We start from the raw sequence: 56,286 nt of genomic DNA, 5'->3' as shown, positions 1-56,286 counted from the left end.
TTGTGCACCCACGGCATCTTGCGGACCGCGCCGAAGGCCAGGATCGCCGACTCGCCCGGCGGCAGAATCGGGGTACCGGTGTCCACGCCGAAGACCCCCACGTTGGTGATGGTCAACGTGCCGCCGGACATGTCCGCCGGTGAGGTCTTTCCGGCCTTGGCGGTCTGAACGAGATCGGTCAGCGAGTCCGCCAGTTCCCGCAGGGTGAGCCGTCCCGCGTCCTTCACGTTCGGCACGATCAGGCCACGCTCGGTCGCCGCCGCGATGCCGAGGTTGACGTAGTCCTTGACGACGATCTCCTCGCCCGCCCAGGTCGAGTTCACCATCGGGTGCCGCCGGACAGCCAACAGCACGGCCTTGGCGACCAGCAGCAGCGGGGAGACCCGAACATCCCGCCACTCCCGCCGCTGGCGGAGCCGGTCCAGGGCCTTCATCGCCCGGGTCATGTCGACGGTCAGGAACTCCGTCACGTGCGGCGCGGTGAACGCCGAGCGGGACATGTTCTCCGCGGTCAGCTTCCGGACCCCCTTGACCGGGATCCGCTGCTCGCGGTGCGCCCCAACGCTCGCCGCCGGGCTACCGACCGCCGCGGCCGCCGCCAGCGGTTGCGCCGTCGCCACGGTGGCGCTCGCCGCCTGCCGTACGTCCTCCCGGCTGATCGAGCCGAGCGGACCCGACCCGATCAGGGTGGACAGGTCGACGCCGAGATCCTTCGCGAGCTTGCGTACCGGGGGCTTGGCCAGCACCCGAGCGCCACCGGCCGGACCGCTGTGCCCGTTGCCGGTGGCACGCGGACCGCTGGCCGCCAGCGCGGGAGCCGGCTGGGCCGGTACGGGAGCCGGCTGGGCGGGTACGGGGGCGGCCTGGGCTGGCGCGGCCGGAGCGACACCCTTGCGGGGGCGGCGCTTCGCGGCGGTGGTACGCGGGCCGTAGCCCACCAGCACGGGAGTGCGCCCACCGGACGCGGCATCGCCGTTCTGACCGGACTCGGCCGAGCCCTTGGCGGGCTCCCCCGCCGCCGACGAGGCCTTCGCGGCGTCGTCGGTCGGCTCCGGCGTCTCCAGCGGGCCGGCGGTCGGATCCGTGTCGATCGCGATGATCGGCGTTCCGACCTCGACGGTCGCCCCCTCCGCCTGGAAGATCGACTGCACCCGGCCGGCCCACTTCGCCGGGATCTCGACCGCCGCCTTGGCGGTCTCCACCTCGACGATGGGCTGGTTCAGCTCAATCGTGTCGCCGACCTTGACCAGCCAGCTGAGGATCTCCCCCTCGGTCAGGCCCTCGCCCAGGTCGGGCAGGTTGAATTCCTTGACTCGCGACATCTCGCTCACCAGCCGAAGGTGCGGTCGACGGCGTCGAGCACCCGGTCGAGGTCGGGCAGGTACTCCTCCTCCACCCGGGAGGCCGGGTAGGGGATGTCGTAGCCGGTAACCCGCAGCACCGGAGACTCCAGGGAGTAGAAGCACTCCTCGGTGATCCGGGCCGCGACCTCGGCTCCGAGGCCGATGTTCGACGGTGCCTCGTGCACCACGACGGCCCGCCCGGTGCGGCGCACCGACTCGTACACCTGGCCCAGGTCCAGCGGGGCGAGCGTGCGCAGGTCGATGACCTCCAGCTCACGGCCGTCCTCGGCGGCGGCGGTCGCCGCGTCCAGGCAGGTACGCACCATCGGCCCGTACGCGATCAGGGTCGCGTCGGTGCCGGGCCGCGCGACCCGGGCGGCCTGCAGCGGGTAGGCCTCCGGGAGCGGCTGGTCGACCTCGACCGGGCCCTTCTCCCAGTAGCGGCGCTTGGGCTCCAGGAAGACGATCGGGTCGTCCGACGCGATGGCCTGCTGGATCATCACGTACGCGTCCTGCGGGTTGGCGCAGGTGGCGACCTTGAGCCCAGGGGTGTGCGAAAAGTACGCCTCCGGCGACTCGGAGTGGTGCTCCACCGCCCCGATGCCGCCCCCGAACGGAATGCGGATCACCATCGGGATCTTCAGCTTGCCGCGGGAGCGGTAGTGCATCTTCGCCACCTGCGACACGATCTGGTCGTACGCCGGGTAGACGAAACCGTCGAACTGGATCTCGCAGACCGGCCGGTAGCCGCGGATGGCCAGGCCGACCGCGGTGCCGATGATGCCCGACTCGGCGAGCGGGGTGTCGATCACCCGCTGGTCGCCGAAGTCCTTCTGCAGCCCGTCGGTGATCCGGAACACGCCGCCGAGCTTGCCGACGTCCTCGCCCATGATCACGACCTTCGGGTCGTCCTCCAGGGCCTTGCGCATGCCGGCGTTGAGGGCCTTGCCGAGGGTGAGGGTCTCCGTGGCCATCAGTGCGCGCTCCCCTCGAACGACTCCAGGTACTGCGTGAACTGCGCCCGCTGCTGGTCAACCAGGGGCGATCCGTTGGGGTAGACGTGGTCGAACATGCTGCTCGGCTCCGGGTTCGGCATCTCCAGCACCCGCTCGCGCAGGTGCACCGACTCGCGCTTGGCCTGCTCGTCCACCTCGGCGAAGAAGTCGTCGCCGGCGATCTTCTGCTTTTCCAGGAAGGCCTTCATCCGGGCGATCGGATCCTTCGCCTGCCAGGCCTCGACCTCGCTGGCGATCCGGTACCGGGTGGGGTCGTCGGAGGTGGTGTGCGCCCCCATCCGATAGGTGTACGCCTCGATCAGGCTCGGCCCCTGCCCGTGTCGCGCGTTGTCCAGCGCGTGCCGGGTCACCGCGTAGCTGGCCAGTACGTCATTGCCGTCCACCCGGACGCCGGGGAAGCCGAAGCCGGCGGCCCGCCGGTAGAGCGGGATGCGCGTCTGGCGCTCCAGCGGCTCCGAGATGGCGTACTGGTTGTTCTGGCAGAAGAAGACCATCGGCGCGTTGAAGACGCTGGCCCAGACGAACGACTCGTTGACATCGCCCTGGCTGGTGGCGCCGTCACCGAAGTAGGCGATCACCGCCTCGCCCTCGTCGGTGCCGGTCTTGCCGTCCATGGTGATGCCCATGGCGTACCCGGTCGCGTGCAGCGTCTGCGCCCCGATCACGATCGTGTACATGTTGAACTTGAACTCGTTCGGGTCCCAGCCGCCCTGGTCGACTCCGCGGAACAGGCCCAGCGGCATGATCGGGTCGATGCCCCGGCAGTAGAGGACGCCATGTTCCCGGTAGGTCGGGAAGGCCATGTCCTGCGTACGCAGCGCCCGGCCGGAACCGACCTGGGCCGCCTCCTGGCCGAGCAGGCTCGCCCAGAGGCCCAGCTCGCCCTGCCGCTGCAGGGCGGTCGCCTCGGCGTCCAGCTTCCGCACCAGCACCAGGTCCCGATAGAAGCTGCGGTACTCCTCGTCGGTGAAGTCGACCCGGTATTCGGTGCCGTCCGGCCCGGTCACACTCTCGATGCGCTCACCTTCGGGGGTGAGCAGCTGCACCAGCTCGGGGTCGCCGGTCGCGCCCTTCCTGGATCGGGGTACGGCCCGCCGGCCGCGGGTGCTGACCCCGGGGTCGCCTTTTGCCATCCGTCTCTCCCTGTCGTGTCTGCGTCGGCGTCGGGGGTAACCCGACGGCGCGCAACTCGTGCGCCTGCCCGACTGCTGCCGGACAAGATCCTGGCGGCCACGCCTAGCCCCGGTGAGGGTTGCCGCGCGGCGTGAGCCGGATCCAGGGGAGTGGATCCGGTTCGGGAGCGCCGGCGTCCAGCCGTACCGCCTGCGGGGTGCGCGGAGGTCCGGCTGCGTTGCCGTCGTGGTCCATACTCGCATCACACGTGAGCACGCCCACAGTCCGGCCCGGCCGCGTCCGGCCGGGTGCCCGCTTTGTTATCCGGATTCCCGAGTGTCGACGGCAGTGGTGCAACGCCAACCGGGACGATTCGTGCCACTCCTGGCGCATTGGCGTGTCGACACGCTGTGCCAATTGTTATACGCAGTGTTACTACGTCAGAGTGAGGGTACTGCCAGCGCCGAGGCTGCCCGGTCGGGGTCACTCCCGTTGGCTGAGGACGACGAGGAGGGTGGCGTGTCCGAGGCAGGTGACGCGGCGGGCCCTCTCTCTGCCGGCCGGCACCGCTCGGCTCCCGGCTATCGACGGCTCGTCGGCGCTCACCGTGCCCCCAGCGGCGCACGTTCCTCCCGCGGCTACCTGTTCACGATGGCGCTGCTCGCCGGGACCGCTTCTATGCCGCTGCTCGCCGCGGCCGGTGCTGGCTCGGCCATGGTGCCTCCGTCGGCCACCATGCCCCCGTCGGCTGACCGGTCCTCGCCGCCGTCGTCCACGCCAGCGGTCTCGCCGCCCCCATCACCCTTGCCATCCGTTGTGTCGCCTCCCTCCCCTGCGCGCTATCCGTCCCCCACGCCCTCTCCCCATGCGCGTCGAACATCGCCCCAGTGTGCCAGCTACCGGATTTTTGCACCTTTATAGGTGTAGATCAGGTCTATTCATTAATGGACGATTGATATCGGTATCTGTGTTGCATATTTGTGACATTGCTCGCGGCAAAGTCATATTTCAGATAGCTCCCCGGTCATGGATGTGGCTCTGAATCGGTCTTTCGGCATTCCGGTTGCAGGAGTTGGTGGCGGCTATGGCAAGATCGTCTGGCCAGCCCAGCTGATTTCACCTAATTAATTTGGAGCTATTGTGTCGTTTGTCGATGCCATTCGTTCAGTACTTACCCAGTATGTCGGATTCCGTGGGCGGGCTCGTCGTTCTGAATACTGGTGGTTTTATCTCTTCCACTCCATCCTCGGTTTCCTGGCGGCGTGCCTTAGTGGTGAGGCGGGCGGCTCCTACATTGCCGTGATCGTGGGCCTGGCACTCTTCCTGCCGTCACTCGCGGTCAGCGTGCGACGTCTGCATGACACCGATCGTTCCGGCTGGTTCTTGCTGCTCGCGCTGATCCCGATTGTCGGGGGGATTGTCCTGTTGATTTTCTACGTGCAGGACAGCAAGCCCGGTCCGAACCGCTTCGGTCCCAACCCGAAGGACCCCGCCGTCCCCGGCCTGGTCTCCTGAGACGCTTCGGCCGCTGTTCAGGGCCGGCCCGGCCAGGTCAACGGACGTAGGCCGAGCTGCTCAACCAAGCCCCCACTGGTGCCGAAGGCTTTGATGTGCGTCAAAGCCTTCGGCGTCAGTGTGTTCGAGGTGGGAGGCCGATGCGTCGCGGGCCTTTCGTTCGTGTGAGGGTCGGTGTTCAGGACCCTTCGTCGGTGAGATGGTGTCGGTTCGCCTCGATCCACGCGTCGAGTGCGGCCGGGTCGTCCGGGTTGACGCCGTCCGCGAGTAACTGCGCGACCGCCGCGGTCGCCGGGCTGCGCCGCTCGCCGGTGCTGTAGAGGCGGGCGAATTCCGGCACCATCTCATCAATAGCGGCATTGGTGCGGGCCGTCGCCGATGCTGACAGCCCTCGCCTGCGGCCCGCGTACGCCGCCCAACCCCGCACCACCCGTGGTAGGAGCGCCGCGTCGTCCATGTCCAGGACGGCCCGCCGGTGCACCCAGTCCAGCAGGAACAGCCCGGCGACCGTCGGGCTCCACCGCAGCGGGTCGGGGTCGGTGAAGGTGGCGGTGTGATCCAGCAGCAGCCCGAGGCAGAAGTGCAGGGAGGCCAGCTGATCGTCGTCGAGGGAGTCCAGCCCGAGCTGGGCGGCCTCCGGTGCGGCGAGGAACCGCCGGATCAGGTCCGTCCGCTCCGCCGTGGTGAGTGGCTCCGCCCGCTGCTGGGTTGCTGTCGCCCGGCTGGTTGGCAGCAACGTGAGTCGGGCCCCGACCAGGGCGCGGTCGGTGGCGAGGGACCCTTCTCCGGGTAGCTCGCCGAGCTCGTCGGTGATGGCCAGATGCCGGCTCACCTCGGTGTGCATGGCGGCTGGTGTCTCGTCCCGGAACCAGGTCAGCTCGTCTTCGGCGCACATCTGGCGGATCTGGTCGAGGACCCGGGCCGGTGGGCCACCGACGAAGATGTCCTTGGTGATGCCGATGTTGTGGTCCACGAGTGCCACCAGGGCGTGTTCCGGTCCGCCCGCCGGATCGTCGTAGGCGAAGGTCGCCAGGTAGGAGGTCTGGTCGCCGAAGACGTCCCCGTACGCCCAGCAGCCGGTGAGGTGGACCCGGCCGAGCTGCCCCGACCAGGCGGGTGCAGCGGCGCCCGGCCGGACCCGGTCGGCCCCGGGCGCGTCCGGCACCAACGCGGCGAAGACCGAGCGGATGGTGGTGGCCGCCGCCGCCCGGCGGCGGGAGGTGGCGGCGAGGAAGTCGCGGACGAAGGCGCGGACGGCATCGTCTCGGTGGGCCTCGGCGACCGCGTAGACGCTGCCCAGCAACGCCGCGCCGAGCCGCTCCGCGTCCAGGGCGTTGTCGAGCTCGGCCACATCCCGAGCCGCGTGTAGCACCGCGTCGTAGGGGGTCTGCGCAGTTCCCATCCACCGACCCTACGCTGCTGTCCGCCCACGGTGGCATCGGAAGCGGCCGGGCGTCCCACCACCCCCGATAGGTCCCGCGCCCCCAGGTCGCGGCCGGCTTGGGGATGGAGTCGGGTGGTAGGCCGGGCGACCATGCGGCGACGAAGAGTGACTTGCGCCGGGTACGCTCAACCCCGACTTGACGATCGCCGACGGCATGGCAGTATTGAGTCCGGTCCACTCAACTTGTGCGGGATGCGCTGCGGCGGCGCCCGTAAACGGTTCAATCGAACGAAGCGAGGAAGCGAAGATGGCACGTGCGGTCGGCATCGACCTCGGCACGACGAACTCCTGCGTCAGCGTCCTGGAGGGCGGTGAGCCCACCGTGATCGCCAACGCCGAGGGCTCGCGGACGACCCCGTCGATCGTCGCCTTCGCCCGAAACGGCGAGGTGCTCGTCGGTGAGGTCGCCAAGCGGCAGGCGGTGACCAACCCGGACCGGACGATCCGGTCCGTCAAGCGGGAGATCGGCACCGACTGGTTCGTCGACATCGACGACAAGAAGTACACGCCGCAGGAGATCTCGGCTCGTACGCTGATGAAGCTCAAGCGGGACGCCGAGGCGTACCTGGGCGAGCAGATCACCGACGCCGTGATCACCGTTCCGGCGTACTTCAACGACGGCCAGCGGCAGGCCACCAAGGAGGCCGGTGAGATCGCCGGCTTCAACGTGCTGCGGATCGTCAACGAGCCGACCGCGGCCGCCCTGGCGTACGGGCTGGACAAGGGCTCCAAGGAGCAGACCGTTCTGGTCTTCGACCTCGGCGGCGGCACCTTCGACGTGTCGTTGCTGGAGCTGGCCGAGGGCGTCATCGAGGTCAAGTCGACCAGCGGCGACAACCTCCTCGGCGGGGACGACTGGGACCAGCGGATCATCGACCACCTGGTCAAGACCTTCAACGGTGAGCACGGCATCGACCTCGCCCAGGACAAGATGGCGATGCAGCGCCTCAAGGAGGCGGCGGAGAAGGCCAAGATCGAGCTGTCCGCCGCCGCCACCAGCAACATCAACCTGCCGTACATCACCGCTGGTGCAGCCGGCCCGCTACACCTCGACGTGACGATCACTCGCGCCGAGTTCCAGCGGATGACGCAGGACCTGCTGGACCGCTGCAAGGTCCCGTTCGAGCAGGCCGTCAAGGACGCCGGGATCAAGGTCGCCGACGTCGAACACGTCATCCTGGTCGGTGGCTCGACCCGGATGCCGGCCGTGACCGAGCTGGTCAAGCAGCTCACCGGCCGGGACCCGAACAAGGGCGTGAACCCGGACGAGGTCGTCGCCGTCGGTGCCGCCCTGCAGGCCGGTGTGCTCAAGGGCGAGGTCAAGGATGTCCTGCTGCTCGACGTGACCCCGCTGAGTCTCGGCATCGAGACCAAGGGGGGCATCTTCACCAAGCTGATCGAGCGCAACACCACCATCCCGACCAAGCGTTCCGAGGTCTTCACCACGGCCGACGACAACCAGCCGTCCGTGCTGATCCAGGTCTTCCAGGGTGAGCGGGAGATCGCCGCCTACAACAAGAAGCTCGGCACCTTCGAGCTGACCGGCCTGCCGCCGGCGCCGCGCGGCATGCCGCAGATCGAGGTCACCTTCGACATCGACGCCAACGGCATCGTGAACGTCCACGCGAAGGACACCGGCACCGGCAAGGAACAGAAGATGACGGTCACCGCTGGCTCCTCGCTGCCGAAGGAGGACATCGAGCGGATGCGTCGGGACGCCGAGGAGCACGCAGAGGAGGACAAGCTGCGGCGGGAGGAGGCGGAGACCCGCAACGTGGCCGAGGCACTGCAGTGGCAGACCGAGAAGTTCCTCGCCGAGAGCGGCGACAAGCTGCCCACCGAGTCCCGGGACCAGATCAACGAGGCGCTCGGCGAGCTGCGCAGCGCCCTCGGTGGTCAGGACATCGAGAAGATCAAGTCTGCGCACGCGCAGCTGGCCCAGGTTTCCCAGCAGGCCGGCTCCCAGCTCTACACCCAGCAGCAGGGTGAGCAGGCCGGTGCGGCCGGCGACCAGGCGGGTGCTCAGGCGGGTGCTCAGGCCGGCGGCCCGGACGACGTGGTCGACGCGGAGATCGTGGACGAGGACAAGGACAAGAAGTGACCGTTCTCGGACACGGGTTCCACGTACAGGGATGAGGTAGCCGTATGACGGACAAGCCACGAGCCACCGACCCGGACGCTGCCGGGTCGGTGCCGGGTGGCTCCGCCTCCGCCGGCGATGCCGGTGCGGAGCCGCGGGTCGTGATCCGTGACAACCGCAAGATCCGCGATGCCACGGGGTCCGGCTCGGAGGCCGCCGACGCGGAATCCGGCTCGGACACGGCGAGCACCGCCTCGGATACGGCCGGCTCCGGCTCGGACACGGCGAGCACCGCCTCGGATGCCGCCGGCTCCGGCTCGGACGCCACCGCCGCCGACGCCGGGTCGGACGTCCCGGCAGCCGGGCTGGTCGAGGAGGCGGATGTCGTGGTTGACGAGATTCAGGCCGAGACCACCGAGGAGACGTCCGCCAACCCACCGGTGGTGGACGCGCCGGCCGAGCCGGTTGACGCCGCCACGGCGACCTCACTCGGTGCGGAGTTGGAGGCGTTGCGGGTCGATCTGGATGAGCGGACTCGGGACCTACAGCGGGTGACCGCGGAGTACGCGAACTACCGCAAGCGGGTTGACCGAGATCGGGCGCTCGTCACCGAGCAGGCCACCGGCTCGGTGCTCGCCGCGCTGCTGCCGATCCTCGACGACCTGGACCGGGCTCGTGAGCACGGCGACCTGGTGGGACCGTTCGGATCGGTGGCGGAGCAGCTCACCACCGCGCTCGGCAAGTTCGGGCTGACCCCGTTCGGCGCCGAGGGCGACCCGTTCGACCCGACCCAGCACGAGGCGGTGACGCACCAGACCTCCGCCGAGGTCACCGAGCCGACCTGCGTACAGGTCATGCGGCGGGGCTACCTGGTGGGGGAGCGGTTGCTGCGGCCGGCGTTGGTCGGAGTCGCCGACCCGGAGTGAACGGGTGACACGACGGCATGATCGTCCCGCCCGCCCGACCGGGGCGGGCGGGACGATCACTCGACGGAAGGGGGCGGACCGGTGAGTTCCAAGGACTGGATCGAGAAGGACTACTACGCCGCCCTTGGAGTGGGCAAGGCCGCCTCCGCTGATGAGATCAAGAAGGCGTATCGGAAGCTGGCGCGCGAGTCGCACCCGGATCGCAATCCTGGCGACACGTCAGCCGAGGAGCGGTTCAAGGCGGCCTCCGAGGCGTACACGGTGCTTGGCGATGACGCGAAGCGCCAGGAGTACGACGAGATGCGGTCGTTGTTCGGTTCGGGCGCGTTCCGGCGTAACGCCGGCGGAGCGGGCCCGCCCGGCGGGATGCCGTTCGATGTTGGCGACCTGTTCGGCGGCGCGGCCGGTGGCGACCGGCGGTTCAGCGGGGCTGGGTTTCAGAACCTGTTCGGTTCGATCTTTCCGGGTGGGGGTGGGGCCACATCGCGGGGCCCGGCTCGGGGACGGGACGTGGAGACCGAGGTCGCGCTCGACTTCGACGACGCGATGCGCGGGGTGACCCTGCCGCTGACGTTGCGGACGCCGGGGGTGTGTGAGACCTGTCGTGGCGACGGGGCGAAGCCGGGCACGCAGCCGCGGGCCTGTCCGACCTGTCGCGGTGCCGGGGTAACCACCCGTAATCAGGGCTCGTTCAGCTTCTCCGAGCCCTGTTCTGACTGTCAGGGCGTCGGCACGGTGGTGGACGAGAAATGCCCGGAGTGCCAGGGCAGCGGTGGCGTCACCAAGAACCGGACGTTGAACGTCCGGTTCCCGGCTGGGGTGTCCGACGGTCAGCGGATCCGGCTGGCGGGGCGGGGGGAGCCCGGGGCCCGGGGCGGGCCCGCCGGTGACCTGTTCATTCAGGTCCGGGTCAGTCCGGACGACCTGTTCGGCCGAGCCGGTGAGGACCTGACACTGACGGTGCCGATCACCTTCGCGGAGGCGGTACTCGGCACTGATCTGCGGGTACCCACCTTCGATGGCGCGGTAACTCTCCGGGTGCCTCCGGGTACGCCGAGCGGACGCGTCCTTCGGGCCCGGGGCAAGGGGGTGGCCCGTACCGATGGACGGGCCGGCGATCTGTTGGTCACCCTTGAGGTGGTGGTACCAGAGAAGCTGTCAGAGGAGGCCCGGGCGGCGTTGGAGACGTTCGTTGCCCAGACCCCGCCGGCTGCTCGGGAACATCTCGACGCGCGGGTGCGTCGGGGGAGCTGACCGGGCGGCGGGCTCGGTGGAGTGCACGCGGAGGTGAGCGGGGATGGCGGACAACTTCGTCGGTGCGGATGACCCTGCCTACGAGGCCAAGGTGCTGATGATCTCGGTGGCTGCCCGGATGGCGGGCATGCACCCACAGACGCTGCGCCAGTATGACCGGCTCGGTCTGGTGCAGGCCGGCCGTGCGGCCGGGGGTGGTCGTCGGTACAGCGTCCGGGACGTGGTGCTGCTCCGCGAGGTGCAGCGGCTCAGCCAGGACGACGGCATCAACCTGGCCGGGGTGAAGCGGATTATCGGGTTGGAGCGGCTGCTGGAGCAGGCGCAGCAGCGGGTGGCCCGGCTGGAGGTGGAGCTGGAGGCCGCGTACCGCCGGATCGCCGAGTTGGAGGCGGTGGCCCGCTTCCCCGGCAGCGAGCTGGTGCCTGCCCGTCGTACCTCCACCGCGCTGGTGGTCTGGCGTCCCCGGCGGAACCCGGAGCGGTGAGCTCGTGCCGGATTCGGGGTTCGGCCCCGGGGAGCGTCCAGGTCGGCTAATCTCAGGATTAGCTCCAAATCTACCCAAATCGGACGTCGCTGGTAGGGGGTCATGGCGGAAACAGCCAAGAGTCTCGCCCAACAGGCGGAGGAGAGCCTCGAGCAGGTGGCCGAGGCGGTCCGAAAGCGGTTCGACGAGCTCACTGAGGGAAGGTTCAGCGACCAGATCAGGCAAGGACGGTTCGCGGAATCGGGTGACTCTGGCGCCGACCAGGGACACCCCGCGGATCAGCATCAGCGTCGCTGACCGAGCCGGTCGACCGATGGGCGGGCCGGGACCCACGGGGGGTCCCGGCCCAACCGGTCACACGGGGGGTCCCGGCCCATCCCGTCAGGGGAGGCGGCGGTTCTCCCGGACCAGTCCCCCCTCGCACCAGTCGCGGTAGACGAAGACGTCCGGTTGGGCCAGCAGGATCCGGCTGTTCCGCGCCCACGTCCGCATCGGCTCGTCCCCCTCCCGCTCGGCCCGCTCCACCAGCTTCCAGAACCGCCGCTTCGGGTGGGCCCGAAACCCCGATCGGATTCCGCCCGCGGCGTAGATGTAGAGGCAGTGCAGCGCGAAGCGGCGGGCCGGACAGGCCGGATCCATCGCCAGGTCGAAGAGGGTGGCTACCAGCCCGTTGCCGGCGACCAGGAGATCCCAGTCCTGCGGCATGGAGGCCAACGGCACCGAGTCGGGTTGGTAGGCCCAGGCCCGTAGCTCCGCCGGTGACGGGTCGACGGGGTTCGCGAAGCCACGGAAGGTCGAATCCTGCGCACTCACCGGCCAACCCTCCGCTCTTCACCTGGGCGACGGCCCCGGGTACCCCTTTCCCCGCTGTTGGGCGGCAACGGTAACGCGAGCATGCCAGCGGCGGTAGCCCTCGCCGGGGCGGAGTCATTACCCGAGGGGGTCGGGGCCGGGCCGCCGGTGGCCCGCGCGGGGCAGGCCACCGAGGCGGGGCGGATCAGTCCCCGACAGGCACCGGTTGGGCCTGCTGCTTGGCGGCGCGTTGCCGCAGCCAGCTCTTGAACCAGTCGAGGTCGGGCACCCGGGCGAGCGTCGGCCCGACCACCACGGTGATCAACACGTACGCCGTGGCGAGCGCGGCCAGTTGCGGATCGACACTTCCGGCCGCCACCGCCAGCCCGGCGATGACGATGGAGAACTCCCCGCGCGGTACCAGGGTGAGTCCGGTGCGCCAACGGCCGGGCTCGGCGATGCCGGCCCGCCGGGCGGCGAGGTACCCGGTGAGCGTCTTCGTGCCCATCGTGACCACCGCCAGCGCGAGCGCCGGCAGTAGCACCGGCGGGATGTCGCGTGGGTCGGTGACCAGCCCGAAGAAGAGGAAGAACACCGCGGCGAACAGGTCCCGCAGCGGCGTCAGGAGTTGGGTGGCATGGTGCGCGACCGGTCCGGAGATCGCGATGCCGACCAGGAACGCACCGACGGCGGCCGAGACCTGGAGCTTCGCGGCGACCCCGGCGACCAGCAGGGTCAGGCCGAGTACGCCCAGGAGCAGCGCCTCCGGATCACGGGCCGACATGACGTTCGAAATGGTCCGGCCATACCGGATCGCGACCACCAGCACGACCAGCACCGTGGCGACCGCGACGGCGAGCGCGGCGCCGCCGGCGACCAGCCCGGCTCCGGCCAGGACGGCGGTGAGTAGCGGCAGGTAGAAGGCCATCGCCAGGTCTTCGATGACCAGCACCGACAACACCACCGGGGTTTCCCGGTTGCCGAGCCGACCCAGGTCGCTGAGGACCTTCGCGACCACGCCGGAGGAGGAGATCCAGGTGATGCCGGCGAGTACGACCGCCGCCACCCAGTCCCAGCCGAGCAGCAGTGCGAAGGCGGCGCCGGGCAACGCGTTGAGCAGCCCGTCGATCAGCCCGGCCGGCGCGGCGGCTCGGAGGTTGCCGACCAGCTCGCTCGCGGAGTACTCCAGGCCGAGCATGACCAGCAGGAGGATCACGCCGATTTCGGCGCCGATCGCGAAGAACTCCTCGCTGGCCTTGAAGCCAAAGACACCGCCGTGCCCGAAGAGGAGCCCGGCGAGTAGGTAGAGGGGGATGGGGGAGAGCCCGATCCGGCGGCTGAGTCGGCCGAGGAGTCCGAGCAGGAACAGCAGCGCGCCGACTTCGATGAGCAGTGTGGTGGTGTCGTGCATCCGCCTCAGCCGTCCGGGTCGCCGTCGGCGAGGATGGCAGTCACTCCGTCGAGACCCTGTCGAGTCCCGACCACCACGACAACGTCACCGGCCGCGAAGCGGAATGCGGGTTCTGGGGAGACGATCACCTCGCCGTGGCGAAGCACCGCCACGATCGAGGCACCGGTGCGGGTACGTGCCTTCGTGTCGCCGAGCTTGCGGCCCACGTACGACGAGGCCGCGGGGATGGCGACCTGCTCGGTCAGCAGCCCGGCGGCCTGCTCCCGCAGCCCGGAGAGCTGGCCGAGGAGCAGCGACGCGCCGAGGATGTCGGCGAGCGCCTCGGCCTCGTCGTCGGTCAGCGGGATGTCGGCCTGGCAGGCGTCGGGATCATCCGGGTCGTAGAGGACGAGATCTCGCCGGCCGTTGCGGTGGGAAACCACGCCGAGCCGCCGTCCGGACTCCGTCATCAGATCGTGGCGGACACCGATCCCCGGAAGAGCAGTCTGTTCGACACGTACTCGCACGTGGACAAGGCTACCGCGCGCGTCAGGTCGAGATGATCGAGCGGGATCACGGAGCCAGTGTCAGTGGGACATCCCCGATTGGGTGACTCACTTCACACCGGCAAAGTTGAGCGGAATAGGCTCAACTTTGGCAGTGTCCGTACCAGTGGACACGCCGACCCGGGGGAGCCCATGAACACCGAACGTCTCACCACGAAGAGCCGCGAGACCATCACCGGCGCCGTCGCCCTCGCTGGGCAGCGTGGACATGCCACCGTGGAGCCCTGGCACCTGCTGCTGTCCCTGCTGGACACCGCGGGATCAACCGCGGTCGGCCTGCTGCGCGCCACCGGAGCCGACCCGGACGAGTTGCGCCGGGCTGCCCAGCGTGCGGTAGCTGCGCTGCCTGTCGCCCGTGGGTCCAGCGTCGCCGAGCCGACCCTGGCCCGGGAGTTCGTCAACGCCATCGGCGCCGCCGAACAGATCGCCCGCCCGCTCGGCGACGAGTACACCTCGACCGAGCATCTGCTTGCCGGCCTGGCCCAGGTCGGCGGCGCGGTGTCGGCGGCGCTGGGGAGTGCCGGGGCCACCGAGGAGGCCCTGGTGGCCTCGTTCCCGACCGTACGGGGCGGGGACCGTCGGGTCACCAGCGCCGACCCGGAGCAGACCTACCAGGCCCTCGCGAGGTACGGCGTTGACCTCACCGCCAGCGCCCGGGATGGCCGGATCGACCCGGTGATCGGCCGGGACACCGAGATTCGCCGGGTGATCCAGGTGCTGTCTCGGCGGACGAAGAACAACCCGGTCCTGATCGGCGAGCCGGGCGTCGGCAAGACCGCGATCGTCGAGGGCCTGGCCCAGCGGATTGTCGCCGGTGACGTCCCCGAGTCGCTACGGGACAAGAAGCTGGTCTCCCTGGATCTCGGCGCGATGGTGGCCGGCGCGTCGTACCGGGGCCAGTTCGAGGAACGGCTGAAGTCCGTCCTTGAGGAGATCAAGAATTCGGATGGGCAGGTCATCACCTTCCTGGACGAACTGCACACCGTCGTCGGCGCTGGTAAGGGCGAGGGCGCGATGGACGCCGGCAACATGCTCAAGCCCATGCTGGCCCGGGGCGAGCTGCGGATGGTGGGCGCGACCACGCTCGACGAATACCGCCAGCACGTCGAATCCGATCCGGCCCTGGAACGTCGGTTCCAGCCGGTGCTGGTCGGTGAGCCAACCATCGAGGACACCGTCGGAATCCTGCGGGGGCTCAAGGAGCGGTACGAGGTGCACCACGGCGTGCGGATCACCGACGGCGCGCTGGTCGCCGCCGTCACCCTGTCCGACCGTTACATCACCGACCGGTTCCTGCCGGACAAGGCCATCGACCTGGTCGACGAGTCCGCGTCCCGGCTCCGGATGGAGATCGACTCACGGCCGGTCGAGGTGGACGAGATCGAGCGGGCGGTGCGCCGCCTCGAGATCGAGGAGATGGCGCTGGCGAAGGAGGCAGACGCCGCATCCGTCGAACGGCTGGAGCGGCTGCGCAAGGAACTGGCCGACAAGCGCGAGCAGCTCACGGCCCTTTCTGAACGCTGGCAGACCGAGAAGCGGCACATCACCCGCCTCTCCGCCGCCAAGGAGGACCTGGAGCGGCTCAGCGGGGAGGCCGAGCGGGCCGAGCGCGACGGCGAGCTGGAGCGCGCCGCCGAGCTGCGGTACGGGCGGATCCCGACGCTCAGGGCCGACCTGACCGAGGCGGCGGAGGAGCTGGCCCGGCTCCAGGCGGACGGTGCGATGCTCAAGGAGGAGGTCGGTGCGGATGACGTCGCCGCCGTGGTCGCCTCCTGGACCGGCATTCCCGCCGGCCGGCTCCTGGAGGGCGAGACGGCGAAGTTGCTGCGGATGGAGGAGTCGCTCGGCGAGCAGGTGGTCGGCCAGGCCCGGGCCGTGGGCGCTGTCGCCGACGCGGTCCGGCGGGCCCGTGCCGGTATCGCGGACCCGGACCGCCCGACCGGCAGCTTCCTCTTCCTCGGTCCGACCGGGGTCGGCAAGACCGAGCTGGCCAAGGCGCTCGCGGGGTTCCTCTTCGACGACGAGCGGGCAATGGTGCGAATCGACATGAGCGAGTACGGCGAGAAGCACTCCGTCGCCCGCCTGGTCGGCGCCCCACCCGGCTACGTCGGGTACGAGGAGGGTGGTCAGCTCACCGAGGCGGTACGCCGTCGGCCGTACTCGGTGATCCTGCTCGACGAGGTGGAGAAAGCCCACCCGGACGTCTTCGATCTCCTCCTGCAGGTGCTCGACGACGGCCGGCTCACCGACGGCCAGGGCCGGACGGTGGACTTCCGCAACGCCATCCTGATCCTCACCTCGAACCTCGGCTCGTCGGTGGTGGGTGACCTCACCGTGGCGGAGGAGCAGCGCCGCGAGGGCGTCCTGGCGGTGGTTCGGTCGCACTTCAAGCCGGAGTTCCTCAACCGCCTCGACGACACCGTGGTATTCGCCGCCCTCCAGGGCGAGCAGCTGCGGGCCATCGTGGACATCCAGCTGGAGCGGATGCGCCGACGGCTCGCCGACCGTCGGCTGGGTCTGGAGATCACCGACCCGGCTCGGGAGTGGCTCGCCGAGCACGGCTACGACCCGGTTTACGGCGCCCGCCCGCTTCGCCGCCTGGTGCAGACCGCCATCGGTGACCAGCTGGCGAAGGCACTGCTGGCCGGGCGAATCCGCGACGGTGACACCGTCCGGGTGGGCCTGACCGACGGCAGGGACGCCCTCACCGTGACCGCCGCCTAGGCACCCCTCGTCGCCCGGGTGCGGGCGCTTGCCAACTCCGCCGAGGTGCGCCGGGTTGTTATCGTCTCCGATCGACATGCCTGGGGAGGTGGTCGGTGAACGGGCCGGTGGCGTATCTGCTGACGACGGTGGGCTGCCTGGCGGTGGTGGCCGGGGTGGTGATCGCCGCGTGGGCCCAGCGCCGGACTAGCCGCCGTCCCCCCGGTACGCGGGTCGCCCAAGAAGACCCGCTGCGCGATCGCGACGCGGACGCCCTTCGGGGCGACCCGCGGCGACTCAAGCCCGGGGACCTCGTCGAGGTCTCCGGCGGCGTGACGTACGCGGTGCGCGGCTCCGTCCGGCTGGTGGAAGGTGCGTGGAGTTGGACGGAACACCTGCTCGACGACGCGGACGGCGTCCGGCGCTGGCTCTCCGTGGAGGAGGATCCAGAGCTGGAACTGGTGCTCTGGGCGGCCGAACCCGGCACGACGATCACCCCGGGGGCTCCGACCATCGACTTCGCCGGCCGCCGCTACCGCTGGAGTGAGTCCGGTCAGGCCCGCTACACCGCGGTCGGCACCACCACGCTCGACCCGAGCGGCACCCTGCGCTACCACGACTATCAGGCCTCCGGCGGCGAGCGGCTGTCGTTCGAGGCGTACGGCGAGGCGGGCTGGGAGGTGGCCCGCGGCGAGCGGCTGCACCGCTCCGAGGTGATGATCTATCCGCGGGACGAGGTGGCCTGAGTGCTCGTCACCCTGGTCGCCCCCTATGTCGACACCTGTGCCACCGACCTCAGCCTGGCGCTTGACGACGCCCCGCGACCCGCGCTGCACGTACTCCAGGTCGATTTGCCCGGCGCGGTCCAGGTGCGGCTGCGCCTGCTCGGCGCCTCGCACCAGGTGATGCTGCGTGCCCCGGGCGCCGCGCTGACCGAGACGGTGGCGTGCCTGCCCGGTCGCCGCCCCGACCTGCCCGACCGGGTCCACGACGAGTCCACCGGCTACCGGTTCACCGCCACCGTGCTGCGCCCCGGCGACGAGGGCCTGCGGGAACGGGTGGCGGCGCTGCGCGCCGACCTGGCGGATGACCCGTACGCCCTGGTCGGTGTCTTCCCCGGCGACGTTGACGCGGTGACCGCGTTGGCGGTGCGTCCGGGCCGGTCGGGCGGTGCCCTCGGCTGGCGCACCTGGCACGCGTACCCGCAGACCCGGGAGCTGGTCCTGACCGAAACGGTGGTGACTCCGCGATGACGTACCGACGCTGGTTTGTGGTGGGGACGGCGTTCGCCCTTCTCGGCGTGTTGGTCGTGGCCATCGCCATCAGCTACGGCAGCTTCTCCCCGCGCGGCTTCGTCGAGGACCGCTACCAGCGGGCCGCCGCGCACGACCTCGACAGCGCGGCGCTGGCCTACAGCTCGACGAAGCAGCCGAGCCAGGTGGCCCAGGAGCTCACCGACGCCTGGCAGCCGGCGGACCAGTACGTCGACAGCACCGGCGTCTATCTGCGCTACGACGATGATTCGGTGGTGATCCGGCCGGTCGCCGCGGGCTCACTGATCCTTCTGGAACGGCTTACCACCGCGTATCCGCGCTACCACTCCCGGGTCGGAGGCCACTGGGGCTGGGGTCGGGGCAACACCGTCCGGGGCGGTGGCCCGGGCAGCGGCAAATAGGACCTCTGTCGACCGAACGAACCCCTGGAGCGCCCCTGTGTTGCAGACCCTCGTCACTGACCTCCTGCTCACCCTCGCCTACGGAGTGGTCGGGATCGCGCTCATGGGCGTCGGCTACGGTCTGGTTGACCTGGCCACCCCGGGTCGGCTCAGTCAGCTGATCTGGAACGAACGCAACCGCAACGCCGCGCTCCTGCTCGCCTCGAACCTGCTCGGCGTCGGCATCATCGTGGTTGCCGCGATCGCCGCCAGCGAGGACGACTTCGTCGTCGGCCTGATCGGGGCGGCGTCCTACGGGTTCCTTGGTCTGGTCATCATGGCAGCCGCGTTCCTGTTGCTGGATCTCGCCACCCCCGGGCGGCTGGGCGAGATCCTCGTCGACCCGGAGCCGCACCCCGCGGTCTGGGTCACCGCCGCCATTCACCTCGCTGCCGGCGCGATCATCGCCGCCGCGATCAGCTGATGGCCCCGCGAGCATCCGCGCGGGGCGGGTGGGTGTGGGGTGGCATCGCCGTGGTGGCCGTCCTCGTCACCGTGGTCGCCGTTGGCGCCCGGACCGAGGACAACAGCTTGGTCGTACCGCCGCCCACCGCCACCGAACAGAACGACACGGTGGCTCTGCTGCGCGACGCCGCCGAGCAGCAGGACATTTGCTACGGCTGGGAGCTCAAGCAGGGAGGTGGGGACGTGGTCAGTGCCGGATCGAACCTCGGTGTCGGCCTTTCGGTGGTTGACCACCCGCAGTGTCCCCGCTGGCTGCGGGTCGCCGCGACCGTCGACTACACCCCGGAGAGCAGCGAGGCCGAGGACTTCGCCAGGGTGGTGGTCGACGGGTCGCCCGAATTCCTCTATGACCTCTTCAAGCTGGAGACCAGCTTGTCCCGGTTCGGTCTCGACGGAGCGGCCTTCCTCGCGGAGCCCGGATGGGCGGTGACGCGGGCCGCGGTGAGTCTTTCACTATTGGTCGTCGAACGTGGTGTGGTCAGCCCGGAGCCGGTGGTGACCAGCGCTCCCATCGCGGCGCCGAGCCCGCTGCCGGCAGCCGGCAGCGACCTGTGGCGGGAGCGTTCCGGCTGGCTGATTGGGGCCACCGGGATGGTGCTGATCGCCGTGCTGCTGGTCGTGGTCGGTCTGGTCGAGCGGCGTCGGCAGCGCGGCGGGGCGGCGGTTACGGCCCGGCGTGGCAAGGGCAGAGCTCGGCGCGGCCGGTGAGGCGGGCGTGACGGTGGACGTGGACGCGCCGATCCGGTGGCGGTCGGCTCGCGCCGCCGTGCTGGCCGCGGTGTTCGTCTGCGCGGCCTGCGGCCTGGTTTACGAACTGGCCCTGGTTGCGCTCGGTAGCTACCTGATCGGCGACACGGTCGGGCAGGCGTCGATCGTGCTCGGGGTCATGGTCTTCGCGATGGGGGTGGGGGCCCTCGCCGCGAAGCCGCTGCAATCGCGGGCCGCCGCCGTGTTCGCCGCGATCGAGCTGGCCCTGGCGCTGCTCGGAGGGCTGTCGGTACTCGGCCTCTATGCGGCGTTCGCCTGGCTGAACCTGTATCTGCCGGCACTGGTCGGCACCGCCTTCGTACTCGGGCTGTTGATCGGCGCGGAGATCCCGCTGTTGATGGTGCTGCTGCAACGGATCCGCCAGCAGGCGGCCGGCAGTGCGGTTGCCGACCTGTTCGCCGCCGACTACGTCGGCGCCCTCCTCGGTGGCCTGGCCTTCCCGTTCCTGCTGCTGCCGCTCTTCGGCCAGCTCAAGGGCGCGCTGGTGGTCGGCGCGGTGAACGCCGTCGCCGGCCTGGTGTTGGTCTTCACCGTCTTCCGGCGGGAACTCAGCGGTCGGGCACGCACGGCGTTGACCGCCGGTTCCGTGCTGGTCGCCCTCTGCCTCGGGTACGCGTGGCTGACCGCCCATGACTTCGAGGTGACCGCCCGGCAGCAGCTCTATCGCGACCCGGTGGTGCACGCGGAGCGCAGCCGCTACCAGGAGATCGTCCTCACCGACTCGGTGGCCGCGCCCGGTGGCCAGACCGACCTGCGCCTCTTTCTCAACGGGGATCTCCAGTTCAGTTCGCTCGACGAATACCGATACCACGAGGCGCTGGTGCATCCGGCGCTCGCTGGTCCGCGCGGCGAGGTGCTCCTGCTCGGCGCGGGGGACGGGCTCGCCGTTCGGGAACTGCTGCGCTACCCGGACATCCGTCGGATCACCGTGGTCGACCTGGATTCGGCGGTGGTGGCGTTGGCCCGCACCGAGCCGCGACTGCGGCAGCTCAACGGTGGCTCGCTCGACGATCCCCGGGTTCGGGTGTTGCACGCCGACGCGTTCCGGTGGCTGCGGTCCACCACCGAGCAGTTTGACGTGGTGATCGCCGATCTACCCGACCCGGACGAGACGGCTACCGCGAAGCTCTACTCGGTGGAGTTCTACACGTTGGTCCGGAACGCGCTGGCCGTCGAGGGTCGGCTGGTGGTGCAGGCCGGTTCCCCGTACTTCGCGCCCCGGTCGTACTGGTCCATCGAGGCATCACTGCGGGAGGCCGGATTCGCCACCACCCCGTACCACGTGGATATCCCCTCCTTCGGTGACTGGGGCTTTCTGCTCGCCGCGCCCGGTGCGAACCCGCCCTTGCTGACCCTGCCCAGCGGCGCGCCGACCCTGCGTTTTCTGGACGCGCCCACGCTGGCCGCCGCCGAGGTCTTCCCACCGGACCGGGGCCGGGTCAATGTGCCGGCCTCAACGCTGTTGCATCCCCGAGTGCTCGACTACGCGCGTGCCGAATGGCGCGGGTACTGAGGCTCGTACCGTCGAGTCTGTTGGCCCGAGGCCGTACGGTGTGGGGCGCGAATGAGGGAAGGAGACTCGTGGTAAATCCGCACCAGCCCGTTCGGGTACGTCCGGGCGTCGTCACTATTTCCAGCTACCTACTTATGTTCTATGCCGCCCTGGCCGTACTCGATGTGGTGGTCGCTCTCACCACCCTGGGCGCGGCCCGGGAGGTCTACGAGGAGGCTTTCGCGGGCACCACAGCAGAGGGCACCGAGGGCGCCGTGGTGTTCGCGGCCGCCGCGACGAGCGTGGTCACTCTGCTGTTCGCGGTTGGCTTTGTCGTTCTCGCCCTGCTCAACAACCGGGGGATGAATCCGGCCCGGATCACGACCTGGGTCGTCGGTGGCATCGCGCTCTGCTGCGTCGCCGTCGGCTTGGCCTTCTCCGCAGCGGGTAGCGTGGTGGAGGGCGATGTCTCCGGTGACGTTGTCAGCCAGGAGGAGCTCAACCGTCGGCTGGACGAAGCCCTGCCGTCCTGGCACGAACCGGTGCTGACCGCGACCCTCGGTGCTATCGCCCTGTTGGTGGCCCTGATCCTGCTTGCCCTGCCGCCATCGAACGAGTTCTTCCGCAAGCCGCAGCAGCAGTGGGAGCCTCCGCTCCCGGGTCAGCCGGTGTATCCGCCGCCCCCGGGTCAGCCGGCGTATCCCCCGCCCCCGGGCCAGCCGGCGTATCCCCCGCCCCCGGGCCAGCCGGCGTATCCGCCGCCCCCGGGTCAGCCGGACTATCCGCAGGCTGATCCGAGTTCGGGCGCCTCGGGGAACCCGGGTTCGTCAGATCCGGGTCAAGGTGGACAGTCCGGCTCCGGCGGGCTCGGCTAGCCGTCGGTGCTCTGCCCGCCGTAGAACGCGACTTCGACTGGTCCCTCCGGATAGCGTGCACCCCGACGCCTATCGGAGGGACCAGTCGTGTCGTACCCCGAACCGGCCCGCCGCCCGGCTGTGGTGACCGCGGCTGTCCTGCTGCTGGCGCTGATGGCGGTGGTCGCCGTCGCGTACGCCGTTACCGGCCTGTTCGTTCTGGTCAGTACGGTTGCCGCCTTCCGGCTGGCGGCGGCGGGAAGCGCGGCCTCGTCGGACGAGATCGATGGGGTAGTCCTGCTGGTCAGTGCCTGGACAGTGGCGGGTGCGGTGGTCAGCCTGCTCGCCGGGGCGCTCCTGGCCGCACTCGCCGGACTGGTGCGCACCGGCCGTTCCGGTGCGCGGGTGGCGACCTGGGTGGTCGCCGGCCTGGGGGTGGTCGCCGGCTGCTGTGGGTGCGCCGGTCTGGGCGGGATGCGGGCCTTCCCCATGCAGCCGGGGGACGAGGATCGCGCCACCGTTGAGCTGTTTGCCCAGCTGCCCGAGGCGTACCCGGACTGGTGGATTCCGCTCGGCGCAGGTCTTTCGGTTGGGCAGGTGCTCGGTTACCTTGTGGTAGCAATATTGCTGGCCTTGCCGCCGGCAGCTGGCTGGTTCCGTCGGACCATGCCCGGCATACACGTGCCGTATCCGCCCCCACATCCCCCGAGGTGAGACGCTCGTGCCGAGTGACCAGTCGACCACCGAGCGGCGTGCCTTGATCACCGGTGCGACGGCTGGGATCGGCGCGGAGTTCGCGCGCCAACTGGCCGCGGAGGGCTGGCACCTGGTGCTGGTTGCCCGGGACGCGGCCCGGTTGGGGGCGTCCGCAGCCGAGCTGACCTCCCAGCACGGCCGAGAGGTCGAAACGATCTCCGCCGATCTGTCCACCGACGATGGATGCGCGGAGGTGGAGCGCCGGCTCACCACGGGTTCCCCGGTCGAGTTGCTGGTGAATAACGCGGGGATCAGCCTCAATACGCCGTTTCTGCGGTCTTCGCCGGAAGACGAGGCGCGCCTGCTCCGGCTCAACGTGCACGCAGTGATGCGGCTCACCCTCGCCGCCGTCCAGCCGATGACCGAGCGGCGGAGTGGGGCAGTGATAAATGTCTCTTCGGTCTCGGGGTTCGGGCCGGTAATGCCCGGTTCGACGTACCCGGCGAGCAAGGCGTGGGTGACCAGCTTCAGCGAGTCGGTCGGTCTGTCGGTGCGGGCGCTCGGTGTCCAGGTGATGGCTCTTTGCCCGGGCTACACCCGTACCGAGTTTCACGACCGGGCCGGCATCGACCGGTCAAAGACGCCGGCGTGGATGTGGCTGCGGGCAGAAGATGTCGTCGCTGAATCCCTACGTGACCTGCGGAAAGGTAAGTTGATCAGCGTTCCGGTGTGGAAGTACAAGCTGCTCGTGGCGGCGATGCGGCACGCCCCCCGGCGGCTGGTGGAAACCTTCTCGCAGGACACCCGCGGGCAGGTCGGCCGCGCGGAACAGTGATTGCCCGGAAGGGTCGTCGGCGCCGCCGACGACCCTTCCGGTAGCGGAGCGTGTTGGTATATCGCCCGCTGTCGCATCGCCCGCAGGGTTGACCCAGGCCGCCCCGACACATGGCTCACAGCATCGAGCAGTACCCTCTTCGCCATGGGGGACCACGACGACCTGCGTAAATTCATCACCGACCTGGCAGTGGTCCATGGTCGGGTGGTGCTCTCCTCGGGGCGTGCGGCGGACTGGTATGTGGACCTGCGGCGCGTAACGCTGCATCACGAGGCCGCACCGTTGGTGGGCCGGGTGCTGCGGGAGCTGACTGCCGACTGGGCGTACGACGCGGTGGGTGGGCTCACCCTCGGCGCCGACCCGATCGCGCTGTCGATGCTGCACGCCACTGCTGGTACCGACCGCCCGCTGGATGCCTTCGTCGTCCGAAAGACGGGCAAGGCACACGGGTTGCAACGCCGGATCGAGGGGCCCGACGTGGCTGGGCGCCGGGTGCTCGCGGTGGAAGACACTTCCACCACGGGCCAGAGCGTGTTGACTGCTGTGGAGGCTCTACGTGAGGCCGGGGCCGAGGTGGTGGGGGTAGCGGTTATTGTTGATCGAGGTGCCGGCGCCGCGGTGCGAGCCGCCGGACTGCCGTACCGGGCGGCCTATACGTTGGCTGACCTCGGCCTTGTGGCGTAAAAGTCTGCCGATTTGGATTCGCCGATATGCAGGCGAATCAATGCTGCTGGTGGAAGGATGGAATACGTGGGAACTGCGTTGGCGGAAATGACAATGCCTCAGATCTCGCCGCTTGGCGGCGAGCCGATCGAACGAGCAGACGCGGAGCGGCTGGCCGGGGTCCTCAAGGCCCTTGCCGACCCCGCTCGACTGCGGCTGCTGAGCCTGATCCAGTCGGCTCCGGAGGGTGAAGCGTGCGTGTGTGATCTCACCGCGCCCCTTGGCCTCTCCCAGCCGACGGTCAGCCATCACTTGCGCATCCTGACTGAGGCTGGCCTGCTGGAGCGGGAGAAGCGCGGCGTCTGGGCGTACTACCGGCTGGTGCCGACCGCGATCGCGACCATCGCCGACCTCCTGACGCCGCCGCGTAAGCGTGCCGGCAAGAAGGCGCGCTGACCGCACCGTTCGTCCGACGCCCTCCGAGCGGGGTGGCGTCGGACGGTCGGTTTCGTGGATTGCGACCGGCCGGCTGACGGCTCGCCGATCGGAGCGCGACTCGGGGTGCGCCCCGTCGCGCGATGCAGGGCACCCTCTGGCTTGCCGCCCCGAGCGTGGACGCCAGCGGGGTCCCGGGGCGCGGCCACTCGCTGCCGTGCCCCGGCCATGTCGGTGCTCGCTTGCCCCCGGTCAGTGCTTGCCGTAGTGCTCCCGGGTTTCCCGGATCGCCTCCTCGGCCGCGGCCCGCTCCGCCGCGGTGGTGCCGCGCCTCGCCGCCAGACGGGCGCGCAGCAGCTCGACCACGATCGGGACCACCGAGAGCACCACGATCCCGATCAGGATCAGTTCGATGTTCGCCTTCACGAACGGGATCTGGCCGAGGAAGTAGCCGAGCACCGTCACGCCGGTGCCCCAGAGGATCGCGCCGATCACGTTGTAGATGACGAACGTGCGATAGTTCATCCGGCTGACCCCCGCCACGATCGGGGTGAACGTCCGGACGATCGGTACGAAGCGGGCCAGTACCACCGAGCGGGCCCCGTACTTCTCGAAGAACTCGTGCGACTTCAGCAGGTTCTCCTGCTTGAACAGCTTCGAGTTGGGCCGCCGGAACAGCGCCGGCCCGACTTTGCGTCCGAAGGCGTACCCCACCTGGTCACCGGCGATCGCCGACAGCGTGATGAGTAGGCAGACCAGCCAGAGCGGCGAGGTGATCCACTTCCCGTCGGCGGTGAGCAGGCCGGCGGTGAAGAGCAGCGAGTCACCAGGCAGGAAGAAGCCGATCAGTAGCCCCGACTCGGCAAAGACGATCACCAGGATGCCGAGCAGGCCGAAGGCCTCGATCAGCACCTCGGGATCGAGCCAGTCCGGCCCGAGAGCCAGGGTAGTGGTGGGCGTCGGCACGCGGTGACCTCCGTGGGCTGCCGGGCGGTGGACGTCGCCAGCGGCGACGGGAATGTCCGTAGTCTAGGTGGCAGCCCGGTCCGTCCGGTGCCTGACGTCATAGCTGTACCCACACCGCTGGTCGGGGTTCATTGATCGAGGACCAGCCCCCACGCGGGCCACCGACGCGAACCTTGGCCGACCAGAATTGCACTCTTATGCGCGCTGCCCCGCCAACCGGGCAGGTTGACGGGGCAGCGCGGTGCCGCTGGGTAGATCAGGCGACGAAGCTGTTCCGTCGCCGGCGGGCGATCAGGAAGCCGGCCGCGCCGATGGCGAGCAGCAGGCCGCCGAGACCCGCCACCCGCAGGGTGGAGTCACCGGTGATCGGCAGGCTCGGGTCGGCGCCGCCGCCCCCGCCCCCGGTGTCGCCGGTCGCGTTGACCAGGATCGCGGCCTCGTCGTTGGCCGGCTTGATGTCGTCGTAGAAGCCGCCGTCGCACTGGCAGGGCACGTTGACCTGCACCGCGCCGGCAGCGTCCGCGATTACCTCGTCGATCCGGAGCGTGAAGTCGAACGTCTGCTCCTCGCCGACCTTGCTGAAGGGGGAGGGATAGCAGCGGTATTTCGCTGCCCCCGGTTCACCCCGGCCGCCAAAATCGTCACCGAGCAAGGGCGAGCAGAGATCGGGCACCCCGACCGCCGTGGTGCCCTGCGGGACATCGACGTTGAGGTAGGTCACGGACGAGCCGAGCCGACTGTAGTCAAGGGTGGCCGGACCGTTGTTGCGGAAGCCGATGCTTGCCAGGATCTCGGCGTCCTTCTCCCCCGAGAGTTCGGCGCCGATCGCCTCCAGGTCGGTGCTGTTTTCGCCGGTGACCGAGATCGACATATAGGACCAGTTGTTCGACGGATCGGTATCGGTCTGCGGCTCCCGAGCCGACTGCACGCGGCTCTGCTCGGTCAGCGTGAGCTTCCCACCGGTGCCGGGCTCTCCCAAGGTGATGCCCCGGTCGCTCAGGTACGCCTCGTAGTCCTCGAATTCGGCCGTCGTTCTCCAGTGAACGCCGCCCGTTTCCGTGCTGGGCGCGTAGGTGTCCGCCCCGAGCTGGTAGGTGAGGTTACTGCCATAGGTGGCACCGGGTGCCAGCTGCTCATCGAATCGACAGAAGAGCATCTGGTCACCGTCGTAGTTACAGTTGCTGTAGTGCTGGTCGGCCCGGATGGAGTAGTCGTGGTCGAAGACTGTCACCGCGCCGTCGGCGGTGTCCTCGCCCATGTTGGTGACCGTCAGGGGCGCCGTGAAGGTCTCGCCGGGTGCGGCGGAGAACTCGTGCTCTGCCCCGGCGACGAGATCGACTCCGGTGCCGATGCGTACTGTCGCCTCGTGGGTAACAGGTGAGAAGCCCTGGGCGCTGAAGCTCACCTTCAGTACCCCCTCGTCGCCCTTTGTTGCGGCGTCGGTGGGGGCGAGGGTCAGCTTGTACAGCCCAGTCTGCCCATCCGGGTCGGTATCTGTGGGAAGCGGCCGGACACAGTGCACCACGTCTGGCTTCGGCGTGGTGCACTGGTCGGGCCATTGTTCCGAGGAGATTTCGACTTTGCCCGCGAGGTCGCTGATGTCGTATTGAACGGTCAGGTCGTGCAGGGTGACTGGTTCCGAGCTGTATAGGTACGGTAAGTCGGCCTTGCCGGCGGAGCCGGCGGCGAGGGTGATGTTGTCGAAGTAGACGTCGAGCGTGATTTCCGTCTCAGTTGCCGAGGCGGGAGCAGCGGCGGCGGCGACGAGCGCGCCGGCGAGGCCGATCCCGGCGAGCCAGCGCCGGGTGGGGTGTTTGAGCATGGGATTCCTTCGGGTGGGGGTTGCACCAAAGTCGGTTTGTGGATCATAGTCGGCTCCTCGGAGCCTGGCCTTCCCAAGTGGGGGAAGCCAGCCGGTGTCAGCCGAACATCCGAACCAACGTCACCGATTCGGCCAGTCGCGACTGCTGCCCCAGCCGCATCGCCCGTCCGCATCGCCCCGGTCCGTCGGTCGCCCGCTCAGCGATAGTCGTCCTCGTCGCCCCCGACGACCCGGGCCTGCTCCGTCGCGTCCCAACCGTTGACCTCCAGACCGCGGTGCGGCTCGACCTCCACCTCGCTTGGGAGCACCACCGTGGCCTGCTCGACCGCGTCCGCCGGCTCGGCCTCCGGGTCCCGCTCCTCCGGCGTGAGGTGCTCGCTCGGGGCGAAGTCCTCGTCGGGTAGGCCCATGGTCCCTCCCTGGATCTCGTGCGGACAGCTACCCACACCGTACGGGCTGGTCACGCTCCGCGTTGGGGGTGGCGTGGACCGTGCCGATCCGTGCGGAACCGGGAATGCCTCCCCGGCGTGGCGCCCCGGTGCCACGATGGGGGCATGGCCTCCGCCGGATGCGAACGGGCGGTCCGGACCTTCTGATCAGCGTCGCTGGGCTGGGTCGAACCGGGGGTATCGGAACCGGGCGTGCCCGGGCCGGTGGTGCCGACCGTAATCAACTGCGGGATACTGCCGGCGGTGGACAGCGCGGTCCGGCGCACCCATGGACAACAGCGGCCGGCGACGGCCGAGAGCGTTAAGTAAGGAGCGTTCGACATGCCTATCGCTTCCCCCGAGGCCTACGCGGAGATGCTGGACCGTGCCAAGGAAGGCCGGTTCGCCTACCCCGCGATCAACGTGACCTCCTCGCAGACCCTCAACGCGGCGTTGAAGGGCTTCGCCGACGCGGAGAGTGACGGCATCATCCAGGTCTCCACCGGTGGCGCCGAGTACCTCTCCGGCCCCTCGGTGAAGGACATGGTCACCGGCGCGGTGGCCTTCGCCGCGTACGCGCACGAGGTCGCCAAGAAGTACCCGGTCAACATCGCCCTGCACACCGACCACTGCCCGAAGGACAAGCTGGACAAGTTCGTCCGGCCGTTGCTGGGTATCTCGCAGGAGCGGGTGCGGGCCGGCCAGGAGCCGCTGTTCCAGTCACACATGTGGGACGGCTCGGCAGTGCCGGTAGCGGAGAACCTCACGATCGCCGAGCAGCTTCTCGGTGAGGCCGCCAAGGCCAAGATCGTCCTTGAGATCGAGGTCGGCGTGGTCGGCGGCGAGGAGGACGGCGTCGAGAACGCCATCAACGAGAAGCTCTACACCACCGTTGACGACGGCCTGGCCATGGTTGAGGCGCTTGGCCTGGGAGAGAAGGGCCGCTACATGGCGGCGCTGACCTTCGGCAACGTGCACGGCGTCTACAAGCCGGGCAACGTCAAGCTTCGTCCCGAGGTGCTCAACCAGATTCAGGCGGCGGTCGGGGCCAAGTACGGCAAGGACAAGCCGCTGAGCCTGGTCTTCCACGGCGGCTCCGGTTCGCTGCTGTCGGAGATCCGTGAGTCGCTGGACTACGGGGTGGTGAAGATGAACATCGACACCGACACCCAGTACTGCTTCACCCGTCCCGTCGCGGACCACATGTTCAGCAACTACGACGGGGTGCTGAAGGTCGACGGTGAGGTCGGCAACAAGAAGAAGTACGACCCGCGGGTCTGGGGCAAGGCCGCCGAGGCCGGAATGGCCGCTCGCATCGTCGAGGCCTGCGAGGACCTCCGCTCCACCGGCACCCGGATGAAGTGATCTGATCGCCGTGGTTGACGGCCGGCTCCCCGTACCGGGAGCCGGCCGTCGCGCTTGGTGCCCCCGACGGCTGCCCGCGCAGAATCGGACCGGAGTCGGTGACCAGCAGCGCGACCGGCGGACGGCGGTGGGGTCGCTCGTGCGGTGTGCTGCGGTCGAGTCGGTCGACCCGCTCGCGGGCCGTCGAGGGAAGCGGGTTGAATAGGGCGATGCAGAACCTGTTGCCGGAGCCACCGGCCACCCTCCTGCCCGCGCACGATGAGGCCGACAGCGCCATCGCCGCTGCTGCGGAGAGCGGCGCCGACGAGGACTTCGCCGCGGTGGCGGCACGTTTCCCCACGTTCAGCGCGGCCTGGGCCGCGCTCGCGGTCCGCGCGTTCGCGGCGGACCAGGTGATCCAGGCGTACGCGTACGCCCGCACCGGTTACCACCGGGGCCTGGATCAGCTACGCCGAAGCGGTTGGAAGGGGCACGGCCCGGTGCCGTGGTCGCATGAGCCGAACCAGGGCTTCCTGCGGTGCCTCTGGGTGCTGTCCCGGGCGGCCGACGCCATCGGTGAGGCCGACGAGGCGGCCCGCTGTGCCCAGTTCCTCCGCGACTGCGACCCGGCCGCGGCGGACGCGCTGGCGAGCGACTGAGCCGCCCGTGGGCGACCGACGCCGGGCTGGCAGCAGCCAGCCCGGCGTACCCGGCTCGCCTCGGTGGATCAGAGCCCTTCGGCCACCGCAGCTGCGATCTTGAGCCAGGCGTCCCGAGCGGCCGACGAGAGCGCCGCGTACCGGAGCGGCTCGCCGGAGTCGATGAGCCGCTCGTACGGGGCCAGGAGTACTGCCCGGGTCCGCGCTGCGAAGTGCGCCTGGATCGCCGGCAGGTCGATCTCTTTGCGGGACGGCGGCATCGATACGACGGTCACCGCCTGCCGTACCAGTCGTTGTCGGTTGCTCTGCTCCAGGTGGTCGAGCATCCGGGCGGCTGTCTCGGCTGAGTCGTTGCGGGCCGACATGGTCACCACCAGCTGATCGGTGGCGTCGATCGCGGCCTGCCAGTTCTGCGCCCGCACGTTGTTGCCGGTATCCACGAAGATCAGTTTGTAGAAGCGGCTGACCACCTCGCGGATTTCCGCGAATGCCGTGGCGGTGAGCATCCCCCCGCCGGTGGCCGACTCGTCCGACGCGAGGACGTCGAACATCCCCTCGCCCTGAGCCCGGACGTACTGCGAAAGGTCACCGATCCGGCCGTGGGAGCTGTGGAACTGACTCAGATCGTGCAGCAGGTCTCGCACCGTACGGGCGTGGAAGTCCTGCTGGGCGCGCATGCCCAGGGTGCCCTGCGTCTCGTTGTTGTCCCAGGCCAGGACGTAGCCGCCACGTTTCTGACCGAAGGTCATGGCGAGCAACAGGATCGCGACCGTCTTGCCGGCGCCGCCTTTCGGGTTGACCACGGTGACCTGCCGCAGCCCGCCGAAGTTGCGGCGGACCATCTCAATGTCGCGGCGCAACTCCTGCTCCTGGCGGCCAGGCGGGAGGCGGAGCCCCATCCTGTTGGCCATCGCCCGAAGGCCCATGGTGGCCATCGGGTCCGTGGGGCGCAGCTGCCGACGTCGGGCAAAGTCCTCGGCGGTTGGCGGCGCCTGCCCCGGTGACGTCCACCCGGTCCGCGGAGGTAGGGGGTTGCCGGGCACCGGTGCTGGGTAGGGAGCCGGGGCCGGTCCGGCGGTTGGTGGTCCCGAGGCTGGCGGCTCCACGGTTGGCAGTGCACCCGAGGTCGGGTCGTGGCGGTCCCCGCCGCCCGGGTCGTCGATGCCGGGGCGAGGTTCGTTGGCGGCGTGGTGCGGGTCGTTGATGCCGTGGTGGGCATCGGTGGCGGTCTCCTGCGGTGCGGGACGTTGCCGTGGCACCACCCGCGGCCACTCGGTCGAGGTGCCGCGGTCGTCCCAGGCGACCCGGCTGACGGCGGGCTGGCTCTCCGTCGATGCCTCGGCGGTCGGTCTACTGGTTGACGTCCCAGGTGCCGGATCGGTCGGGTCGAGGCTGAACGGTTGGTGGAGATTGACGCCGGGAGCCGGCGCCACGTTGGGGACGTGGGGTGCCGGAGCATCGGCTACCGCGCTGTGCGGACCGCTCTCCGGGCTCGGCGCCCAGGCGCGCGCTGCCTCGGAGGGCGCGCGCCCCCACTCGACGGGGACCTGCGTCGCGTCGGGCTGCGGAGGCGGCTGATTCTGGCCATCCGGTGCCGTCGCCGGCGACCAGGACGCCGGTTCGGCTTCGGCCGCTGGCCACCAGGGTTCGATGTCCCGCTCCGGCGCCGGCTGCTGGCCGGACGGGTACGACCGGTCGACGTTCTCGTTCACCATGGTTCCTCCCCGTGCCTCCTGCTGAGGATAAGCCTCGGAAAGTGATCTGAGTGGCTACCGGTGGGCGGTCGGGGGAGACCAGACCGCCCACGCACCCGGCTCGGTCCACCAGGACCGCTTACGCTTGAGCTCGCCCGTGGCGCCGTCGTCGAGGAACGGGATCGCCCCCTCCCGGGGCACCACGGCCACCGCCCGACCGCGGGCGCGGCGAACCTCCAGGCGGACCCGGCGGCGACCCCACCGGGACGAGGTGAGGACCGGGACCGCCACCGCGACCTCGACCAGACCGTCGCCCGGGTCGGGGGCGGCGAGCAGGGTCACGTCGGCGAGCCGGGCGTACCCACCGGCGTTGCCGATGGCACAGGCCAGTAGCGGGTCGTCGCCAGCGGAGAGGAGCGTGTCGTCGACCTCGACCCGGCCTCGCCAGTGCAGCGGCTGGCCCCCCTCGTCGGCCGCGCCGAGCAGTGCGCCGTCCAGCGTGACCGATCCGGCGTCATTGCGTAGCAGGTCGAGCCGGCGGGGCGCGCCCTCCAACACCGCCGCCGCCACCGCCACCGGGTCGCGGGGCAGCCCGAGCTGCGCCGCCAGATCTCGTGGTTGGCTTCTGCCGCGGGCCGGGTCGAGCGGCAGCACGCCGACCGGTGGCAGGTCCGGCACCGTCCGGTTGACCGGCAGATCCGTCGGACGGCGGCTCGGCGGCGGGGCGTACCGCCGGACGAGGCGACGTAGGACGGTGCGCAACTGTGCATCACTGGCGGTGCCGACAATCAGTCGGGTGCGGGAATCCGGGTCGGGCCAGCCGAGGCCGTCGGGTCGGGGCGGGCCATCGAGGCGGCACAGCACCTCGTCGATTTCCCGCTCGGACCTGGCGGTCACCAGGTCGACCCGAGCACCCCGGGCGGTGAGCGCGTCCGCGCAGGCCAGCACCGGTACGCGAGGGGTCTCGCAGCGGTCGGTCGAGGGCCCGTCGTTGGACTTGTCGGTGTCACCGTTGGCCATGTTGGTGTCGCCGCAGCAGGCACCGTCGCTGCCGCAGGTGCCCGGTGCGTCCCGTTCCGAGCCGAGCGTGAGCAGCACCACGTCGTACACGGGTCGCAGCCTCCTGCCTCTACGCGCGAACCCCTGCCGGCCGCGCTGTCACTTCTTGTTAGCCTGACACCCCGGGCTCGCCGACCGGTCGCCGCCTGGCACCCGAGCCTTCTGGAGGCTGAAGAAGATGCCAGCGATCGTGCTTCTCGGGGCCCAGTGGGGCGACGAGGGCAAGGGCAAGGTTACCGACCTGCTGGGGGAGCGGGTTGACCACGTGGTGCGCTACTCCGGCGGCAACAACGCCGGCCACACGGTCATCACTCCGGACGGGCAGAAGTATGCGCTGCACCTGATGCCCTCGGGTGCGCTCTCGCCGAACGCGAAGATTGTCATCGGGAACGGCGTGGTGGTCGACCCGAAGGTGCTGCTGGACGAGATCGACGGGCTCGCCGAGCGCGGTGTGGACGTCTCCCGGCTGCGGATCTCCGGCGACGCCCACCTGATCATGCCGCACCATCGGGCGTTGGACCGGGTGGTCGAGCGGTACCTGGGGTCGTCCCGGATCGGCACCACCGGCCGGGGCATCGGCCCGGCGTACGGGGACAAGGTCGCCCGGATGGGGATCCGGGTGCAGGACCTACTCGACCCGGGAATTCTCCGCAAGAAGCTGGAACTCGCGCTACGCGAGAAGAACCAGATGCTGTTCAAGGTGTACAACCGTAAGGCGATCGACGTCGAGGCGATCGTCGAGGAGTACCTGGGCTACGCCGAGCGGCTCCGCCCGTACATCGCCGAGACCCGGGCGATGCTCTGGGAGGCGCTGGACCGCGGCGAGACCGTGCTGCTGGAAGGCGCCCAGGCGACCATGCTCGACATGGACCACGGCACCTACCCCTTCGTGACCTCCTCGAACCCGACTGCCGGTGGGGCCTGTGTCGGAGCGGGAGTTCCGCCGACCGCCATCACGAAGGTGATCGCGGTCAGCAAGGCGTACGCCACCCGGGTCGGCGCCGGACCGTTCCCGACGGAGCTGCACGACGACAACGGCCAGCACCTGCGCAAGATCGGCCACGAGTACGGCACCACGACCGGTCGGGAACGCCGGTGCGGCTGGTTCGACGCGGTCGTCGCCCGGTACGCGTGCCGACTCAACGGGGTCACCGACCTGGTCGTCACGAAGCTCGACGTGCTGACCGGCCTGCCGAAGGTGCCGATCTGCGTCGGGTACGAGATCAATGGCAAGCGCTTCGACGAGATGCCGATGACGCAGACGGACTTCCACCACGCGACTCCGATCTATGAGGAGCTCGACGGCTGGTGGGAGGAGATCACCACGGCGCGGACCGAGGCGGAGCTGCCCGCCGCCGCCCGCCGTTACATCGCCCGGATCGAGGAGCTCTGCCGCACTCGGGTCAGCGTGGTCGGCGTCGGCCCCGGCCGGGAGGAGAACGTCGTCTACCACCCGCTGCTGCCCTGAGTTCCCCGCCGCCCGTCCCCACCCCAGGACCGAGCGGGCTGCGAGTGGGGGCCGTAGGATCATCCCCGTGCGGGTACTTCTGATTGGTAGCGGTGGGCGGGAGCATGCCCTCGCGCTCGGGTTGGTGGCCGATCCCTCGGTCGAGGTGCTTTTCGCCGCGCCGGGGAACCCGGGGATCGGCACGGTCGCGGGGATGCGGGACGTGGTCTTCACCGATCCGGCCGCGGTGGCGGCGCTCGCGGTCGAGTGCAGTGCGGACCTGGTGGTCGTGGGGCCGGAGACGCCGCTGGTCGCCGGGGTCGCCGACGCCGTACGAGCCAAGGGCGTCCCCGCCTTCGGGCCGTCCGCGGCGGCGGCGCGCCTGGAGGGGTCGAAGGCGTTCGCGAAGGACGTGATGACCGCCGCCGGAGTGCCGACCGCCCGCGCGTACAGCTGCGCCGACGCCGAGAGCGTCGGTCGCGCGCTGGACGACTTCGGCGCGCCGTACGTGGTCAAGAACGACGGCCTCGCCGCCGGTAAGGGAGTCGTGGTCACCGAGGACCGCCCGGTGGCCGAGGAGCACGCGCGGGCGTGCGGCCAGGTCGTGATCGAGGAGTATCTCGCCGGCCCCGAGGTCTCGCTCTTCGTCGTCACCGACGGCGAGACGGCCGTTCCCCTGCTGCCGGCGCAGGATTTCAAGCGGGTCGGGGACGACGACACCGGTCCGAACACCGGCGGCATGGGGGCGTACGCACCGCTGCCGTGGGCGCCGCCCGGCCTGGTCGACGAGGTGATGCGCGACATCGTCCACCCGACCCTGGCCGAGCTGCGTCGGCGCGGCACGCCGTTCGCCGGGCTGCTCTACGTGGGCCTGGCGATCACCACCACCGGCCCTCGGGTGATCGAGTTCAACGCCCGCTTCGGTGACCCGGAGACGCAGGCGGTGCTGGCCCTGTTGGAGACACCGCTCGCCGGGCTGCTGCACGCCGCCGCCACCGGTGAGCTGGCCGCGCACCCGCCGCTGCGGTGGCGTGCGGGCGCGGCGGTCACCGTCGTGGTGGCCGCCGAGGGATACCCGGCGAAGCCGCGCACGGGCGACGTGATCCACGGGGCGGAGGTCTCGGGCATCATCCACGCGGGCACGGTGCGTCGGGCTGCCGACGGCGCGCTGCTCTCCGCGGGTGGCCGGGTCCTCTGCTGCACGGCCACCGGCTCCGATCTGGCCGCTGCGCGCGACGCCGCCTACGAGTTGGTCCGCGGCGTCGAGCTGGCCGGCTCGCACCATCGCACCGACATCGCCGCCGCGGCGGTGGCCGGCCGGATCACCATTCCCGGCTGACCGCCGTCGGCGGGCCGCCGCCTCATCGGGAGGCTGGCGGGTCGCGGTGCGCGGCGGGCAACCACTGCTCCCCGAGCGGCACCGGCCCCTCGCTCCGCCCCGTCGTTCCACCGGGCGGGGCGGGCGGATACCGGGGCGGGTCGTCCAACGCCGCCAACACCGGTAGCGGCGCGGCGACCAGCACGGCCACCAGGAGCGCACCGGCGAGCACCAGGAACGCGGTGGCGAGGCCCAGCCACTCCACCAGCGGGCCGGCCAGCAGGTAACCGGCGGGCCCGGCGGCGTACGCGAATGAGGTCATCACCCCGACCACCCGGCCGCGGAGTCGCTCCGGGGTGCGGGTCTGCATGGCGTAGTTGGCCAGCGGGTTGACCGGTCCGTAGGCGAGCCCGACCAGGCCGGCGAAGGCGAGCATTCCCGGGTACGGCGGCAGGAACGCGAGCCCGAGCAGGGCCAGGCCGGTGATCACGAGGGCGGCGGCCATCAGGGAGCGGCGGCGGATGAACCGACCGGCCGCCGACGAGCCCAGCGCACCTGCCACGGCTCCGGCGCTCATCGCCATCAGGACGGTACCGAGGCGGGCCGGTTCCCCTTCGGCGACGAACCAGGCGGGCAGCAGCACCCCCTCGACCGGCAGGTAGAGCGCGACCAGCACCATCGTGACCAGGGAGAGGGTGCGCAGCAGTGGGTCCCGCCAGACGAAGCCCAGCCCTTCCAGCGTGCCGCGCCACAGGCCGCTGGGTGGGCGTTCGGGACGGCCGGCGCCGGGCAGCCGGACGGCCGCGACCAGGAGAACCGACAGCGCGAAGCCGCCGGCGGTGACCCAGAATGTCGCCTCCGGGCCGACCGTGGCGATGAGTAGGCCGCCGACTCCGGGGCCGATCAGGAAGGCCAGCCCGAAGATCGCTTCGTGTACGCCGTTCGCCCGTTCGATCCGCCAGCCGGCGGCCTGTGCGGCGGCGGGCAGCAGCGTCTCCCGGGCGGTCATTCCGGCCGGGTCGAAGACCGCACCGAGGACGGCCAGCGCGACGATCCAGCCGAGGTTCAACCCGACCAGGGTGTCGACGAGGGGGATGGCGGCGACCGAGACGGCGGAGAGGGCGTCGGAGACCAGCGCGGTCCGTCGGCGTCCGAGCAGGTCAACGACCGTGCCGGAGAAGAGGCTGGAGAGCAGGAGTGGTAGTCCGCTGGCGGCGGCCACCACCCCGGCCGCGGTGGCGCTGCCGGTGCGTTCCAAAACCAGCCAGGGTAGCGCCACGATGGCCACGCCGTTGCCGGTGGCCGAGAGCAGCGTCGCCGCCTCGACCAGCAGCAACGGTGTCCGGCGGCGGGGTTCGGTCCGAGTCATTGCGAAGATCATCATAGCCAGTACGTCGGGACTGGCAGCGAAGTATCCCAGCGTTGATGGCGCTGATAACGGCGCTGGCCGGGTGGAACCCGGGGGCCACTTCCCGGGCCCGGCCGCATCCGGGCCCGGGGGGCGGGGAGCATCCGGGCCCGGCAGCATCTGGGCCCGGGAAGTGGCCGGGGAGCCCGGCGCGGGGTCAGCGGATCTGGACGCCGGAGATGGCGCGGGCGACGACGAGCCGCTGGATCTCGGAGGTGCCTTCGAAGATGGTGTAGATCTTGGCGTCTCGGTACCACCGCTCGACCGGGTGGTCGCGGAGGAAGCCGGCGCCGCCGAGCAACTGCACCGCCTTCTCGGTCGCGCTGACCGCGACCTCACTGGCCTTCAGCTTGGACATCGAGCCCTCGCCGGCGGTGAAGGCCCGGTTGTTGCGCCCCATCCAGGAGGCGCGCCAGACCAGCAGCCGGGCGGCGTCGATCTCCATCTTCATGTCGGCCAGTGCGAATGCCACCGCCTGGTTCTCGATGATCGGTCGGCCGAACTGGACCCGTTCCTTCGCGTAGTCCAGCGCGTACTCGTGGGCGGCGCGGGCCACCCCGATCGCCTGCGCGCCGACGGTCGGCCGGGAGAGCTCGAACGTACGCATCGCCGCCTGGGAGGAGGCCCGCCGGCCGGAGCGGGCCCGGGCCAGCCGTTCGTCCAGCGCGTCCTTGCCGCCGAGCAGGCAGCGGCCGGGTACGCGGACATCGTCGAGGAAGACGTCGGCGGTGTGCGAGGCGCGTAGGCCCAGCTTGCGGAGCTTGCGGGTCGCGGCGAGCCCGGGGGTGCCCGGCGGTACGACGAACGCCGCCTGCCCACGGGAGCCGAGTTCCGGGTCGACCGAGGCGGTGACCACGTGCACGCCAGCGATTCCGCCGTTGGTCGCGTACGACTTCTGGCCGCTGAGTATCCACTCGTCGGCGGCCTCGTCGTAGACCGCGCGGGTGCGTATCGCGCCGACGTCGGAGCCCGCCTCGGGTTCGCTGGTGCAGAACGCCGCGACGGCGGGGGATTCGAGGTCGCCGAAGCACTGCGGCACCCACTCCATCAGCTGCTCCGGCGTGCCGGTGCCGTAGATGGCGGCCACGGCGAGGCCGGTGCCGAAGATGCTCAGGCCGATGCCGGAGTCGCCCCAGAAGAGTTCCTCACAGGCGATCGGTAGGGAGAGGCCGCTGGGGTCACCCCAGCAGGTTGCGAGGAACTCGAAGTCGTAGAGGCCGACCTTGGCCGCTTCCTGGATGATCGGCCACGGGGTCTCCTCCCGCGCGTCCCACTCGGCCGCGGCTGGGCGGACGACCTCGCTGGCGAAGCCGTGCACCCAGTCACGAAGATCCCGCTGTTCCTCGGTCAGATCGAGCGAGAACTCGGCCACTGTCAGCTCTTGGGAATGTCGAAGAGGTTCGCGATGTTGGCGGCCAGTCCCAGATCGCCCTTGGCCTTCAACTTGCCGCTCATGAACATCATGACCGGGTTGGCGCTGCCGGAGACGGTCTTGAGGAACTCCACCGGGCCCAGGGTGAGGCTCAGCTTCGGGTCGTGCTGGGAGGTCTGGTTGACGGTGCAGGCGCCGTCGGCGATGACCACCTCGTAGGTGTCGGTGCCGCCGTTGGGGCCGCCGGTGATGTTCCAGTGAATGACCGTGTTGGTCGAGCCCGCCCGGTCGGCGCGGAACAGCTGCGGCATCCGGCCGAAGACCTCGTCGAGGACCTTGCCGCGGAGGTCACCCGACATCATCTCGGTGATCTTGTCGTCGGGGGTGGACTTGACCAGCTGCGCGAACTCCTTGGGTCCGACGTTCGCGAACTTGGCCGGGTCGAAGTCAGTCATGGGGCGCACCTTCCGAAATTGACTACTCGCGCGTAACCCTACGCACGAGTAGGTATGCTCGCAAGGGTGTCCAGTAGCCCCACCTTCCGCCGTCTGCCCCGAGCCGTCCGCGAGCAACAGATGCTTGATGCCGCAGTCAAGGTCTTCTCCCGGCGGGGCTACCACGGGGCCAGCATGGATGAGATCGCCGACGACGCCGGCATCTCCAAGCCAATGGTCTACGCGTACCTGGGCACCAAGGAGGAGCTCTTCGTCGCCTGCCTGCACCGCGAGGGCACCCGGATGATGCAGGCCATCGCGGACGCCGTCGCCCCCGACCTGTCGGCCGACGAGCGGCTCTGGCGGAGTTTGCAAGCCTTCCTCGGCTTCGTCGGCGCGCACCGCGACGGCTGGGCGGTGCTCTACCGGCAGGCCCGGGGCGAGCAGCCCTTCGCCGGGGAGCTCACCGCCCTGCGGCGGCGGATCGTCGAACTCGTTGCCGGGATGCTCGAACACACCCTGCGCAGCGAGGGGCGCGAGGTGACCGGGACCGAACTGGAGGTCGTCGCGTATGCCCTCGTCGGCGCGACCGAGTCAGTCGCCGACTGGCTGGTTGACCACCCGGAGGCGGACCCGGAGCAGACCGCCACCCAAATGATGAACGTCGCCTGGGTCGGCGCCGCCCAACTGCTCGCCGGAACCCTCTGGCGCCCGCCCAACAAACGGGGCGAAGCCCCCTCCTGACGCGCCCTCCGGGTCGCCCTCGCTCCGGTGGACGGCACCCTCGGCTACCGGTGGGCGGCGGGCCGGCGACGCGAGCGCCGACGTAGCCGCCGGGTCAACTCCAGCAGGCCGGTCACCGCGACCGACAGGGTCAGGCCAGCGAGTACGCCAAGCAGCGGCTTCTCCTGGAACGCCAGCCCGCCGAAGTGGCCCAGCAGCACGCTGTACAACGCCCAACTCCCCGCGCCGATCGCGTCAAAGAACAGGAACGACCGCAGTGGATAGCGCACCGCGCCCATCGTCAGGGTCACCGCCGTTCGCCCGCCGGGGACGTAGCGGGCGGTGGTGAGGACAAACCCGCCCCGGCGATACAACGCCCGGCGGGCCCACTCCGAACTGGCTCTCCGTCGGCTCTCCGCCGGAAACCTGGCGAGCCGCCGGGCGCCGCCGCCCCGCCCGATCACGTACGAGACGTGGTCGCCGGCCAGCGCGCCGAGGGCGGCGGCGGCCCAGATCGCCGCCAGCTCCGGCGCGTCGCCGCTGACCAGCACCGCCGCGGTGATCACCGCCGTCTCGGCCGGCACCATCGGGACGATCGCGTCGACCGCGGTGAGCGCGAACAGCAGCAGATACACCACGGGTGAGGTGATCAGCTGCCGCAGCAGGTCGAGCGCGGAGTCCATCTCCTCATGCTCGGGGGGTCGGTAGGAAAAGGCGGCCCTTCCGTCACAAAAGGAAGGATGAAGGTGCCCTCACTGCTCCCGGAGCGTGCCGATCAGGTGAGGGCGCTCCCGCAGGTCGTGCAGCGCGAAGTCGCCCGCCGAGGTGCTGCCGAAGGCGACGGTGCTTGGCAACGGCACCGGCAGCTTGAACGCCACGTCAACGGTGTACGCGTCCGGCAGCCGTGGCTCCAGCGCGGCCAGGCAGCGGGCCTTGCTCCACATGCCGTGCGCGATCGGGCACCGGAAGCCGAAGAGCCGCGCGCCGGGTCGAGAGGTGTGGATCGGGTTGTGGTCGCCGGAGACCCGGGCGTACGCGGGCCCGAGCTGGCGCCCGACATGCCAGTGCGCCCAGACGCGCGGCGCTGGAGGCTGGTCACCCCGGTTGGCTCGTTCGCCACCGCCGGACGCCTGCTCCCGGCCCAGGTAGGTGGAGACACCCCGCCACACCTCCTCGCCGCCGACGGTGCCCACCAACACCACGTCGATCAGTCGGCCCCGGTCGTGCGGGCGCAGGTTCGTCGCGTACGTGACGAAGTCGAGCGTCTCGGCGGCGTCGATCGGGCGGTGGACAGTGATCCGGTTGCCGAGGTGGACCACACCGGAGAGCGGGATCGGGAAGTCCGGCGCGGTTATCAGGCTCAGCGCCAGCGGGAAACCCATGACGTGTGGGAACGTCGCCGGCAGCCGGTCGGTGAGCCGGAACCCGCAGACCCGGTCGTAGTCGGCGAGGTGCCCACGGTCGACGGCGATTCCCGCCACCCCCAGCTCGACTGCCGGGGGCTGCTCGGCTCGCCGCGCCCCGGTCCCGGGCAGCGCCCCGAGCAGTGCCCGGCGGTAGAGCGCACCGATCGTCGGCAGCGCCGTCAGCTGGACCCGGGACCGGGTGGCCGGGGCGATGTCGGACGGCTTCGGCGGGCCTGCCATCACGCCCCCAGCAGGCTCTGGCCGCAGACCCGGACCACGTTGCCGCTGACCGCGCCGGTGGCCGGCCAGGCCAGCCAGCTGATCGTCTCGGCGACATCCACCGGCAGTCCACCCTGGGCGAGGCTGTTCATCCGCCGGCCGGCCTCGCGCAGCACCAGCGGGATCCGGGCGGTCAGCCGGGTCTCGATGAACCCCGGGGCGACCGCGTTGACGCTGATGCCGCGTTCGGCCAGCACCGGGGCGAGCGACTCGACCAGACCGATCACGCCGGCCTTGCTGGTGGCGTAGTTGGTCTGCCCCCGGTTGCCGGCGATCCCGGCGATCGAGGAGACCGAGACGATCCGACCCCCGGCAGAGATCAACTCGCGTTCCAGCAGGAGGTCGTTGATCCGCTCCTGGCTGGAGAGGTTGACATCGATCACCTGATCCCACCGGTCAACATCCATCCGACCAAGGGTTCGGTCCCGGGTGATGCCCGCGTTGTGTACCACCACGTCGACCCGGCCGTGGCGGGCGGAGACATGGTCGGCCAACCGGGCCGGGGCGTCCGGGGAGGTGAGGTCGAGCTGCACGGCGGTGGCGCCGATGTCGTTGGCCACCGTGGAAAGCTCGTCACCGGCGGCCGGGATGTCCAGGGCGACCACCTCGGCGCCGTCTCGGGCCAGGACCCGGGCCAGCGCCGCGCCGATCCCCCGCGCCGCACCGGTGACCAGCACGACCTGGCCGTCCAGCGGGCGGTCCCAGTCCGCCGGGGGCGCGGCCTGCCCGGCACCGACCCGGATCACCTGACCGGAGACGTACGCGGAGCGCCCGGAGAGTAGGAAGCGGAGGGTGGCCTCAAGGCTGGTCGCGGTGCCCGGGTCGTCGGCGGCGGTGACATAGACCAGCTGGGCGGTGACCCCACGGCCGAACTCCTTGCCGATGCTGCGGGTCAACCCTTCGAGCGCCCGCTGCGCGGTGGCCTGCCGAGTCGTGGAGCACTCGGCGGGCGGGGTGCCGAGCACGATCACCCGGCCGCTGGGCAGCACCGAGCGGGCGTGCGGGTGGAGGCAGTCGTAGAGCTGGCGCAGCTCGGTCGAGTCGGTGATACCGGTGGCGTCGTAGACGAGGGCGCCGAGCCGGGCCCCGGGGGTGACATCGGCCGGATCGCGGAGTTCGACTCCGGCGGCGGTCAGGAGTTTGCCGATGCTGCCGGCGAGCCGGCCCCCGGCGGCGGCATCGAACAGGACGGGTCCGGGGGTGAGGGGGTCACCGCTCCGGTGCCGCCGGAGTTGGGGTGGGTCGGGCAGCCCGAGGCGCTTGACCAGCCCCCGGCCGACCCCTGATTGGACGAAGCTCGCGTACCTGTCGGTCATAGGCGTAGCCTACTGGCGAGTAGGTTGAGAGCAACCCCCAAAGGAGGCGGGAAACATGCAGAACATCCGGCGGGTCGCAGTCATCGGCGGCAACCGCATCCCCTTCGCCCGCTCCAACTCGCGGTACGCCGAGGCGTCCAACGCGGACCTGCTCGGCGCGGCCCTCGACGGGCTGGTCGCCCGGTACGGCCTGGCCGGCCAACGGGTCGGCGAGGTGGTGGCGGGCGCCGTGCTGAAACACTCCCGAGACTTCAACCTGACCCGCGAGGTGGTGCTCGGCTCGAAGCTCGACCCGCACACCCCCGCCTACGACATCCAGCAGGCCTGCGGCACCGGCCTGGAAGCCGCCATCCTGGTCGCCAACAAGATCGCGCTGGGTCAGCTCGAGGTCGGTATCGCCGGTGGCGTCGACACCACCTCGGACGCGCCGCTCGCCGTGAACGAGCAGCTGCGGCGCACGCTGCTCAAACTGAACAGTGCCCGGACCCTCGGGGAGCGGGTGCGGACCGCCACCCGGCTGCGCCCCTCGCAACCGTTCCGGCCGGAGCTCCCCCGCAACGCCGAGCCCCGCACCGGCCTGTCCATGGGCGAGCACGCCGCCCGTACCGCCCGGCGTTGGCAGGTCGGCCGGCAGGCGCAGGATGAGCTGGCGTTGCGGTCGCACCACCGGCTGGCCGCCGCGTACGAGCGGGGATTCTTCGACGACCTGATGACGCCGTACCTCGGGTTGACCCGGGACCAGAACCTGCGGCCCGACACCAGCCTGGAGAAGCTCGGCAACCTCCGCCCGGTCTTCGGCACGAAGGGCCCGGACGCCGAGCAGGCCACCATGACCGCCGGCAACTCGTCGCCGCTGACCGACGGCGCGTCGACCGTGCTGCTCGCCAGTGAGGAGTGGGCGCAGGCGCACAACCTGCCGGTGCAGGCGTGGTTCACCTGGTCGCAGACGGCCGCCGTGGACTTCGTGCCCGGCGAGGAGGGGCTGCTGATGGCCCCCGCGTACGCGGTGCCCCAGCTGCTGGCCCGCGCCGGGCTCACCCTGCAGGACTTCGACTTCTACGAGATCCACGAGGCGTTCGCCGCGCAGGTGCTGGCCACCCTGGCCGCCTGGGAGTCGCCGGAGTTCTGCCGGGACCGGCTCGGGCTGGACGCCCCACTCGGAGCGATCGACCCGGAGCGGATCAACGTCAACGGTTCGTCGCTGGCCGCCGGGCACCCGTTCGCCGCGACCGGCGGCCGGATCGTGGCGACGCTGGCCAAGCTGCTCGACGAGCGCGGCGGCGGCCGTGGGCTCATCTCGATCTGCGCCGCGGGCGGGCAGGGCGTAACAGCGATTCTGGAACGTTGACCGAGCCACGAACCGAGCGGCCCACGGCGTTAGGTCAGTCGTAGCCAGCCCAGGAACCGTTCGTACAACTCCTCGGGTGGAAGGTGACGCAGGTCGGGTACCGCTGCCGTCATCTGTGTGCTCAGGTAGATGCCGAGCGCTGCGGGGTTGCCCGCGTACCGGTCGAGTAGGCGTCGCCGACGGTCCGGGCAGGGCCACGCCGCCCCGCAGCCGGCGCAGTCCCATCCCGGTCGGACCGGTATGTGCGTGACCGGGATGGGTACCGGCTGCGTCTGGATGGCGTCCAGGCGGGCCAGGACCCGTCGCTGGCGTGGCGGGCCTCCAAGTTGAACGCCACGTACGTGGATCCAGAGCCCGTCCGTGCGCCGTTCCCGGCGTCCCACCTCGACGATGCGCAGGGTCAGGGTGCCCAGGCCGTAGCAGTAGTGCTGTTCAGCAAGTTGCACCACGCTACCCACGCCGAAGCGCAGGCCGGCGGTCACGAGATGACCCCGAGGCGAAGGAGCCAGGCGAAAGTGAGCAGCGGCGCCCGACGCCACCGCGTTGACCCCGTCGCCGGAACCGCCCCGGTGGAGCCGAACCAGCCCCGCCACCCGGCCCGCCGTTCGCGTCTCGATTCGGCGCGCAGCACCGGCCGCCCCAGGTCGACCAAGCGGTTTGCCGCCGCATTGGCCGGACCGCACGGACCAGGCGCCAGGCAGATCGTGCAGCAGCCGTTCTCCGGGTCGGCTGTGTGGTTGGTCAGGATCTCGTGCGCTGCCTCAGCCTCCGCCTCTTCACGAGACCAACTGGTTGCTGAACGGTAGATACCCATGCTCCGCTCCTGTCGGTTTGGGTGGGCGCACGGTGAACCGAGTGCTAGGCCGGCGGCCGGAGTCGCTGTTGGCCCGCTGCGTCCACTCCGGCAAAGGCTGTTGTGCGCCATCGGGCGACGACCGCTGCAACTTTACTGCCATTCGAGTAAAGCAGCAAGGTGTGGCGATGCGTGAGCAGGCATAGGCGGATACGCTGACGCAACAGGGAGCGGCGGGAGGCAGCGATGGGCGGATCTGACTGGCTGAGTGTCTCGATGCCCTATGTCCAACCGGACGTGACTCGTGCTGAGGACGTGTGGGCCGCCGACGCTGCGGGGCAGGGCCGAAGCGGGACGCAGCGAATACTCGCGGTCGGTGAGGTGGTGCCGGTCGCTGAGGTGGCTGCGGCGTTACGAGTGGCACCGGGCGACCCGGTGGCCGTCCGAAGGCGGTTGATGCTGCTGGACGACGAGCCGGTGGAACTAACGGACTCGTACTATCCGGTCTCCATCGCCCGTGGTACCGCTCTCGTCGAACAACGGAAGATCCGCGGTGGGGCCGTCCGACTCCTCGCCGAGGTGGGCTATCGTCCCAGGCGGGTACGAGAGGATGTCTACACCCGCTTGCCGGAGCCAGCTGAGCGGCGCCTGCTTGGCCTGGCCGAGCATGAGTGGGCGCTGGGTCTCACCCGGGTGTTGAGCACGCAGGACGACTTTCCGGTCGAGGTCAGCGTCATGACGATGGTGCCGTGGGGGCGACGCCTCCGGTATGAGCTGACGATCGACTGACGGAGCGGAGCAGCGGACATGGCGAGTGGATCCGACAGCCGTCCCCGTCATGAGCAGGTCGCGGCCGACCTGCGATCCCGCATCATGTCCGGCGAGCTGCCGCCGGGGTCACAGCTGCCGTCGATCCCAACGCTCGTGCAGCAGTACTCCGCTGCCACCGCGACAGTCCAACGTGCCCTCGGTGCGCTGAAGGCGGAGGGCTCCGTTTACAGCGAGGTGGGAAAGGGCGTCTACGTCCGACCGAGGCGACCGCTGGTGGTGGAGGCGTCGGCTTACCTCGCTCCCACCTCCGACCGGTACGCCTACCGGCTCCGCTCGGTGGCAGAGGTGGCGCCGCCAGCCGAGGTGGCGCGGGAGCTGGGGATCGGTGCGGGCGAACGAGCGGTCCTGCGGCATCGGCTGCTCATGTGTGGTGCCGAGCCGGTCGAGCTGTCCTGGTCGTACTACCCGGCGGCCATCGCCAGCGGTACGGAGCTCGCCGTGCGGCGCAAGATCCCGGGCGGCGCCCCGCGGGTGCTGGCGGATCTGGGGTACCCGCAGCGGCAGACGCGGGACCGGGTCAGCGCGCGGATGCCCACGACGGAGGAGGTCGAAGCGCTCGACCTGCCGCCGTACGTACCGGTGCTCCGCCAGCTACGGGTGATCAGATCGGTCGACGCCAGACCGGTCGAGGTGTCGATCCTCGTCAAGGGCAGCCACCGGCACGAGCTGCACTACGACCAGCGGGGGTAGTCCCGGGCCCGAGGGCGCATCGCGGGCGGAAATCGGTCGATGGTGCGCCGGAGTTACGGTAGTTTCCGGTTCGTGTCCAGCTTCGAACTCCGGCGAACCGTCCTCGACCGCCTGAGTTGACTCTTCGTGTCCGGCGGATCGATCCGCCGGACACCCTGGTCGTCGATCCGCTCCCCCGAGATTGGCGTACCTTTCATGAATCTGGAGAAGTTGCTGGCGGACCGGCTGGCGCCGGTGTTCTCGGCGGTGGCCGGTGCGCCGGTCGACCCGGTTCTGCGGCGGTCGCAGCACGCGGACTACCAGTGCGACGCCGCCCTCGCCCTGGCGCGTCGGCTTGGTCGCCGGCCACGGGACGTCGCGGCCGAGGTGCTGGACCAGGTGGAGTTGGCGGACCTCTGCTCAGCGGCGGCGGTGTCCGGTCCCGGTTTCATCAACCTGACGGTCGCCGACTCGGCACTCGGCACGCTGCTGTCGACCGCGGCCGCCGACACCCGGCTCGGGGTCGCGCCCAGCTCCGCTGCGGAGACGGTGGTGGTCGACTATTCGTCCCCGAACGTGGCCAAGGAGATGCACGTCGGGCACCTGCGGGGGACCGTGATCGGTGACGCCGCCGTACGGCTGCTCGAATGGCGCGGGCATCAGGTGATCAAGGCCAACCATCTGGGCGACTGGGGTACCCCCTTCGGGATGCTCATCGAGCACCTGCTCGACCTGGGTGAGTCGGGGGCTGCCGACGAGTTGTCCGTCGGGGACCTGGATTCGTTCTACAAGGCGGCCCGGGCCAAGTTCGACGCCGACGACGCGTTCCGGGGGCGGGCCCGGCGGCGGGTGGTCGCCCTGCAACACGGGGACGAGCTGACGCTGCGGCTGTGGCGGCTGCTCGTCGCCGAGTCGGAGAAGTACTTCCTCACCGTCTACGACCAGCTCGGCGTCCTCCTGACCGAGCAGGACTTCCGCGGGGAGAGTTACTACAACGACCGGCTCGCCCCAGTGACCGACGAGCTGGATCGGCTCGGCCTGCTGCGGGAGAGCGGCGACGCTGCCTGCGTCTTCCCGCCCGGCTTCACCGCCCGGGACGGGCAGCCGTTACCGATCATTGTGCGGAAGCGGGACGGCGGCTACGGCTACGGCGCCACCGACCTCGCGGCGATCCGCCACCGCACCCAGGACCTCGGCGCGACCCGGTTGCTCTACGTCGTCGGCCTGCCGCAGCGTCAGCACTTCGAGCTGGTGTACGCGGTCGCGCGGCAGGCCGGCTGGCTGAGCCCACCGGCGCGGGCCGAGCATCTCGGCTTCGGCTCGATCCTCGGCTCGGACGGCAGGATGCTGCGCAGCCGGGCCGGTGACTCGGTCAAACTTGTCGGGCTGCTCGAAGAGGGCGTGACCCGGGCCGCCGAGCTGGCCCGGCAGAAGAACCCCGACCTCTCCGCGACGGAGGTCGCTGACGTCGCCCGCGCGGTCGGCATCGGTGCCATCAAGTACGCCGACCTGTCCACCGACCGGAACAGGGACTACGTCTTCGACTGGCAGCGGATGCTCTCCCTGGACGGCAACACCGCCCCATACCTGCAGTACGCCCACGCCCGGATCCGGTCCATCTTCCGTCGGGCCGAGATCGAGCGGTTCACCCCCGCCCCGATCACGATCGGGCACCCGGCCGAGCACGCCCTCGCCCTCGAACTGGCGGGTTTCGGAGCCGTGGTGGCCAGCGTCGAGCAGACCCTGCAGTTCCACCGGCTCGCCGGCTACCTGCACACCCTCGCCACCACCTTCAGTGGCTTCTACGAAGCCTGCCCGGTCCTGCGGGCCGAGGACGCGGTGCGCGGCAGCCGGCTCGCCCTCTGCGACCTCACCGCCCGGGTCCTCCGGCAGGGCCTGTACCTACTCGGCATCGCCGCCCCCGACCGGATGTAGCGCCCGGGTGCTCGGATGGCGTGGTCGGCGGCGGCCCGGCCGGGAGCGCCGCGCCCGGGTACCGGAGAATGGGGTCGTGACGACGATCCCGAACGTGCTCGCCAACCGGTACGCCTCCCCCGAACTGGTCACCCTCTGGTCCCCGGAGGAGAAGATTCGGATGGAGCGTCGGCTCTGGCTGGCCGTGCTCAGCGCCCAGCGGGATCTCGGCGTGGACGTGCCGGACGGGGTGGTCGAGGCCTATCAGCGGGTGCTCGACCAGGTCGACCTGGCCTCGATCGCGCGGCGGGAGCGGGTCACCCGGCACGACGTGAAGGCGCGGATCGAGGAGTTCAGCGCGCTGGCCGGGCATGAGCACGTGCACAAGGGCATGACCTCCCGGGACCTGACCGAAAATGTCGAGCAGCTGCAGGTGCGGGCCTCCCTGGAGCTGATCCGGGACCGGGTGGTCGCCACCCTGGCCCGCTTGTCCCGGCTCGCCGTCGAGCACTCTGACCTGGTGCTGGCGGGGCGCTCGCACAACGTTGCGGCGCAGGCCACCACGTTGGGCAAGCGTTTCGCCTCGGTGGCGGAGGAGCTGTTGATCGCGTACGAGCGGCTGGAAGACCTGATCGGGCGGTACCCGCTGCGGGGGATCAAGGGTCCGGTCGGCACCGCCGCGGACCAGCTCGACCTGCTCGACGGGGACGCCGGCAAGGTGGCCGAGTTGGAGCGTCGGGTGGCGGAGCACCTCGGCTTCGGCCGGGTGCTGGACAGCGTCGGGCAGGTCTACCCGCGTTCGCTCGACTTCGACGTGCTTTCGGCGTTGGCCCAGGTGGCGGCGGGGCCGTCGGCGTTGGCCACCACGATCCGGTTGATGGTCGGCCAGGAGTTGGCGACCGAGGGCTTCCAGCCGGGCCAGGTCGGCTCCAGCGCGATGCCGCACAAGATGAACACCCGGTCGTCGGAGCGGGTGAACGGCTTCGCGGTGATCATCCGTGGCTACCTGTCGATGGTCGGCGAACTCGCCGGCGACCAGTGGAACGAGGGGGATGTCTCCTGCTCGGTGGTGCGTCGGGTGGCGCTGCCGGACGCCTTCTTCGCCGCGGACGGGCTGTTCCAGACGTTCCTCACCGTGCTGGACGAGTTCGGCGCGTACCCGGCCGTGGTCAACCGGGAGTTGGAGCGCTTCCTGCCGTTCCTGGCCACCACCAAGATCCTGGTCGCGGCGGTACGGCGGGGTGTCGGCCGGGAGGTCGCCCACGAGGTGATCAAGGAGCACGCGGTGGCGGTCGCGCTGGCGATGCGGGAGAAGGGCGCCACCGAGAACGACCTCTTCGACCGGCTCGCCGCCGACGACCGGCTGAACCTGACCCGCGCCGACATCGCCGACCTGGTGGCCGACCGTACGGCCTTCGTCGGTGCCGCCCCCGCTCAGGTCCAGGCGGTGGTGCAGCGAGTCGCGGCGGTGCTCGACCGCCACCCCCGGGCCGCCGCGTACAGCCCGCCGCCGATCCTCTGATCGCCGCCCCCCGCCCTGGGCCACCGGCGTCGGTCCCCGAGGGGCGGGACGCGGTGGTCAGGGTTCGGGGGTGGGGGTCTCGGCCGCGCTCCGCAGGTCGGGTGCGGTGGCCGGCTCGCCGATGCCGCTGGGCTCGGGCGTGATCGTCGGCTCGTGTGCGGTCTCCGCCGCCACCAGGGGCTGGTCGGGGGGCATGACGTCGGGGACCCGGGGTACCACGATCACCGCTGTGCCGTAGGCGCAGATCTCCATCCACATCTCGCCGCAGTCCCGGCTGTCGAACCGCATCCCGATCACCGCGTTCGCGCCGAGCCGGCGGGCCTCCTCGCCGAGGCGGGCCACCGAGTCGGCCCGCCAGCGGGTGAGGTTGTCCGGCGCCATCGGGTCGTACGCGCCGCCCCGGAGGTTCTTCACGCCCTCGCGGTACGGGTTACGGGTCCTGGCCATCGAGGAGACCACCTCGCCGAGGATCTGGCGGACCTCATAACCGGGTAGTTGATCCGTCGTCACGACCAGCACGGTTCTGATGCTGTCAGCCGGTGCTGGGGTCGAACGTGGGCCCTGTTCACCTGATCGGATGGTGAAAAACAGCGCGGCGCGGACGGTCGGCGCTTGGCCGGCCACCTGCGCTGTGGTGGCGTTAACCGTCAGACACCGGAAACCGGGGCGGTCCAGGAACGGTTGTACGCGACACTGCCCGCACATCCGGGAGCTGAGGCCGCTGGTCACGCCGATCTGCTGGTGGGTAGGAGTCCGGTGGCGGTTGCCGCGATGGAAATTGAAGCTCCTGTATTCTTCGGGGTTGTATCGCTCCGTTGGTAGGTCCGTCAACGAAGCGGGTCGGTGGCAACGAAATCGCATCGGGATCACAACGGAAAGGCATCGGACTTTGTGCTCGCCTTAACCGCGCCGGAGATTGCCCAAACCGCGTGCGGCCGGTGCGGGCGACGCGGTATCTGCCAGGTAGGCTGGCTGCGCTCGCCCCTTGTGGGTCGGCACCCAACTGCGTACACAGTCAGGAGTGCCCAGTGCCTCGCGTCGTCGTCGACGTCATGCTCAAACCGGAGATTCTCGATCCGCAGGGACAGGCCGTCGCTAACGCGCTGCCTCGGCTCGGCGTCGAGGATGTCGCCTCGGTCCGGATCGGCCGGCGGATCGAGATCGATTTCATCGGGGAGCCAGATCTGAACCAGACCCGGGAGATCGCCGACAAGCTGCTCGCCAACCCGGTCATCGAGGACTTCACCATCCGTCTGGCCGAGGATGGCGAGACCGTGGACGCCCAACCGTGACCGCCCGAGTAGGTGTGGTCACATTCCCCGGTTCACTCGACGACGGGGACGCCGCGCGTGCTGTTCGGCTCGCCGGCGCCGAGCCGGTCCGTCTCTGGCACGCTGACCCGCAGCTGCACGGGGTGGACGCTGTGGTCCTGCCCGGCGGCTTCTCGTACGGCGACTATCTGCGCTGCGGCGCCATCGCCCGGTTCGCCGCGGTGATGGAGACGATCGTCGACGCCGCCCGAGCGGGCCTGCCGGTACTCGGCATCTGCAACGGCTTCCAGATCCTCTGCGAGGCCCACCTGCTGCCCGGTGCGCTGACCCGAAACCAGCACCTGCACTTCCGCAACCGGGACCAGGTCCTGCGGATCGAGTCGGTCGGCACCGCCTGGACCAACGCGTTCCAGCCCGGCCAGGAGGTGCTGATTCCGGTCAAGAACGGCGAGGGCTGCTACGTCGCGGACGCCGCGACGCTGGACCAGCTCGAAGCCGAGGGCCGGGTGGTCGCCCGCTACGTGGGCAACCCGAACGGGTCCCAGCGGGATATCGCCGCGATCACCAACGCCGCCGGAAACGTCGTCGGCATCATGCCGCACCCGGAGCACGCGGTGGAGGAGCTCACCGGCCCCTCCCTGGACGGCCTCGGCTTCTTCACCTCGGCGCTCAAGCACCTGGTGGGGACCGCGGCGTGACCGCAGGCGGCATCATCGGTCGGCTCACCCGCCCGACGGGCGGCCCGCTGCGTAACAAGGAGAGGCCATGACCACCCAGGACCCGGCCCGGGACACCGCAGACGCCGTGGCAGCCGGAGCGACGGCTGCGCTCGACCGAGGCGCCGCCATCATCGGCTGGGCCGGCGGCGTGGACACCGTCCCCCACGCCGGCGACAGCCCGGACGAGCTTCAGCCCTACGCCGACCTCGGTCTCCGAGACGACGAGTACCAGCGGATCCGGCAGGTGCTTGACCGGCGGCCCACCCAGGCCGAGCTGGCCATGTACTCGATCATGTGGAGTGAGCACTGCTCCTACAAGTCGAGCAAGGTGCACCTGCGCCAGTTCGGGGAGAAGGCCCCGTCCAGCGACCGGCTACTCGCCGGCATCGGGGAGAACGCGGGCGTGGTCCGGGTCTCCGACGAACTCGCGGTGACCTTCAAGGTCGAGTCGCACAACCACCCGAGCTTTGTCGAGCCCTACCAGGGCGCGGCGACCGGCGTCGGCGGCATCGTCCGGGACATCCTCGCCATGGGCGCGCGTCCGGTCGCGGTGATGGATCCGCTGCGCTTCGGCGCGGCCGACCACCCCGACACCGCTCGCGTGCTACCCGGCGTGGTCGCCGGGGTCGGCGGCTACGGCAACCGCCTCGGCCTGCCGAACATCGGCGGCGAGGTCGTCTTCGACCCCTGCTACCAGGGCAACCCGCTGGTCAACGCCCTCTGCGTCGGGGTACTGCCGATCGACCGACTCCAGAACAAGGCCGCCGCCGGCGACGGAAACATCGTGGTGCTGATGGGCGCCAAGACCGGCCGGGACGGCATCGGCGGCGTGTCGGTGCTGGCCAGCGCCACCTTCGACGAGCGCAGCGAGCAGCGCCGCCCCTCGGTGCAGGTGGGTGACCCGTTCATCGAGAAGTTGCTCATCGAGGCCTGCCTGGAGCTCTACGACGAGCAACTCGTCGTCGGCATCCAGGACCTCGGCGGCGCCGGGCTGACCTGTGCCCTCGCCGAGACCGCCGCCGCCGCGGGCACCGGCATGCGGGTCTGGCTTGAGCGGGTCCCGCTGCGAGAAGCCTCGATGGAGCCGCACGAGATCCTCGCCAGTGAGTCCCAGGAGCGGATGCTGCTGGTGGTTGAGCCGGAGAAGCTGGAGGCGGTGCTCAAGACTGCCGAGAGGTGGGGCGTGCTCGCCACCGCGATCGGTGAGGTCACCCCGCCGGCGGCGGACGGGCAGCCGGGCCGCCTGGTCGTCACCTGGCGAGACCATCTGGTCGTTGACGTCCCGCCGGGCTCACTGGCGGATGACGGCCCGGTGTACAACCGGCCGATGCGGGAGCCGGCCGACCTGATTCTGCTTCAGGCCGACCGAGCGGAGACCCTGCCCCGGCCGAGTGACCCGGAGGCCCTGCGGGAGACGGTCCTGCGTATGGTCGCCGCACCGAATCTGGCGGACAAGACCTGGGTCACCGAGCAGTACGACCGGTACGTGCTCGGCAACACCGTGCTCGCCCAGCCCGAGGACTCGGGTGTGATCCGGATTGACGAGCGCAGTGGCATCGGCATCGCGCTCTCCGTTGACGGCAACGGCCGGTACGCGCGCCTCGACCCGTACCACGGCGCCAAGCTCGCGCTGGCCGAGGCGTACCGGAACGTGGCGGTGAGCGGTGCGAAGCCGATCGCCGTCACCGACTGCCTCAACTTCGGCTCGCCGGAGGACCCGGGTGTGATGTGGCAGTTCGCCGAGGCCGTCCGGGGTATCGCCGACGGCTGCGGCGAACTGGGTATCCCGGTGACCGGGGGCAACGTCAGCTTCTACAACCAGACCGGTGCGGCAGCCATCCATCCGACCCCGGTGGTGGGGGTCCTCGGCGTGCTGGACGACGTGGCGGATCGCGTCCCGATGGGTTTTGTCCCGCGCGACGACGATCACGACCAGATCTACCTGCTCGGCGAGACGCACGTGGAGCTGTCCGGCTCGGAGTGGGCGTGGGCCACCCACGAACACCTCGGCGGCGTACCTCCCCAGGTGAACCTCGACCGCGAGCGGGCGATCGCCGAGTTGATGGCGGTGGCAGCCCGGGGCGGGCACCTCAGCTCCGCGCACGACCTCTCCGACGGCGGTCTGGCGCAGGCTCTGGTCGAGTCCTGCCTGCGCCGGGGTGTCGGCGCCCGGATCACGCTGCCGGAGCAGTTCACCGGCGGTTCGATGCCGTTCGTCTTCCTGTTCAGCGAGTCTGCTGGCCGGGTGTTGGTCTCGGTGCCGCGTGGGCACGAGAAGGCGTTCACCGCGCTGGCCGACGAGCAGGGAGTGCCGTGCGAGCGGATCGGCGTCACCGATCCGGCGGGTGGTGCGCTGGAGTTGCACGGGCAGTTCCGGCTTAGCCTGGCGGAGCTGCGTGCGGCGCACAGCGCCACCCTGCCCCGCCTCTTCGGCGGAGCGGAACTCGCCACCTCGTCGGCCGAACCGGTCGAAGGGTCGGCCGCGAGCGTTACGCCGGTCGAGACGGTGATGACCGTCAGCTCCGAACCACAGCTGGGGGGACCGAGCGAACCGGTGTGACCGCCGCCGTGCCGGCCCCGCCTGGTTCCGGCACCCGACTCGAGTAGGGCGATCCGGCCCGGCTGATCTCAGCCGGGCCGGATTCTGCTGCAGGGGATCGGCAAACCACAGGACGGACTGTTGCGGGCCCGCCCGAAGCCGGGTGGCCCGCAACAGTCCGTTGTCAGTCGTCCAGCCAGTTCAGCCGGCGACCGCCCCGGTCCGGCGGGGGAGCGTCGGACCGAGCCCGATCGGCCTGCGTCGGGTCCCCGTAGCCACCACCGTAGCCGCCCTGGCCATACCCACGGTCGTCGTAGCCGCCGTGCTGGGCGGGCGTTTCCTGGTGGTAGCCGCCGTATTGGGCGGGTGCTTCCTGGTGGTAGCCGCCGTATTGGGCGGGTGCTTCCTGGTGGTAGCCGCCGTGCTGGGCGGGCGTTTCCTGGTGGTAGCCGCCGTGCTGGGCGGGCGTTTCCTGGTGGTAGCCGCCGTATCCACCCTGCTGGTCGTAACCACCGGCCGGCTCGGCCCCCTGTCCGTACGCGGGCTCGGTCTGGCTGTAGCCGGCGTCCTGCTGGTATCTCCCGGTGGGGTACGGGTCGGCCGGGGCCGGATACTGCGTGGCGGCGGTCTGGTAGCGGCCGGTCGCTTCGTCGTAACCAGAGGAACCGCCGGAGGCGGGCGGATAGCCGGTTCCGGCTGACGAGGACATGCCGTAGTCGCTGGCGCCGTAGCCGCCGCCGGACGCGGGGGAGGTGGCGCCGTAGCCGCCGCCGGACGCGGGGGAGGTGGCGCCGTAGCCGCCGCCGGACGCGGGAGAGGTGGCGCCGTAGCCGCTGTCGGCCCAGCTGGACTGGCCAGCGGACGCGTTGTAGGGCTGCGGCGGAGCGCCGTAGGGGTCCGGTGGGACATCGTCAATCACCGGGCTGTGCATCATCGTGGGAGCTTCGGCGAGAGACGGGTTTCCGCCGACCATCGTCGGCGCTGCCGCGGTCGGATTCACGATCCGCGTCTGATCGTCGATGCCGCCGTAGCTACCGCGGGCAACCGGGACGGCACCCGTGGCCGCGCCGGATGGGGTGACGCCCGCCTCGTCTTCGTCGTCGGTCTCCTTGCGGCGTAGCCACAGCAGCACCATGGTGCCGACGCCGGCCGCTACGAGGAGGCCACCGAGCAAGATGATCAGCAGCGAGCCGATGCCGCCGGACTCCTCGTTGCTGGCGTCTGCCACGGGGGCGTCCACGGCGGCTTCGACCGGCTCGTCGGTCTGCTCCTCCACCCCGACGGTCGGTGCCGGCTCGATACTCGAGGATGTGGTGGGGCTCGGGGTCGGCGCTTCGATCTTGAGTGAGATCCGCTGGCCGGAGATGCTCTGCCCGGTGGAGGCATTCAGGGTCTTGGTGGCGGTGAAATCCTCGATGCTCGCGCCGATGACGAGTTGGCCGGGGGCGATCGGGTTCTGGGTGCTGCCAGTGAACCGGAAGTTTCCCCCGTTGTCGGTCCTGGTGTCGAACCGGTTGTTCTTGGAGTCCTTGAGGACGACCTGGGCTCCCGGTACCGGGCTGCCGGTGCTCTGGTTGACCACCTCGCCGGAGACCGACCTCACCGTCTGCGTCTGGGGGGGCTGGCTCGGGCTGGGCTCCGGCTTGCCCACCAGGGTGACGGTGGTGGTCCCGATACCGTCACCGTCGACGGAACCGGCCGCGGTGACGGTGATCGTGGCCACTCCGTTGGCCGCGTCGTCCGCCAGTCGGAAGGTGGCCTGAAAGTTCCCGTTCTGATTGACGTCCCTCTCGCAGCCGGTGGCGCAGGTGAGCTTTCCGCTGCTGGATGTCACCCTCACGGTCGCGGGATCGTCGGCCGAGGCCTCGATCGAGTAGCTGATCGTGGTGGTTCCGCCCGCCTCGACCCGGCTCGGTGAGGCCGAGACCTTGTTGACCACGGGGGCGGCGGAGGCCGGGCTGGCGGGGACGGTGAGCAGGGCGCCGACCAGCAACGCCGCGACCACACCGGCCCGCTGCTTCCAGGCACGTCGGTGTGTTGACACGTCCACCGCCTTCCACTGGATTCCCGGTGGCCGGCGGTCGCCGGGCCGGGGATCATCACGGTACGAATACGCCGTGGGCTACTATGCCTTGTCCAGTCGGATCGGCGCGACCCAGGGCCGGTGTGCGAGTCTCCGCGCGCGCGCCGTATCGTCCCGCTGTGCCCCCTTCGTACGCTAGGACCGCTGCAGTGGTGGCGGCGCTGTCAGCGCTTGACGAGGGGCGTACCCCCGATCGTCCGGTGCTCCGAGCGGCGGTCCGTACCCTGTTGGCCGTGCTGGCGGAGCGGGCACCCGGTCGATCGGTGGAGGTGCGGGTCCCACCCTATGGCGCGGTGCAGTGTGTGCCGGGCCCCCGGCACACCCGGGGTACCCCGGCGAACGTGGTCGAGACCGACCCGGAGACCTGGCTGCGG

Annotated in this window: 54 protein-coding genes and 1 pseudogene (2 of these 55 only partly in view); 32 read left to right on the top strand and 23 right to left on the bottom strand. The window is 70.3% G+C overall.

What is annotated here, in order from left to right; all coding sequences use genetic code 11:
• From SALPAC3_RS0113685 to SALPAC3_RS29210, 4 genes and pseudogenes are all read right to left on the bottom strand, one after another.
• A protein-coding gene (locus tag SALPAC3_RS0113685) for a dihydrolipoamide acetyltransferase family protein (RefSeq protein WP_018221793.1) crosses the window boundary here: on the bottom strand, positions 1-1,322 show its 5' portion. The gene continues 145 nt to the left of window position 1, outside the view; the window shows 1,322 of its 1,467 coding nt (coding positions 1-1,322); it begins with the start codon at positions 1,320-1,322; its stop codon lies off the left edge, out of view.
• Between the two features lie 5 nt (positions 1,323-1,327).
• Positions 1,328-2,317 carry an alpha-ketoacid dehydrogenase subunit beta gene (locus tag SALPAC3_RS0113680; RefSeq protein ID WP_018221792.1) on the bottom strand — a complete coding sequence of 330 codons (990 nt, stop codon included), beginning with the start codon at positions 2,315-2,317 and terminating at the stop codon, positions 1,328-1,330.
• The gene (pdhA, locus tag SALPAC3_RS0113675; RefSeq protein ID WP_018221791.1) at positions 2,317-3,492 is read right to left on the bottom strand and encodes a pyruvate dehydrogenase (acetyl-transferring) E1 component subunit alpha; all 1,176 of its coding nucleotides are present in this window, start codon (positions 3,490-3,492) and stop codon (positions 2,317-2,319) included. The genes SALPAC3_RS0113680 and pdhA overlap by 1 nt, the downstream gene beginning before the upstream one ends.
• Positions 3,493-4,110: 618 nt before the next feature.
• Positions 4,111-4,326 (bottom strand): annotated as a pseudogene (locus SALPAC3_RS29210) (hypothetical protein).
• 286 nt (positions 4,327-4,612) lie between these two features.
• Here SALPAC3_RS29210 and SALPAC3_RS25790 point away from each other — a divergent pair.
• The gene (locus tag SALPAC3_RS25790; RefSeq protein WP_033774849.1) at positions 4,613-4,987 is read left to right on the top strand and encodes a DUF805 domain-containing protein; all 375 of its coding nucleotides are present in this window, start codon (positions 4,613-4,615) and stop codon (positions 4,985-4,987) included.
• Between the two features lie 178 nt (positions 4,988-5,165).
• Here SALPAC3_RS25790 and SALPAC3_RS0113655 read toward each other — a convergent pair whose 3' ends face one another.
• Positions 5,166-6,389, bottom strand: coding sequence for a hypothetical protein (locus tag SALPAC3_RS0113655; RefSeq protein ID WP_018221788.1), 1,224 nt, complete (start codon positions 6,387-6,389; stop codon positions 5,166-5,168).
• A 289-nt stretch (positions 6,390-6,678) separates the two neighbouring features.
• Here SALPAC3_RS0113655 and dnaK point away from each other — a divergent pair, with 289 nt between their 5' ends.
• From dnaK to SALPAC3_RS0113630, 5 genes are all read left to right on the top strand, one after another.
• A complete protein-coding gene (gene dnaK / locus SALPAC3_RS0113650) occupies positions 6,679-8,532 on the top strand; it encodes a molecular chaperone DnaK (RefSeq protein WP_018221787.1) in 1,854 nt (617 codons plus the stop codon).
• A 44-nt stretch (positions 8,533-8,576) separates the two neighbouring features.
• A complete protein-coding gene (grpE, locus tag SALPAC3_RS0113645) occupies positions 8,577-9,437 on the top strand; it encodes a nucleotide exchange factor GrpE (protein WP_018221786.1) in 861 nt (286 codons plus the stop codon).
• Positions 9,438-9,518: 81 nt separating this feature from the next.
• On the top strand, positions 9,519-10,691 hold the full coding sequence (dnaJ, locus tag SALPAC3_RS0113640) for a molecular chaperone DnaJ (RefSeq protein WP_018221785.1): 1,173 nt from the start codon (positions 9,519-9,521) through the stop codon (positions 10,689-10,691).
• Positions 10,692-10,734: 43 nt separating this feature from the next.
• Entirely contained in the window at positions 10,735-11,175 is a 441-nt protein-coding gene (locus tag SALPAC3_RS0113635; RefSeq protein WP_018221784.1) for a heat shock protein transcriptional repressor HspR, read from the top strand.
• Positions 11,176-11,277: 102 nt separating this feature from the next.
• The gene (locus tag SALPAC3_RS0113630; RefSeq protein WP_018221783.1) at positions 11,278-11,472 is read left to right on the top strand and encodes a hypothetical protein; all 195 of its coding nucleotides are present in this window, start codon (positions 11,278-11,280) and stop codon (positions 11,470-11,472) included.
• A gap of 84 nt (positions 11,473-11,556) precedes the next feature.
• On the opposite strand, the gene SALPAC3_RS0113625 is transcribed toward SALPAC3_RS0113630, so the two are convergent.
• The 3 genes from SALPAC3_RS0113625 to SALPAC3_RS0113615 all read right to left on the bottom strand — a co-directional run bounded on the left by SALPAC3_RS0113625 (position 11,557) and on the right by SALPAC3_RS0113615 (position 13,884).
• Complete coding sequence (locus SALPAC3_RS0113625; RefSeq protein WP_018221782.1) at positions 11,557-11,988, bottom strand: hypothetical protein; 432 nt, start codon at positions 11,986-11,988, stop codon at positions 11,557-11,559.
• 184 nt (positions 11,989-12,172) lie between these two features.
• Positions 12,173-13,378 carry a cation:proton antiporter gene (locus tag SALPAC3_RS0113620; protein ID WP_018221781.1) on the bottom strand — a complete coding sequence of 402 codons (1,206 nt, stop codon included), beginning with the start codon at positions 13,376-13,378 and terminating at the stop codon, positions 12,173-12,175.
• A 5-nt stretch (positions 13,379-13,383) separates the two neighbouring features.
• A complete protein-coding gene (locus tag SALPAC3_RS0113615; RefSeq protein WP_026185539.1) occupies positions 13,384-13,884 on the bottom strand; it encodes a cation:proton antiporter regulatory subunit in 501 nt (166 codons plus the stop codon).
• Positions 13,885-14,055: 171 nt separating this feature from the next.
• Here SALPAC3_RS0113615 and clpB point away from each other — a divergent pair, with 171 nt between their 5' ends.
• The 12 genes from clpB to SALPAC3_RS0113555 all read left to right on the top strand — a co-directional run bounded on the left by clpB (position 14,056) and on the right by SALPAC3_RS0113555 (position 24,569).
• Positions 14,056-16,647 carry an ATP-dependent chaperone ClpB gene (clpB, locus tag SALPAC3_RS0113610; protein WP_018221779.1) on the top strand — a complete coding sequence of 864 codons (2,592 nt, stop codon included), beginning with the start codon at positions 14,056-14,058 and terminating at the stop codon, positions 16,645-16,647.
• A gap of 95 nt (positions 16,648-16,742) precedes the next feature.
• Positions 16,743-17,372, top strand: a complete 630-nt coding sequence (locus SALPAC3_RS0113605) for a DUF4178 domain-containing protein (protein WP_018221778.1) — start codon at positions 16,743-16,745, stop codon at positions 17,370-17,372.
• Complete coding sequence (locus tag SALPAC3_RS0113600; protein WP_018221777.1) at positions 17,373-17,879, top strand: DUF2617 family protein; 507 nt, start codon at positions 17,373-17,375, stop codon at positions 17,877-17,879. It begins immediately after the preceding gene.
• Positions 17,876-18,301, top strand: coding sequence for a DUF4247 domain-containing protein (locus SALPAC3_RS0113595; protein ID WP_018221776.1), 426 nt, complete (start codon positions 17,876-17,878; stop codon positions 18,299-18,301). The genes SALPAC3_RS0113600 and SALPAC3_RS0113595 overlap by 4 nt, the downstream gene beginning before the upstream one ends.
• A 40-nt stretch (positions 18,302-18,341) precedes the next feature.
• A complete protein-coding gene (locus tag SALPAC3_RS0113590; protein WP_080635260.1) occupies positions 18,342-18,764 on the top strand; it encodes a DUF350 domain-containing protein in 423 nt (140 codons plus the stop codon).
• A gap of 32 nt (positions 18,765-18,796) precedes the next feature.
• Positions 18,797-19,513, top strand: a complete 717-nt coding sequence (locus SALPAC3_RS0113585) for a hypothetical protein (RefSeq protein ID WP_018221774.1) — start codon at positions 18,797-18,799, stop codon at positions 19,511-19,513.
• Positions 19,514-19,526: 13 nt separating this feature from the next.
• A complete protein-coding gene (locus SALPAC3_RS0113580; protein ID WP_196230998.1) occupies positions 19,527-21,086 on the top strand; it encodes a polyamine aminopropyltransferase in 1,560 nt (519 codons plus the stop codon).
• A 38-nt stretch (positions 21,087-21,124) separates the two neighbouring features.
• Entirely contained in the window at positions 21,125-21,940 is an 816-nt protein-coding gene (locus tag SALPAC3_RS0113575) for a hypothetical protein (RefSeq protein WP_026185537.1), read from the top strand.
• An 87-nt stretch (positions 21,941-22,027) separates the two neighbouring features.
• Positions 22,028-22,633, top strand: coding sequence for a hypothetical protein (locus SALPAC3_RS0113570; RefSeq protein WP_018221771.1), 606 nt, complete (start codon positions 22,028-22,030; stop codon positions 22,631-22,633).
• Between the two features lie 7 nt (positions 22,634-22,640).
• The gene (locus SALPAC3_RS0113565; protein WP_018221770.1) at positions 22,641-23,450 is read left to right on the top strand and encodes an SDR family NAD(P)-dependent oxidoreductase; all 810 of its coding nucleotides are present in this window, start codon (positions 22,641-22,643) and stop codon (positions 23,448-23,450) included.
• 144 nt (positions 23,451-23,594) lie between these two features.
• Complete coding sequence (pyrE, locus tag SALPAC3_RS0113560) at positions 23,595-24,134, top strand: orotate phosphoribosyltransferase (RefSeq protein ID WP_018221769.1); 540 nt, start codon at positions 23,595-23,597, stop codon at positions 24,132-24,134.
• Positions 24,135-24,191: 57 nt separating this feature from the next.
• On the top strand, positions 24,192-24,569 hold the full coding sequence (locus SALPAC3_RS0113555) for an ArsR/SmtB family transcription factor (protein WP_018816275.1): 378 nt from the start codon (positions 24,192-24,194) through the stop codon (positions 24,567-24,569).
• 231 nt (positions 24,570-24,800) lie between these two features.
• On the opposite strand, the gene SALPAC3_RS0113550 is transcribed toward SALPAC3_RS0113555, so the two are convergent.
• The 3 genes from SALPAC3_RS0113550 to SALPAC3_RS0113540 form a co-directional block, all read right to left on the bottom strand.
• The gene (locus SALPAC3_RS0113550; protein WP_018221768.1) at positions 24,801-25,514 is read right to left on the bottom strand and encodes a DedA family protein; all 714 of its coding nucleotides are present in this window, start codon (positions 25,512-25,514) and stop codon (positions 24,801-24,803) included.
• Positions 25,515-25,770: 256 nt separating this feature from the next.
• Entirely contained in the window at positions 25,771-27,336 is a 1,566-nt protein-coding gene (locus SALPAC3_RS0113545; protein WP_018221767.1) for an LPXTG cell wall anchor domain-containing protein, read from the bottom strand.
• A gap of 197 nt (positions 27,337-27,533) precedes the next feature.
• Positions 27,534-27,746, bottom strand: a complete 213-nt coding sequence (locus SALPAC3_RS0113540; protein WP_018221766.1) for a hypothetical protein — start codon at positions 27,744-27,746, stop codon at positions 27,534-27,536.
• 360 nt (positions 27,747-28,106) lie between these two features.
• Between SALPAC3_RS0113540 and fbaA the strand changes: the two genes are divergently transcribed.
• Positions 28,107-29,129, top strand: a complete 1,023-nt coding sequence (fbaA, locus tag SALPAC3_RS0113535) for a class II fructose-bisphosphate aldolase (RefSeq protein WP_018221765.1) — start codon at positions 28,107-28,109, stop codon at positions 29,127-29,129.
• A gap of 209 nt (positions 29,130-29,338) precedes the next feature.
• Positions 29,339-29,767: a DUF3151 domain-containing protein gene (locus tag SALPAC3_RS0113530; protein WP_018221764.1), complete on the top strand. Its 429-nt coding sequence runs from the start codon at positions 29,339-29,341 to the stop codon at positions 29,765-29,767.
• Between the two features lie 68 nt (positions 29,768-29,835).
• Here SALPAC3_RS0113530 and SALPAC3_RS0113525 read toward each other — a convergent pair whose 3' ends face one another.
• Positions 29,836-31,482, bottom strand: coding sequence for a MinD/ParA family ATP-binding protein (locus SALPAC3_RS0113525; protein ID WP_018221763.1), 1,647 nt, complete (start codon positions 31,480-31,482; stop codon positions 29,836-29,838).
• A 54-nt stretch (positions 31,483-31,536) separates the two neighbouring features.
• Positions 31,537-32,571, bottom strand: a complete 1,035-nt coding sequence (locus SALPAC3_RS0113520; protein ID WP_018221762.1) for a hypothetical protein — start codon at positions 32,569-32,571, stop codon at positions 31,537-31,539.
• A gap of 127 nt (positions 32,572-32,698) precedes the next feature.
• Here SALPAC3_RS0113520 and SALPAC3_RS0113515 point away from each other — a divergent pair, with 127 nt between their 5' ends.
• Positions 32,699-33,988, top strand: coding sequence for an adenylosuccinate synthase (locus SALPAC3_RS0113515; RefSeq protein ID WP_018221761.1), 1,290 nt, complete (start codon positions 32,699-32,701; stop codon positions 33,986-33,988).
• A gap of 67 nt (positions 33,989-34,055) precedes the next feature.
• Entirely contained in the window at positions 34,056-35,306 is a 1,251-nt protein-coding gene (gene purD / locus SALPAC3_RS0113510; RefSeq protein ID WP_018221760.1) for a phosphoribosylamine--glycine ligase, read from the top strand.
• A 22-nt stretch (positions 35,307-35,328) separates the two neighbouring features.
• Here purD and SALPAC3_RS0113505 read toward each other — a convergent pair whose 3' ends face one another.
• The 3 genes from SALPAC3_RS0113505 to SALPAC3_RS0113495 all read right to left on the bottom strand — a co-directional run bounded on the left by SALPAC3_RS0113505 (position 35,329) and on the right by SALPAC3_RS0113495 (position 38,520).
• On the bottom strand, positions 35,329-36,666 hold the full coding sequence (locus SALPAC3_RS0113505; RefSeq protein ID WP_026185536.1) for an MFS transporter: 1,338 nt from the start codon (positions 36,664-36,666) through the stop codon (positions 35,329-35,331).
• A 184-nt stretch (positions 36,667-36,850) separates the two neighbouring features.
• Positions 36,851-38,065: an acyl-CoA dehydrogenase family protein gene (locus SALPAC3_RS0113500; RefSeq protein WP_018221758.1), complete on the bottom strand. Its 1,215-nt coding sequence runs from the start codon at positions 38,063-38,065 to the stop codon at positions 36,851-36,853.
• Positions 38,066-38,067: 2 nt separating this feature from the next.
• On the bottom strand, positions 38,068-38,520 hold the full coding sequence (locus SALPAC3_RS0113495; RefSeq protein ID WP_018221757.1) for an SCP2 sterol-binding domain-containing protein: 453 nt from the start codon (positions 38,518-38,520) through the stop codon (positions 38,068-38,070).
• Positions 38,521-38,586: 66 nt separating this feature from the next.
• Here SALPAC3_RS0113495 and SALPAC3_RS0113490 point away from each other — a divergent pair, with 66 nt between their 5' ends.
• On the top strand, positions 38,587-39,243 hold the full coding sequence (locus tag SALPAC3_RS0113490) for a TetR/AcrR family transcriptional regulator (protein WP_196236784.1): 657 nt from the start codon (positions 38,587-38,589) through the stop codon (positions 39,241-39,243).
• A gap of 44 nt (positions 39,244-39,287) precedes the next feature.
• Here SALPAC3_RS0113490 and SALPAC3_RS0113485 read toward each other — a convergent pair whose 3' ends face one another.
• The 3 genes from SALPAC3_RS0113485 to SALPAC3_RS0113475 form a co-directional block, all read right to left on the bottom strand.
• Positions 39,288-39,905 (bottom strand): DedA family protein, encoded by a 618-nt coding sequence (locus tag SALPAC3_RS0113485; protein ID WP_018221755.1) that lies wholly within the window; start codon positions 39,903-39,905, stop codon positions 39,288-39,290.
• Between the two features lie 69 nt (positions 39,906-39,974).
• On the bottom strand, positions 39,975-40,868 hold the full coding sequence (locus tag SALPAC3_RS0113480; RefSeq protein ID WP_018221754.1) for a MaoC/PaaZ C-terminal domain-containing protein: 894 nt from the start codon (positions 40,866-40,868) through the stop codon (positions 39,975-39,977).
• Positions 40,868-42,223, bottom strand: a complete 1,356-nt coding sequence (locus tag SALPAC3_RS0113475) for a 3-oxoacyl-ACP reductase (protein ID WP_018221753.1) — start codon at positions 42,221-42,223, stop codon at positions 40,868-40,870. The genes SALPAC3_RS0113480 and SALPAC3_RS0113475 overlap by 1 nt, the downstream gene beginning before the upstream one ends.
• A 55-nt stretch (positions 42,224-42,278) precedes the next feature.
• Here SALPAC3_RS0113475 and SALPAC3_RS0113470 point away from each other — a divergent pair, with 55 nt between their 5' ends.
• Entirely contained in the window at positions 42,279-43,571 is a 1,293-nt protein-coding gene (locus tag SALPAC3_RS0113470; RefSeq protein WP_018221752.1) for an acetyl-CoA C-acetyltransferase, read from the top strand.
• 29 nt (positions 43,572-43,600) lie between these two features.
• On the opposite strand, the gene SALPAC3_RS0113465 is transcribed toward SALPAC3_RS0113470, so the two are convergent.
• Together SALPAC3_RS0113465 and SALPAC3_RS0113460 are read right to left on the bottom strand one after the other, a co-directional pair.
• Positions 43,601-44,053 carry a hypothetical protein gene (locus SALPAC3_RS0113465; RefSeq protein WP_018221751.1) on the bottom strand — a complete coding sequence of 151 codons (453 nt, stop codon included), beginning with the start codon at positions 44,051-44,053 and terminating at the stop codon, positions 43,601-43,603.
• Positions 44,050-44,385 carry a hypothetical protein gene (locus SALPAC3_RS0113460; protein WP_018221750.1) on the bottom strand — a complete coding sequence of 112 codons (336 nt, stop codon included), beginning with the start codon at positions 44,383-44,385 and terminating at the stop codon, positions 44,050-44,052. Before SALPAC3_RS0113460 ends, SALPAC3_RS0113465 begins: the two co-directional genes overlap by 4 nt.
• A gap of 225 nt (positions 44,386-44,610) precedes the next feature.
• Between SALPAC3_RS0113460 and SALPAC3_RS0113455 the strand changes: the two genes are divergently transcribed.
• The 4 genes from SALPAC3_RS0113455 (at position 44,611) to purB (ending at position 49,300) form a co-directional block, all read left to right on the top strand.
• Entirely contained in the window at positions 44,611-45,153 is a 543-nt protein-coding gene (locus tag SALPAC3_RS0113455) for a UTRA domain-containing protein (protein ID WP_018827757.1), read from the top strand.
• A gap of 18 nt (positions 45,154-45,171) precedes the next feature.
• On the top strand, positions 45,172-45,885 hold the full coding sequence (locus SALPAC3_RS0113450) for a GntR family transcriptional regulator (protein WP_018221748.1): 714 nt from the start codon (positions 45,172-45,174) through the stop codon (positions 45,883-45,885).
• A gap of 195 nt (positions 45,886-46,080) precedes the next feature.
• Positions 46,081-47,799, top strand: coding sequence for an arginine--tRNA ligase (argS, locus tag SALPAC3_RS0113445; protein WP_018221747.1), 1,719 nt, complete (start codon positions 46,081-46,083; stop codon positions 47,797-47,799).
• A gap of 76 nt (positions 47,800-47,875) precedes the next feature.
• Positions 47,876-49,300 (top strand): adenylosuccinate lyase, encoded by a 1,425-nt coding sequence (gene purB, locus SALPAC3_RS0113440; RefSeq protein ID WP_026185535.1) that lies wholly within the window; start codon positions 47,876-47,878, stop codon positions 49,298-49,300.
• A gap of 57 nt (positions 49,301-49,357) precedes the next feature.
• Here purB and SALPAC3_RS0113435 read toward each other — a convergent pair whose 3' ends face one another.
• Positions 49,358-49,924, bottom strand: a complete 567-nt coding sequence (locus tag SALPAC3_RS0113435) for a YbjQ family protein (protein WP_026185534.1) — start codon at positions 49,922-49,924, stop codon at positions 49,358-49,360.
• A gap of 404 nt (positions 49,925-50,328) precedes the next feature.
• On the opposite strand from SALPAC3_RS0113435, the gene purS reads away from it, so the two are divergent.
• From purS to purL, 3 genes are all read left to right on the top strand, one after another.
• Positions 50,329-50,592, top strand: a complete 264-nt coding sequence (gene purS / locus SALPAC3_RS0113430; protein WP_018221744.1) for a phosphoribosylformylglycinamidine synthase subunit PurS — start codon at positions 50,329-50,331, stop codon at positions 50,590-50,592.
• A complete protein-coding gene (gene purQ, locus SALPAC3_RS0113425; protein ID WP_018221743.1) occupies positions 50,589-51,269 on the top strand; it encodes a phosphoribosylformylglycinamidine synthase subunit PurQ in 681 nt (226 codons plus the stop codon). The genes purS and purQ overlap by 4 nt, the downstream gene beginning before the upstream one ends.
• A 67-nt stretch (positions 51,270-51,336) precedes the next feature.
• Entirely contained in the window at positions 51,337-53,850 is a 2,514-nt protein-coding gene (gene purL, locus SALPAC3_RS0113420) for a phosphoribosylformylglycinamidine synthase subunit PurL (RefSeq protein WP_018221742.1), read from the top strand.
• Positions 53,851-54,013: 163 nt separating this feature from the next.
• On the opposite strand, the gene SALPAC3_RS0113415 is transcribed toward purL, so the two are convergent.
• Positions 54,014-55,879: a carboxypeptidase regulatory-like domain-containing protein gene (locus SALPAC3_RS0113415; RefSeq protein ID WP_018221741.1), complete on the bottom strand. Its 1,866-nt coding sequence runs from the start codon at positions 55,877-55,879 to the stop codon at positions 54,014-54,016.
• Positions 55,880-56,061: 182 nt separating this feature from the next.
• Here SALPAC3_RS0113415 and SALPAC3_RS0113410 point away from each other — a divergent pair, with 182 nt between their 5' ends.
• Positions 56,062-56,286: the 5' portion of a sterol carrier family protein gene (locus SALPAC3_RS0113410; protein WP_018221740.1), read on the top strand. The gene runs 99 nt beyond the window's last position; only the first 225 of its 324 coding nucleotides appear in the window; it begins with the start codon at positions 56,062-56,064; the stop codon falls past the right edge of the window.

This window comes from Salinispora pacifica DSM 45544 (genome assembly GCF_000378845.1).
In the GTDB taxonomy this organism is placed as follows: Bacteria; Actinomycetota; Actinomycetes; order Mycobacteriales; family Micromonosporaceae; genus Micromonospora; species Micromonospora pacifica.
The sequence above is the reverse complement of the archived record's forward strand: the minus strand, read 5'-3'. Positions and strand labels throughout refer to the sequence as shown.

Coding starts and splice junctions, on each gene's coding strand:
- SALPAC3_RS0113530 (WP_018221764.1), top strand. CDS start 29,339: ATGCAGAACCTGTTGCCGGAGCCACCGGCCACCCTCCTGCCCGCGCAC.
- SALPAC3_RS0113545 (WP_018221767.1), bottom strand. CDS start 27,336: ATGCTCAAACACCCCACCCGGCGCTGGCTCGCCGGGATCGGCCTCGCC.
- SALPAC3_RS0113635 (WP_018221784.1), top strand. CDS start 10,735: ATGGCGGACAACTTCGTCGGTGCGGATGACCCTGCCTACGAGGCCAAG.
- pdhA (WP_018221791.1), bottom strand. CDS start 3,492: ATGGCAAAAGGCGACCCCGGGGTCAGCACCCGCGGCCGGCGGGCCGTA.
- argS (WP_018221747.1), top strand. CDS start 46,081: ATGAATCTGGAGAAGTTGCTGGCGGACCGGCTGGCGCCGGTGTTCTCG.
- SALPAC3_RS0113485 (WP_018221755.1), bottom strand. CDS start 39,905: ATGGACTCCGCGCTCGACCTGCTGCGGCAGCTGATCACCTCACCCGTG.
- SALPAC3_RS0113595 (WP_018221776.1), top strand. CDS start 17,876: ATGACGTACCGACGCTGGTTTGTGGTGGGGACGGCGTTCGCCCTTCTC.
- SALPAC3_RS0113450 (WP_018221748.1), top strand. CDS start 45,172: ATGGCGAGTGGATCCGACAGCCGTCCCCGTCATGAGCAGGTCGCGGCC.
- SALPAC3_RS0113555 (WP_018816275.1), top strand. CDS start 24,192: ATGGAATACGTGGGAACTGCGTTGGCGGAAATGACAATGCCTCAGATC.
- SALPAC3_RS0113515 (WP_018221761.1), top strand. CDS start 32,699: ATGCCAGCGATCGTGCTTCTCGGGGCCCAGTGGGGCGACGAGGGCAAG.
- SALPAC3_RS0113480 (WP_018221754.1), bottom strand. CDS start 40,868: ATGGCAGGCCCGCCGAAGCCGTCCGACATCGCCCCGGCCACCCGGTCC.
- SALPAC3_RS0113620 (WP_018221781.1), bottom strand. CDS start 13,378: ATGCACGACACCACCACACTGCTCATCGAAGTCGGCGCGCTGCTGTTC.
- SALPAC3_RS0113680 (WP_018221792.1), bottom strand. CDS start 2,317: ATGGCCACGGAGACCCTCACCCTCGGCAAGGCCCTCAACGCCGGCATG.
- SALPAC3_RS0113655 (WP_018221788.1), bottom strand. CDS start 6,389: ATGGGAACTGCGCAGACCCCCTACGACGCGGTGCTACACGCGGCTCGG.
- SALPAC3_RS0113540 (WP_018221766.1), bottom strand. CDS start 27,746: ATGGGCCTACCCGACGAGGACTTCGCCCCGAGCGAGCACCTCACGCCG.
- SALPAC3_RS0113630 (WP_018221783.1), top strand. CDS start 11,278: ATGGCGGAAACAGCCAAGAGTCTCGCCCAACAGGCGGAGGAGAGCCTC.
- dnaK (WP_018221787.1), top strand. CDS start 6,679: ATGGCACGTGCGGTCGGCATCGACCTCGGCACGACGAACTCCTGCGTC.
- SALPAC3_RS0113470 (WP_018221752.1), top strand. CDS start 42,279: ATGCAGAACATCCGGCGGGTCGCAGTCATCGGCGGCAACCGCATCCCC.
- clpB (WP_018221779.1), top strand. CDS start 14,056: ATGAACACCGAACGTCTCACCACGAAGAGCCGCGAGACCATCACCGGC.
- SALPAC3_RS0113460 (WP_018221750.1), bottom strand. CDS start 44,385: ATGGGTATCTACCGTTCAGCAACCAGTTGGTCTCGTGAAGAGGCGGAG.
- SALPAC3_RS0113455 (WP_018827757.1), top strand. CDS start 44,611: ATGGGCGGATCTGACTGGCTGAGTGTCTCGATGCCCTATGTCCAACCG.
- grpE (WP_018221786.1), top strand. CDS start 8,577: ATGACGGACAAGCCACGAGCCACCGACCCGGACGCTGCCGGGTCGGTG.
- fbaA (WP_018221765.1), top strand. CDS start 28,107: ATGCCTATCGCTTCCCCCGAGGCCTACGCGGAGATGCTGGACCGTGCC.
- SALPAC3_RS0113505 (WP_026185536.1), bottom strand. CDS start 36,666: ATGATCTTCGCAATGACTCGGACCGAACCCCGCCGCCGGACACCGTTG.
- pyrE (WP_018221769.1), top strand. CDS start 23,595: ATGGGGGACCACGACGACCTGCGTAAATTCATCACCGACCTGGCAGTG.
- SALPAC3_RS0113475 (WP_018221753.1), bottom strand. CDS start 42,223: ATGACCGACAGGTACGCGAGCTTCGTCCAATCAGGGGTCGGCCGGGGG.
- SALPAC3_RS0113495 (WP_018221757.1), bottom strand. CDS start 38,520: ATGACTGACTTCGACCCGGCCAAGTTCGCGAACGTCGGACCCAAGGAG.
- SALPAC3_RS0113525 (WP_018221763.1), bottom strand. CDS start 31,482: ATGGTGAACGAGAACGTCGACCGGTCGTACCCGTCCGGCCAGCAGCCG.
- purL (WP_018221742.1), top strand. CDS start 51,337: ATGACCACCCAGGACCCGGCCCGGGACACCGCAGACGCCGTGGCAGCC.